This is a genomic window from Mycobacterium sp. shizuoka-1, assembly GCF_002723835.1.
GTDB lineage: Bacteria > Actinomycetota > Actinomycetes > Mycobacteriales > Mycobacteriaceae > Mycobacterium.
Map to the genome: position 1 here is coordinate 1 of NZ_BEWG01000110.1, position 57,190 is coordinate 57,190.

Consider the following 57,190-nt stretch of genomic DNA (forward strand, 5'->3'; position numbering starts at 1 on the left):
GCGCGGCGGGGGCGGCGGAAGCTTCGGCGGCGGGGCGCCGTCCAGTGCAGCCTTGACGACGTCGATCGGGTCGCGCAGCGGCACCGTGTCGTCGCGCACCGGCTCGATGATCGAGGTCAGCCGGTCGTCCGGTGGCACCTGGCGGCGAGGCGCGGTGCGGGCCGGGCCCGGCGACTCGGCGCCGGCTACCGGGATCTTGGCCGTCGGCGACTCGGAATGGCGGGACGCATCAGCGGGCCCCGATCCCGAGCGGATGTCCGTGGCAGGCCGGTCGTGACGCCCTTCGCTATTCACTGGCCGTACGCGCGTCGGAACGCGCCGTCTGGGTGCGCCGGCGGCTGCGCGTCCCGTTGGCGGGACGCGGCGCTCCGAGCACGTAGGACTTGACCAAGTGATTCCATTCGCAGGTGCGGCATACCTCCACCACGTGTACCGAGAACTCGTCGAACTTCGTTGCGAGCAGCACCAGCTCCTCGGCGGTGCGCGCCGAGCCTGACACCGCACCCAGATGATCGCCGAACACCCACGACACCAAGGTCAGCGGCTCCTTGCGGCAGATCGGGCACATCACCGAACTGGGCTTGCCGTGAAACTTGGCGGCGCGCAACAGATAGGGGTTGGCGTCGCACACCTCGGTGACACCGGTGCGCCCGGAGTACACCTCGGCCAGCAGGGACCGCCGCCGCAGGGCGTAGTCCACCACCTGTCGCTGCAATCGCACGATGACCAGAGTACGTCGGGGATCTGGACACCGACACGCAACCAAGGTCCGGGTGAGCCGGATTATGTGCCTGGTCTGCGGTCATGGCATGCGAACTCTTACGATCATCGCCGTGGCGACTTCGCAGACGGCCAGCACGCGCGCCAAAGACACCGACCGCAACGACACCTGCCAGATCCTGGACACCGCGCTGTCGGAGGGTCAGCTCTCGATGAGCGAGCACCAGCAGCGGGTGAAAGCGGCGACCACCGCCACCACGCTCGGTGACCTGCGCTCCCTGGTGGGCGATCTGCAAACCGCTAACGCCCCGGTACAGCTGCCCACCCTGAAGAAGCCACGGCTGTCGGCGCCGGGAGCCGGCGGCAGCCTGGGCATCCGGATCGCCATCATGGCGGTGCTGGTCCTGCTCGGCATCGGCATCGGCTGGGGGCTCTACGGCAACACCCCGTCACCGCTGAACTTCACCTCCGACCCGGGCGCCAAGCCCGACGGGGTCGCGCCCGTGGTGCTGACCCCGCCACGCCAGCTGCAGTCACTCGGCGGGCTGACCGGGCTGCTGGAACAGATGAAGAAGAAGTTCGGCGACACCGAGGGCTATCGCCTGGTGATCTACCCCGACTACGCCTCGCTGGACCGGCCCGATCCCGGCGACGAGCGCCGGGCGCTCAACTACAGCTACCGCGGCGGTTGGGGCGATCCGAGCACCTCGCCGGCCAGCAGCGACGCCCAGCTGGTGGACCTGAGCAAGTTCGACGCCAAGGCCGTCGTCGGCGTCCTGCGCGGGGCGCCCGAGACGCTGAACATGAAGCCCGGCGACGTCAAGAGCACCTATCTGATCATCGATCCCAGCCGCGACATCACCGCCCCGGGCACCCTGTCGATCTCGGTCTACGTCTCCAGCGACTTCGGCAGCGGCTACATCCAGCTCTATCCCGACGGCTCGGTCAAGCAGATCAACTACCCGTAGGCCCGGGTCTGCGGCTCCAGCCCGACACTCGGCGGCAATCATCTGGTCGAATGGCGGCCAAGTAGCGGTAAATATATCGCTCCGATACTATTGCCGGAGGTGTCGAAGCGCTGTGACGACTGAGCAAAGGAGGTGACCCGGTGCTGGAACTCGCCATCTTGGGTCTTCTCCTCGAATCCCCCATGCACGGCTACGAGCTGCGCAAGAGACTGACGGGGTTGCTCGGCGCCTTCCGGGCGTTTTCCTACGGCTCGCTGTACCCGGCGTTGCGCCGGATGCAGGCCGACGGCTTGATCGTCGAGGACACCGCACCCGCCGGGACGACGGTGTTGCGTCGCGCGCGCCGGGTGTATCAGCTGACCGATGCCGGTCGTCAGCGGTTCGCCGAACTGGTGGCCGACACCGGTCCGCAGAACTACACCGACGACGGTTTCGGTGTGCACCTGGCGTTCTTCAACCGCACCCCGGCCGAGGCCCGGATGCGCATCCTGGAAGGCCGCCGGCGCCAGGTCGAGGAACGTCGCGAAGGTCTGCGGGAGGCCGTCGCGCGGGCGAGCAATTCGTTCGACCGCTACACGAAACAACTGCATCAGCTGGGCCTGGAGTCCAGCGAGCGGGAAGTCAAGTGGCTCAACGAGCTGATCGCCGCTGAGCGGGTGGCCCAGAGCCATCCAGACCAGGCCTGACGCGGCCGCCGCAGTACCTGAACAGCAGCCAGTAGAAGTACAAGTTAGGAGAACGTCCCATGACGGAGCACAACGGAGCCTCGACAGATGTGCGGGTCGCCATTGTCGGCGTCGGCAACTGCGCGTCCTCATTGGTCCAGGGCGTGCAGTACTACAAGGACGCCGACCCGAACGCCACCGTCCCGGGCCTGATGCACGTCAAGCTCGGCCCCTATCACGTGCGCGACGTCAAGTTCGTCGCCGCGTTCGACGTGGACGCCAAGAAGGTCGGCTTCGACCTGTCCGAGGCGATCTTCGCCTCCGAGAACAACACCATCAAGATCGCCGATGTGCCGCCGACCGACGTCGTCGTGCAGCGCGGCCCGACGCTGGACGGCATCGGCAAGTACTACGCCGACACCATCGAGCTCTCCGACGAGCAGCCCGTCGACGTGGTCAAGATCCTCAAGGACAACAAGGTCGACGTGCTGGTGTCCTACCTGCCGGTGGGCTCCGACGAGGCCGACAAGTTCTACGCGCAGTGCGCGATCGACGCCAAGGTCGCGTTCGTCAACGCACTGCCGGTGTTCATCGCCTCCGACCCCGTGTGGGCCAAGAAATTCGAAGACGCCGGTGTGCCGATCGTCGGCGACGACATCAAGAGCCAGGTCGGCGCGACCATCACCCACCGCGTGATGGCCAAGCTGTTCGAGGACCGCGGTGTCACGCTGGACCGCACCTACCAGCTGAACGTCGGCGGCAACATGGACTTCAAGAACATGCTCGAGCGCGAGCGCCTGGAGTCCAAGAAGGTGTCCAAGACTCAGGCCGTGACGTCCAACCTGACCGGCTCGCTGGCCGGCAAGGTCGAGGACAAGAACGTGCACATCGGCCCGTCCGATCACGTCGCGTGGCTCGACGACCGCAAGTGGGCCTACGTCCGGCTCGAGGGCCGCGCCTTCGGCGACGTGCCGCTCAACCTCGAGTACAAGCTCGAGGTGTGGGACTCGCCGAACTCGGCGGGCATCATCATCGACGCCGTCCGGGCGGCGAAGATCGCCAAGGACCGCGGTATCGGCGGCCCGATCATCCCGGCCTCGGCCTACCTGATGAAGAGCCCACCCAAGCAGCTGGCCGACGACATCGCCCGCGCCGAGCTCGAGCAGTTCATCGCCGGAGAGTAGGAGCGCTAGCGACCCGGGAATCACCCGGGGAGTAATCCTCCGCACCGACAGTGCGGTCAGATCCGGATGGGACCTCCCATCGCGATCTGACCGCACTGTCGCGTTAGATGACTCCTGTGATCTCCGATGACGAGCTGATCCGCCTCGACGACGAATTCGCACTCCTGCCCGAGAACGCCGAACAGGCCGGGGTCAGCGGCGCGCTGCCGCCGGTGACACGAATCGAGTCCGGCCCGATCAGCGCCCTGAAGTGGGGAGCCGAGCCGCCGCAGGTGGTGTTCCTGCACGGGGGTGGGCAGAACGCACACACCTGGGACACCGTCATCCTCGGCCTGGGAGTTCCGGCGCTGGCCATCGACCTGCCCGGTCACGGGCGCTCGGCATGGCGGGAGGACGGCGACTACGGCCCCCGGCTGAACGCCGAAACACTTCTGCCCGTCCTGCGCGAGTGGGCGCCCAACCCGCGACTGGTGGTGGGGATGTCGCTGGGCGGGCTGACCGCGCTGCGCATCGCGACCGTCGAGCCGGCGCTGGTTCCCGAACTGGTGCTGGTCGACGTGACCCCCTCTGCGCCCGAACGCCACGAGCAGATGAGCCAGGCCCAGCTGGGGGCGGTCGCCCTGGTCCAGGGTGAGCGCACCTTCCCCAGTTTTGCCGCGATGCTGGACGTCACCATCGCCGCATCGCCCACTCGGAGCCGAGAGTCGCTGCGTCGCGGCGTCTTTCACAACTCGAAGCAGCGCGACGACGGCACCTGGACCTGGCGCTACGACTCGTTCCGCAAGGGCGCGGAGTCCGGCACGGGATTGCCCGCGTCGTTCGCCGGTCTGTGGGATGACGTCCCGTCGATCACCATGCCCACCACGCTGGTTCGCGGGGCCAACTCGTTCTTCGTCAACGACCAGGACGCCGACGAATTCGCCCGCAACGCACCGGGTTTCCAGCGCGTCATCGTGGTGCCCGACTCCGGTCACTCGGTGCAGGGCGACCAGCCACGCGCCCTGATCGCGATCCTGCAAGAGGTACTCGGCGGCTGAGCAGTTCTCCCGTTGTTCACCAGCTGATTCCCAGCAGCTTCACAGCTGATTGCCGGGCTGCCATATTTTCGGCCCATGCCTCTGGTGCCACTGAATCTATTGATCAACCACGACGGGCGCTCGGCACGCCAGCGGGTCACCTGCCGCTACCGATGCGGTGACGCCTGCGCGCACCCCGCGCCCAACGAGAGCGACAACGCATACTTCGGTGACCTTGTGCGCGAAGCGGTATCGCGGCGCTCAGCGCTCAAGGCGGCCGGTGTGGCGGTGCTCGCCGTCGGCGCCGGTTCGGCCCTGGCCGCCTGTGGCAGCGACACCAAGCCCGCAGCGTCGTCCACGGCGGCTACACCGGCCGCTGCGCCCGCCGGGATGAACTTCACCGCAGTGGCGCCCAATATCGAAGATGCCGTCGTGATCCCGCCGGGTTACCAGCAGGCGGTGGTGATCAGCTGGGGCGATCCGGTGGTGCCCGGCGCGCCCGCCTTCGACGTCACCAAACAGAACGCCGCGGCCCAACGTCAGCAGTTCGGCTTCAACAACGATTTCGCCGGCCTGCTGCCCATCGACGGCGCACCGAACCGCTACCTACTGGTGGTCAACCACGAGTACACCACCGAGCGATTCATGTTCCCCGGCTACGACGAAAAGCATCCCACCCGTGAGCAATTCGACACCGCGGTGGCCGCGCACGGGTTGACGGTCGTCGAAGTCGAACGTAGTGCCACCGGGCTCACCCCGGTGCTCGGCCCCTACAACCGACGGTTGACCGCCGACTCCCCGTTCACCCTCGTCGGACCGGCCGCCGGCAGTGAGTTCGTCAAGACCGCCGCCGACCCCGCCGGTCGGACCGTCAGCGGCACCCTCAACAACTGCTCGGGCGGCGTCACACCATGGGGCACGGTGCTGTCCGGGGAGGAGAACTTCAACTCCTACTTCGGCGCCGCGGACGGGGCGCAGGCCCCCACCCCCATCGACGCCGACCGCTGGAAGCGCTACGGCATCAAAATCAAGCCAAGCGAACGGCTTTGGGAGACCTTCGACCCTCGGTTCGACCCCACCAAAACGCCCAACGAGGTCAACCGATTCGGCTACGTCGTGGAACTCAACCCGTGGGATCCGCAGTCGGCGCCGGTCAAGCACACCGCGATGGGGCGGTTCAAGCACGAGGCCGCCAACGTCTACGTCACCCCCGACGGAACGGTGGTGGCCTACAGCGGCGACGACGAGCGCTTCGACTACATGTACAAGTTCGTGTCCGCGAAGAAGATTCAGCCTGGTCGCGATTCGGCGGCGATGGCGCACAACATGACCATTCTCGACGAGGGCACCCTCTACGTCGCCAAGCTGTCGACCGACATCCCAGCCGGCCAGATCGACGGCTCCGGCAAGCTGCCGGCCGAAGGAGCCTTCCGTGGCTCGGGGACCTGGCTGCCGCTGCTGCGCACGGGACCCGACGGAGCGGCAGAGTCGATGGTCGACGGGATGACGCCGCAAGAGGTCGCGGTGTTCACCCGATTCGCCGCCGACAAGGCCGGTGCCACCAAGATGGACCGGCCCGAAGATTTCGAGGCCAACCCGCGCACCGGCAAGCTCTACGTCGCGCTGACCAACAACAATGAGCGCGGCGCCCAGGGTAAGCCCGCCGCCGACGCGGCGAACCCGCGCAACGACAACAAGAACGGACAGGTCCTCGAGATCACCGACGATCACGCCGGCACCACGTTCACCTGGGATCTGCTCCTGGTCTGCGGGGACCCCGCCGCCGCCGACACCTACTACGGCGGCTTCGACAAGTCCAAGGTCAGCCCGATCTCGTGCCCGGACAACCTGGCCTTCGACAAGCACGGCAACCTATGGATCGCCACTGACGGCAACGCCTTGGACTCCAACGACGGCCTGTTCGCCGTCGCGCTCGACGGGCCGCAGCGCGGTGAAACCCGCCAGTTCCTGACCGTGCCGATCGGCGCGGAGACCTGCGGGCCGATCGTGCTCGACGACCTCGTCACGGTCTCGGTGCAGCACCCCGGCGAGCACGACGACAACAGCATCGACGACCCGCTGTCGCACTGGCCGGCCGGTGGCAACGGCACCGCCCGCCCGTCGATCGTGGCGGTGTGGAAACCCGACGGGAATATCGGGGTGTAGCGATACGTACGGTTGGACTGTGACCTATCCCATCCGCATCGGCGTACAACTGCAGCCGCAGCATTCCACCGATTACCACCAGATCCGCGACGCGGTGCGCCGCTGCGAGGACATCGGCGTGGACGTGGCCTTCAACTGGGACCACTTCTTCCCGCTCTACGGCGACCCCGACGGCGCACACTTCGAATGCTGGACCATGCTCGGCGCGTGGGCCGAGCAGACCTCCCGCATCCAGATCGGCGCTCTGGTCTCGTGTAACTCCTACCGCAATCCGGAGTTGTTGGCCGACATGGCCCGCACCGTGGACCACATCTCGGACGGCCGGCTGATCCTGGGCATCGGGTCGGGCTGGAAGCAGAAGGACTACGACGAGTACGGCTACGACTTCGGCACCGTGGGCAGCCGCCTCGATGACCTCGCCGAGGCTCTGCCGCGCATCAAATCCCGTCTGGCCAAACTGAATCCGGCTCCGACGCGGGACATCCCGATCCTGATCGGCGGCCAGGGCGAGCGCAAGACCCTGCGCCTGGTCGCCGAGCACGGCGACATCTGGCACGGCTTCACCAACGCCGAAACCTACCCCGGCAAGGCGCAGGTGCTCGACCGCCACTGCTCGGACGTCGGGCGCGACCCGGGTGCGATCGAGCGGTCCTCGGGCGTTGAGGGTCGCGACCGCGACACCATCGTCGCCAACGCCGAGGCGCTGGCCGGGCTCGGCGTGACCCTGCTGACGGTCGGCTGCGACGGGCCCGACTACGACCTCGGCCCGGCCGAGGCGCTGATCGCCTGGCGCGACAACCGCTGACCTAGCAGGGATCGAACTCCAGCGGCAGGGACTCCAGGCCGAAGGTTCCGGCGGGCCACAGCACGGTGGCTTCGCCGGCCTGCCGGTAGTCCGGGATGCGGGCATGGAACTCCTCGACCGTCAGCCGAAGTTCGCGGCGCGCCAGGTGCGAACCCAGGCACCGGTGGATGCCGCCGCCGAAGCCGAGGTGGGTGGGCTTGGCACTCAAGTCCATCGTGTGGGCGTTCTCGCCTTCCCGGTTGGCGGTGAACAGCATCAGCATCACCTGCGAGTTGGCCGGGATGTGCACGCCCTCGACCTCGACGTCGGCTGTGGTGACGCGCGGGACTCCGGGCACCGGGCCTTCCAGCCGCAACATTTCTTCGACGAACGGTGCGATCAGCGCGGGGTTGTCGATCAGCCGGTGGCGCAGCGCCGGATCGTTGGCCAGGGTGTGCAACGAGAAACCGATGGCGCCGGTGACGGTGTCCAGGCCGGCCAGGATGATCAGGAAGCACAGGCCCAGAATCTCGGCGTCGGTCCAGGCGTTGTCGCCGTCGAGGGCCAGGATGTTGCTGAGCATGTCGTCACCGCGCCGACTGCGCTTGATCTCCAGCTGCTCGGCCAGGAACCCGAAAAGCCCGATACTGCAGTCGATCACCGACTGAGGCTGGTCGGTGCCCAGGGACGCGATGTCGGCGCCCTTGATGATGCCGGTCACCCACTCCAGGAACGTGGGCAGATGTTCGGGGGGTAGGCCGAACAACGTCAGGATCGCCTGGGTGGGGAACTTGTAGGACAGGTCCGCCACGACGTCGCAGCGCCCGAGCGGGGCGAACGCGTCGATGTGCCCGCGCAACTGGGCGCGCAGGTCGGCGTCCATCGCCTCCATGCGCTTGGGTCCGAACATCGGGTCGAGGATCCGCCGATAGTCCGCATGCTTGGGCGGATCGATCGCGATCGGGATCATCTGAATCGCATTGGCGATCCCGTCGAACGCTTTGGCCGACGAGAACAGCTCGGGATGTTTCTGGGCGTAACGCACGCCTTCGTAACTGGTGATCAGCCAGATCGAGCCGACCCGGTACACCGGGCCCGGCCGCTGCAGATGCTCCACGGCGGCAGTGCGCCCGAGCTGCACTGGCGTGTCCGCGTAATAGCTGTCGGGCAGTTCGATCGTCGTCATGCCCGGAGCGTAACGAGACTGTCAGTCTTGTTTGTGGCGATTCGCCGAGATCAGCCCGGCCGGACTTGGACTCCGTCTGATCGCAAGGCGTGCCCGGGGTGGCCTCGGCAGTACCTTGCTAATGGTGACCTCTGATTCGCGGCGGCAACCTCGCGCGGGCATCCGGCTGGCGGCGCTGCTGGCGGTCCTGCTGATGATCGCCGGTCTGATCGCCGCCGCACCCGCCGGCGCCGACCAGTGCGCACCGCCCGGCGTCGGGTCGGCCAGTGCGCTGCCCACCAATCTGGCGGCCGCCGCCAAGGGCTCCGACGAGGACAAATACACCACCGCGAGCACCGAACCGCTGAGTGCGGTCAATCGCGACGCGCTGGGCCTGATCACCCCGGGCACGCTGACCGTCGGCACGCTCTCGGATGCGCCGCCGAGCATCTGCATCAACGCGGCGGGCCAGTTCACCGGATTCGACAACGAACTGCTGCGCGCGATCGCCGACAAACTCGGGCTGAAGATCACCTTCGTGGGCACCGAGTTCTCCGGCCTGCTCGCCCAGGTCGCAGCCCGGCGCTTCGACGTCGGATCGTCGTCGATCACCACCACCGACGCGCGGCGCCGGACCGTCGACTTCACCAACGGCTACGACTTCGGCTACTTCTCACTGGTCGTGCCGTCCGGTTCGGCGCTCACCGGGTTCGACAAACTCGGACCCGGCCAGCGCATCGGGGTGGTCCAGGGCACCGTGCAGGAGGCGTACGTCGTCGACACGCTGCACCTGCAGCCGGTGAAATTCCCCGACTACAACACCGTCTACGCCAGCCTCAAGACTCGCCAGATCGACGCATGGGTCGCGCCGTCCCAGCAGGCGGTCGGCACCGTCAAGCCCGGTGATCCGGCGCAGATCGTCGAAAACACCTTCAGCTTGGACAATTTCGTCGCCTACGCGGTAGCCGCCGAGAACAAACCCCTGATCGACGCTTTGAATGCCGGCCTGGACGCCGTGATCGCCGACGGCACCTGGTCACGGCTGTACTCCGACTGGGTGCCGCGAGCGCTGCCGCCCGGCTGGAAGCCGGGCTCCAAGGCCGCGCCCGTCCCGCAGCTGCCGGACTTCGCCGCGATCGCCGCCGCGCACGAAAAGCCCGCCGCCGCAGCGGCGGCACCGAAGTCGGTGCTGACCCAGCTGCGGGACTCGTTCCTGGACTGGGATCTGTACAAGCAGGCCATTCCCGACCTGCTGACCACCGGGCTACCCAACACGCTGGTGCTGACGGTCAGCGCCGCGGTCATCGGGCTGGTGCTCGGGATGGGCCTGGCCGTGGCCGGGATCTCCCGCTCGCGCTGGCTGCGCTGGCCGGCCCGGGTGTACACCGACATCTTCCGCGGGCTGCCGGAAGTGGTGATCATCCTGCTGATCGGGCTGGGCGTCGGGCCGGTGGTCGGTCAGCTCACCGGCAACGACCCCTACCCCCTGGGCATCGCGGCGCTCGGGCTGATGGCCGCGGCCTACATCGGCGAGATCTTCCGCTCCGGCATCCAGAGTGTGGACCCCGGGCAGATGGAGGCCTCCCGAGCGCTGGGGTTCAGTTACACCTCGTCGATGCGGTTGGTGATCGTCCCGCAGGGTGTGCGACGGGTGCTGCCGGCGCTGGTGAACCAGTTCATCTCACTGCTGAAAGCCTCGTCGCTGGTGTACTTCCTGGGTCTGGTGGCCAGCCAGCGGGAGCTGTTCCAGGTGGGCCGCGATCTCAACGCGCAGACCGGCAACCTGTCGCCGTTGGTGGCCGCCGGACTGTTCTACCTGTTGCTGACGATTCCGCTGACGCACCTGGTGAACTACATCGACGCCCGGCTGCGCCGCGGGCGAAAGCCGGCCGACGACGACCCGCTGGAGCCTGCCCTGAGTCAGGAGATGGTGTGATGGCCGCCCATTTCGAGCCGGTTTCCCTGGCGGCCAACGACATCCATCTCACTCTCGGCGGCAGTGCCGTCCTGCGCGGCGTCAGCCTGGAGGTTCCGGCCGGCAGCACGTCCGCGGTCATCGGCCCCTCTGGCTCGGGCAAGTCGACGCTGCTGCGCACGTTGAACCGACTCTACGAACCCGATCGCGGCGACATCCTGCTCGACGGCCGCTCGGTGCTGCGCGACGACCCCGACCAGTTGCGCCAGCGCATCGGCATGGTCTTCCAGCAGTTCAACCTCTTTCCGCATCGCAGCGTGGTCGACAACGTCGCGCTCGCGCCCCGCAAGCTCAAGCGGTTGTCGGCGGAGGAGTCCACCGAACTGGCTCTGACCCAACTCGAGCGGGTCGGGCTGCGGCACAAGGCCGACGCACGACCGGCCACCCTGTCCGGCGGCCAGCAGCAGCGGGTGGCCATCGCCCGGGCGTTGGCGATGGCGCCGCAGGTGATGTTCTTCGACGAGGCCACTTCCGCGCTGGATCCCGAACTGGTCAAGGGGATCCTGGCGCTGATCGCCGAGCTGGGCTCCGACGGGATGACGATGGTGGTGGTCACCCATGAGATGGGCTTCGCCCGTTCGACCGCGGATTCGGTGGTGTTCATGGACCACGGCCAGGTGATCGAATCCGGTCCACCGGAGAAGATCTTCACCGCCGCCGGCACCGATCGGCTGCAGCGGTTCCTGTCCCAGGTTTTGTGACCGCGCGCCCGAAAACCGCATATCTCGCGGTTGACAGGCACCGACAGGTTAGACTAGCGAACTATGATTGAGGCCGAGCCGCAGGTCACCGACCTGTCTGCTGACCTGCAACGGGTCCTGTCGAAGCTGTTCTCGGTCTTACGCCGCGGCGACACCAAAGCCACCAACGCCGGCGCCGACCTCACCCTGGCGCAGCTGTCGATCCTGCTCACCCTGCTCGACCAAGGTCCGATCCGGATGACCGAGCTGGCCGCACGCGAGCGGGTGCGCACCCCGACCACCACCGTGGCGATCCGCAGGCTGGAGAAACTCGGTCTGGTCAAGCGCTCGCGCGACCCGTCGGACCTGCGGGCCGTTCTGGTCGAGGTCACCCCGCAGGGGCTGGTCCAGCACCGCGAAGCGCTCGCGGTGCGCCGGGCCAACCTGGCGGCGCTGCTGTCGAAGCTGACCGACGAAGAGCGCGCAACGCTCGCCACCGCACTGCGGCCACTGGAACGGCTGGCCGAGCAGGCCGAAAGCTAGCCCAGCCAGTCGAGCACCGCGGCCGCGGTCCAGGACTGCTGCATACTGCCCAGCGGCTCACCGGTGAACGGTTCGTAGTACTCCGCGAACGTGCCGTCGCTGGCCTGCCGCAAGCCCTCCTGGCGAATCAGCAGTGAGCGTTCCGACCATCCGCGGCGCGCGAACGCCCAAGAGAACAACCACGTCAGCACCGGCCACACCGGGCCGCGCCAGTACTCGCGGGGCCGAAAGTCCTTGGAAACCGGTGACGTCGACGGGATCACCGCGTACTTCAGATCCGGATGCCCGCAGAACCGCGGCCCTTCCAGGATCCGCAGCAACGCACGTTCCCGGTCGTGCGGGAGCCCGCCACACAGCAGCGGGGCGAACTGCGCGGCGGTCTCCGTCGCAATCCACTTGTCCGCTTTGACATCGAAATCCTTTGCCGCGCCGGTTCTTCCGTCCGTCGTCTCGACCACTCCGGCGCGGAACCGGTCCGCCCAGGAATACAAGTCGCGCACGTCGGCATGTGGTCGCTTGTAGTCTTCGCCGATGTTGGCCAGCACATCGCAAGCCACCGAGAAGATCGCCGAGACAAAGACGTCCTCGACGGCGAAGCTCATCACCTTCGGCAGCAGATCGTCGTCGTAGCGAACCGATTTCATCTCCTCGAGCAGCCACAGATAGCGGTCGTACTCGGAGTCGGACGGACGCTGGCTGGCGTCGGTGACGATGTGATTGTCCTCGCGCTGATACTCCGGGATGACACCGGGAATCACGTTGGCGTAGGCCGAATCCCAGCGCGGAGAGTTGTCCATCCCGGACTCCCAGCCGTGATACAGCGTGACACGGCCGTGCTCGTCTTGGTCGCGGGCTTCGGCCAGCCAGCGATGCCAGCGCACCAGATCGGCCCACCGTCGATCCAGGAACGCCTCGGCCACCGCCCGGGTCGAGCGGCCCCTGGTGCGGGCGCGATCCAGGATGCGCTGCACGGCGATCGCGTGCACCGGCGGCTGGGTAATCCCCGAGGTGTGCCGGGTGCGCGGGGCGTTGGCCGCCAGTGCCGAGGTCGCCCAGCGCGCCGGACCCGGGAAGTACCCGTCGACGCCGTTGGCGAACACGATGTGCGGGATCATCCCGTTGGCCCACTGCGCCGAGAGCAAGGTGTCGAGCTCGACGACGGCCCGCTCCACGCTCAGCGGCGCCAGGCCGACGGCGACGAACGCGGCATCCCAGCTCCACATGTGCGGATACAGCAGCGGGGCCGCCGAGGTCATCACACCCAGGTCGTTGCCGCGCAGGAGGTAGGCCGCGCGGGCCGCCAGCTGCGTCGGGCCGAAACTCGGGTCGAATGCCACGCGTTCATTGTGCGATGCGCGGGTGGGAATCGCAGGTCGGTAGGGTTGGGGCATGCCGAGCGAGCGCGATCCGGGTACCAGGACCGCACTGATCACCGGGGCGGGCGGCGGGATCGGATCGGCGATCGCGCAGGCACTGGCGCCCACCCACACCCTGCTGCTGGCGGGCCGGCCGTCCCCTCGGCTGGACGCCGTCGCCGCCCGGCTCGGGGCGACCACCTGGCCGCTGGACCTCACCGACCAGGACGGCATCGAGGCGGCCGCCGAGCCCCTGGCCGAGCTCGACGTGCTGGTCCACAACGCCGGGGTGGCCTACCCGGGACACTTCGCCGAGTCGACGCCGGAACAGTGGCGGGCCTGCTTCGAGGTGAACGTGACCGGCGCCGTCGCCCTGACCCTGGCGCTGCTCCCGGCACTGCGGGCCGCCGGCGGGCACGTCGTCTTCATCAACTCCGGCGCCGGGCTGAACGCATCGCCCGGGCTGGCGGCCTATTCAGCGAGCAAGTTCGCGCAACGGGCGTTCGCCGACTCGTTGCGCGCCGACGAACCCAGCCTGCGGGTCACCAGCGTGCACCCCGGCCGGGTCGACACCGAGATGCAGCAGGACCTGGTCGCCTACGAAGGCGGCGAGTACGACCCGGCCAAGTACCTCAAGGCCGAGACGGTCGCGCGGATCGTCGCCGAGGTGGTCGCCACCCCGCCCGACGCCCACACCCACCAAATCGTGGTCCGGCCCCGGTGATTTGGGCGCGGAAACGTTCGCTCCGCGAACGAAAACGCGCCGAAATCGCTAGACGACCAGGTTGACCAGCCGGCCCGGCACCACGATGACCTTCTTCGGGGTGGCGCCGGCCAGGAACGCCTGCACCTTCTCGTCGGCCAGCGCGCTGGCTTCCAGGCTGGCCTTGTCCGCATCGGCGGCCACCGTGATGTGCCCGCGCACCTTGCCGTTGACCTGCACCGGGTACTCGACGGTGTCGGTCACCAGATACTGCGGATCGGCAGTGGGGAACGGGCCGTGCGCCAACGACTTCTCGTGGCCCAGGCGCTTCCAGAGCTCCTCGGCCAGGTGCGGGGACAGCGGCGCCACCATCAACACCAGCGGTTCCAGCGCCGCGCGGGCGGTGACGCCCTCCTTGGTGAGATGGTTGGTGTACTCGATGAGCTTGGCCGCGGCGGTGTTGTTGCGCAGTCCCGCGTAGTCGTCCGACACCCCGGCGATGGTGCGGTGCAGCAGCCGCACGGTGTCCTCGTCGAGTGCCTCGTGCTCGGAAACCCTTGTCTCACCCGAGGACTCGTCGACCACAAGCCGCCACACCCGTTGCAGGAAGCGGTGGGCGCCGACCACGTCCTTGGTCGCCCACGGCCGCGACGCCTCCAGTGGGCCCATCGACATCTCGTACACCCGCAGCGTGTCGGCGCCGTAGCTGTCGCAGATCTCGTCCGGCGAGATCGAGTTCTTCAGGCTCTTGCCGATCTTGCCGAACTCCTGGAAAACCTCGATCTCACCGTCGGGACCGGGCAGGAAGAACCCGCCGTCGCGCTCGACCACGTCGGCGGCCGGCACGTAGGCGCCGCGCGAATCGGTGTAGGCGAACGCCTGGATGTAGCCCTGGTTCACCAGGCGGCGGTACGGCTCCCGCGAGGAGACGTAGCCCAGGTCGAAGAGCACCTTGTGCCAGAACCGCGAGTACAGCAGATGCAGTACCGCATGCTCGACGCCGCCGACATAGAGATCGACCCCGCCGGGATCGGCCGGGCCGTGCTCGGCCGGGCGCGGACCCATCCAGTACGCCTCGTTCTCCTTAGCGCAGAACTGTTCTGAGTTGTGCGGATCGGCATAGCGCAGCTCGTACCACGAGCTGCCCGCCCACTGCGGCATCACGTTGGTGTCGCGGGTGTAGGGCCGCAGGCCGTCACCCAGGTCCAACTCGACGTGCACCCAATCGGTGGCCTTGTTCAGCGGCGGAGACGGTTCGCTGTCCGCGTCGTCGGGATCGAACATCACCGGCGAGTAGTCGGCGATGTCGGGCAACTCCACCGGCAGCGCCGCCTCCGGCAGCGGATGGGCCCGGCCGTCGGCGTCGTAGACGATCGGGAAGGGCTCACCCCAGTACCGCTGCCGCGCGAAAAGCCAGTCCCGGAGCTTGTATTCGACTCGGGCACGGCCTCGCCCGTCGGCCTCCAACCGCTCGGTGATCGCCTTTTTCGCGTCGGCGACGGTCAGGCCGTCGAGGTACTGCGAGTTCACCAGGGCGCCGTCGCCGACGTAGGCCGCCTCCGCGACGTCGCCGCCGGCGATCACCTCCACGATCGGCAGTCCGAACGCGGTGGCGAACTCCCAGTCCCGCTGATCGTGCCCGGGGACGGCCATGATCGCGCCGGTGCCGTACCCGGCCAGCACGTAGTCGGCGATGAAGATCGGAACCTGCTGTCCGTTGGCTGGATTGGTCGCGTAGCTGCCGAGGAACACGCCCGTCTTGGTCTTGTTCTCCTGCCGTTCCAGGTCAGACTTCGCGGCGATCGAACGCCGGTAGTCGGCGACCGCCTCGGCCGGAGTCGCGGCACCGGAAGTCCACCGTGCGTCCACATCGTCGGGCCAGTGGGCGGCGGTCACGGTGTCGACCAGGTCATGTTCGGGAGCCAACACCAGGTAGGTCGCACCGAACAGGGTGTCGGGGCGGGTGGTGAAGACCTCGATGTCGGTGCCGCCGACGGCGAACAGGGCCGAGGCGCCGGTAGAGCGGCCGATCCAGTTGCGCTGCATGGCCTTGACCTTGTCCGGCCAGTCCAGCACGTCGAGGTCCTCGAGCAACCGGTCGGAGTAGGCGGTGATGCGCATCATCCACTGCCGCAACCGCTTCCGGAAAACCGGGAAGTTACCCCGCTCGCTGCGACCCTCGGAGGTGACCTCCTCGTTGGCCAGCACCGTGCCCAGCCCTGGGCACCAGTTCACCAGCGAATCGGACAGATAGACCAGCCGGTGGCTGTCGATCACATCGGCCCGCTCCCCCGCCGACAACGCAGACCAGCTCCGGCCGTCGTCGAGAGTGCGCGCACCACTGGCGAATTCGGCCGCCAATTCGGCGATGGGCCGGGCCTTGTTCTGCTCGGTGTCGAACCAGGCGTTGTAGATCTGCAGGAAGATCCACTGCGTCCACTTGTAGAAGTCGACGTCGGTGGTGGAGAAGCTGCGCCGCTGATCGTGCCCGAGCCCCAGCCGGCCGAGCTGACGCCGGAAGTTGACGATATTGGCTTCGGTGCGGATGCGCGGATGGGTGCCGGTCTGGATCGCGTACTGCTCGGCGGGCAGCCCGAAGGCGTCGAAACCCAACGCGTGCAACACATTGCGTCCGGTCATCCGGAAATAGCGGGCGTAGACGTCGGTGGCGATGTAGCCCAGGGGGTGTCCGACGTGCAGACCCTCGCCTGAGGGGTAGGGGAACATGTCCTGGACGAACATCTTGTCGGCGGGCACGGCCGTCCCGTCGGCAGGTGCCAGCGAGCCGACCGGGTTGGGCACGTTGAAGGTGCCCCACGTCTGCCAGTGGTCCTGCCAGTCCCGCTCGATGCGCCCGGCCAGCTCGGCGGTGTAGCGGTGCCTCGGCACGTCGGTATCGGGGCCGTCGGGTCCCGCAGGGACGGCGGTCGGCGATTCGGTCACGCCACACAGGGTATAAGGGCCGCTCGAGGCGCTGCCCACCGCTTTCCGGCGGGCTGTGACGGCAGAGTCCAACAGCTCGGTGTGTGAGCCGGATCCCAGCCGGGACTACGACCCGGTATCGGTTGCATTGCAGTGCGGTCGACGGTTGGTTCCAGCTGTGTTCCAGCCCTATCCGCCGCCTTCGTCCTGCCGATACAGTCGGCCCCTGACCACGGGTCTCACCAGGCCCGACCGTGCCGAGAAGGACAGCTGCGATGATCACGATTACCCGTAATTGGCGGGTGGTAATTGGTGGTGTGGCCGCGGGTACGGCCGCCGTCCTCGGGCTCAACGGCGCCAGCGCGTCGGCCGAGCCCGTCCTTCCCCTGCCCCCGACTCCGGTCACCGTCACCCAGACCGTCACCGTCGCCCCCGACGCCGCGGTCGCCAATGCCGCCCCGGCCGCCGCCCCCGCTGCCGGACAGGTCGTCACGCCGGCCGCCGGACAGGTCGCCGCGCTGCCGACCGCGGCCCCGGTGGCCGCGCCCGAAACCCTGGTGCCTGCGGCATCGGGCACGCTGGCCGAGTACTTCAAGGACAAAGGCGTGGCGATGGAGCCGCAGAAGGCGGCCGGCTTCACCGCGCTGAACCTGGTGCTTCCCATGCCGCGCGGCTGGAGTGTGGTGCCCGACCCCAACGTCCCCGACGCGTTCACCGTGCTGGCCGACCGGCTCGGCGGCGACGGGTTGTACACCTCCAACGCCCAGCTGAAGGTCTACAAACTGGTCGGCGAGTTCGACCCGAAGGAAGCCATCACCCACGGCTATCTGGACAGCCAGCAGCTGTTCAACTGGCAGGCCACCGATGCGTCGATGGCGGACTTCGGTGGCTTCCCGTCGTCGATCATCGAGGGCACCTACCGCGAGAACGACATGACGCTCAACACGTCACGCCGCCACGTCATCGTCCCGTCCGGAACCGACCACTACCTGGTCTCGCTGTTCGTCACCACCGCCGCCAACCAGGTGGTGGCCACCGCCGACGCAACCGACGCGATCGTCAACGGCTTCCGGGTCACCTCACCGACCGCCACCCCGGCTCCGGCCGCCGCACCCGCGCCGGCACCGGCCGCCGCCGCACCCCTGACCGACGCGTCGGCGCCCGCCGCCGTGCCGCTGCCCGCGGTGCCCGTTCCGCAGCACTGAACCCGGCCTCGTATTCTGGCCCCATGTTCGTCGCCGGTGTGGTGTGCCTGGGAATGGCCGTCCTGATCGGTGGTTCGGGCGGGTGGGCGCTGACCCGGCCGCCCGCCACCGACGTCACCGGTCAGGTGCTGCGTGCGGTAGCCCCGACCCAGCTGGCCGCCGCCGTGATGCTGGCGGCGGGCGGAGCAGCCGCCCTGGCGGCACCGCCTCGCATCGCGCTTGTGGTTCTGATCGTCTGCGTGCTCGGTGCGGTGGGGACCGTGGCGGCCGGCTCCTGGCAGGGCGCCCGCTACGCCGCGCGCCGCGAAGCCGAGGCCAACTGCGCGGGCAGCTGTGCCAGTTGCACGCTGTCCTGCAAGTGAGCTTCGCCGATCATGGTGCCGCAGAAGCAGATCAGTTCCGACTGACGTCGATGGGGTGGGTCGCCAGCAGCGACAGCGGCAACGGCTGGCGCCGCAACACCCGCGCCCACAGATCCACTCGCTGTTCCACCAGCACATCAGAAGGCAACGCGGACAACACAATCCAGTCGTCGCGCTCGATCTCGCCCTCCAGCTGACCGATGGTCCAACCCGAATAGCCGGCGAAGATCCGCACGCCCTCGACCGCCGGGGCGATCAGATCGGGGTCGGCGTCCAGGTCGACCATCACCATCCGGCCCGCGACGTGGCGCAGCCCCGGTAAGCCCTGCGGATCGGTACCCACCCGCAGCGTGCCCAGGCACAGTGCGGCGTCCCGCTTCACCGGGCCGCCGATGAACATCGTCTTGGGCTTGGCGGCCAGTTTGGCCCACTGCGGCAACACGTTGTACACGGCGGTCTCGCTGGGCCGGTTGAGCACCACACCCAGCGTGCCGCCGTCGTTGTGCTCGACGACGTAGATCACGCTGCGCCGAAACGTCGGCTCCAGCAGGTCGGTGTTGGCCAGCAGTAGCGTGCCGGGGCGCACCCGGTTCGCCGCGGGTGCGACGAAATCTTCGGGGTCTTCCGACTGAGCCACGTCCACCATCATGGCATCACAGCGGTGTTGCTGCGGTAACGGGCGCGTGTGGATATTTGTACTGTTGGTCGGATGGCCGACAGCCGCGCATCCGGTTCGCTATGGCGTTCGGTGCGCAGCCTGCCCGAGTTTTGGCGTCTGCTGGAGCTGCGAACGGCCAGCCAGTTCGGTGACGGCCTGTTCCAGGCCGGGCTGGCCGGTGGCCTGCTGTTCAATCCGGAGCGGGCGGCCAGCCCGTGGGCGGTGGCCGGCGCCTTCGCCGTGCTGTTCCTGCCGTATTCGATCGTCGGTCCGTTCGCGGGCGCACTGCTCGACCGCTGGGATCGCCGCGCGGTGCTGGTCGCGGCCAACCTGGCCCGGCTGGTGCTGGTGACCGGGGTGGCGGTGCTGCTGGCTCTGGGTGCCAGCGACCTCACCGTGCTGTGCGGGGCGCTGATCGTCAACGGGTTCAGCCGATTTGTCACATCCGGGATGTCGGCCGCGTTGCCACACGTCGTTCCACGCGAGCGCGTCGTCACGATGAACTCGGTGGCCACCGCGACCGGTGCCACCGCCACCTTCCTCGGCGCGAACTTCATGCTGCTGCCGCGCTGGCTCTTCGGCTCCGGCGACACCGGCGCGGCCACCATCATGGTGCTGGTGGCGGTCCCGGTCGCGGTCGCGTTCGTGCTGTCGATGCGCTTTCCCCGGCATGTGCTCGGCCCCGATGACACCGCGCGCGCCGTGCACGGCTCGGTGCTCTACGCGGTGACCACCGGCTGGCTCTACGGCGCCCGCACGGTGTTGACCACCCCGACCGTCGCGGCCACCCTGTCCGGGCTGGCCAGCCACCGCATGGTCTTCGGCATCAACACCTTGCTGGTGCTGGTGATCGTGCGGCACAGCGGCACGGCGGCCGTCGGTGGGCTGGGCATCGCCGTGGTGTTCGTGGCCGCGACCGGCGGCGGTGCCTTCCTGGCCAACGTCGCGACCCCGATGGCGATCAAACGCTGGGGCCGGTATGCGACCGCCAACGGCGCACTGCTGTGCGCGGCGATCATCCAGCTGGCCGGCGCCACCCTGCAGCTGGTGGTGATGATCCTGTGCGGGTTCTTCCTGGGGCTGGCCGGCCAGATGGTGAAACTCTGCGCCGACACCGCCATGCAGATCGACGTCGACGATGCGCTGCGCGGGCACGTCTTCGCCGTGCAGGACTCGGTGTTCTGGGTGTCCTTCATCGGCGCGACCATGCTGGCGGCTCTGGTGATCCCCGCCGACGGCCACTCCCCCGCGCTGGCGCTGGCCGGCTCGGTGATTTATCTGGGCGGCCTGGCGCTGCACGCGTCTTTTCAGCGATTTCGGCGCGAAAACCGCCGCTAGACGAACGAAAACGCGCCGAAATCGCTCTAGATTCGGGGCATGACTGCCGCAGACCCGATCGTCGACGACCTGCGCGACGAAAGTGCCGCCCTCGACGCGCTGGTCGCGCCGCTCGATCCCGCGGCCTGGGCACAGCCCACGCCGGCACCCGGCTGGAGCATCGCCCACCAGATCGCCCACCTGCTGTGGACCGACCGGGTGGCCTGGCTGTCGATCGCCGACGAGGCGGCCTTCGCCGACCAGCTGACCGCGGCGGCGGCCGACCCACTGGGCTTCGTCGACAAGGCGGCCGCGGAGTTGGCGCTCACCCCGCCCGATCAGCTACTGGCCCAGTGGCGCCAGACCCGCGACCAGTTGCACACCGCCCTACGCGGCGTGCCCGAGGGCCGCAAGCTGGCATGGTTCGGACCGCCGATGAGCGCGGCCTCGATGGCGACCGCGCGGTTGATGGAGACCTGGGCGCACGGCCTTGACGTGGCCGACGCCCTCGGCGTCCCGGTCGCACCGTCGGACCGGCTGCGCTCGATCGCCCATCTCGGTGTGCGCACCCGCGACTTCGCGTTCAGCGTGCACGAGCTCACCCCGCCCGCCGACCCGTTCCGCGTCGAGCTGACCGCCCCCGACGGCAGCCTGTGGACATGGGGGCCCGAGGACGCTGCGCAGCGGGTCACCGGTTCGGCACTGGATTTTTGCAGCCTGGTCACCCAGCGCCGCCCGCGCGCCGCGCTGGACGTGGTCGCCGAAGGTGTCGACGCCGCGCGGTGGCTTGATATCGCTCAAGCTTTCGCCGGACCACCAGGTACAGGTAGATGACGCACCCCATGATAGTCGCATAGCTATACTTGCTTATTTGCTGCTTGTAACGGCACGCGCTCGTTGAGCCGGACAAATGCAATGTCGTGAACGCGGAAATCCGTTGCCCGGAGCAGTATCATCCCGGTCATGCGTACCCGTTTGCTGGCCGTGTTCACGGCAACGACGGTGAGCATTCTGGTGCCGGTGTCCTGCGCCACCAGCGCCGGCCACGAGGACACCCACCAGCCCGCACCGACCACCAACGCCTACGGCGCCGGCCCCATCGACCCGCCGGCGCCGGGCCAACCCGTCCTCACCGTCAGTGGCGGTAGCACCCCGCTGTCGCTGACGCTCGATCAGCTCGACGCCCTTGGCCACACGACCATCACGATCGACGAGCCGTTCGTGAAACGACGCGAAACCTACAGCGGCGTCCCCCTGGCCACCGTGCTCGCCAAGGCCGGCATCCCCGCCACCGCGACCATCGACACCCTGGCCATCAACGACTACCACTACATCAGCACCGCCAAGCCGATGATCGAGTCGAACGGCCTGATCGCCACCGCCCGCGACGGCGCGCCGATCCCCTACGACCAAGGCGGCCCGATCCGGATCGTGTTCCCCGACGACGCCGCGCTCTCCTCGGTTCTCGACGCCTGGAACTGGAGTCTGACCTCCATCACCGTCACACCGGCCGGCGGCCCGGGCTCGTGATGACCGACCCTTGGCTGAGCTCACCCGGACCGCGGCTCACCCTCAACCGCGGTCAGCAGATCGTGGCGGCCGTGCTGGTGCTCCTGCTCATCACCCTGGTGGTGGTCGGTTTCCAGTCGTCGGCGCAGCAGCGCGCACACAGCCACCACACCGCGCGCAGCGAGACGATGACCACCAACACGTTCTTCACCGTGCGCGACTCGCTCACCTACGTCGAGCGAGCCCAGGAGTACCTGCTCGGGGTGCTGCCGCGGCGTGACGTCCAGCTCGCCCGCGCGATGGTGGCCCAGCGCCTGCGCGTCGTCGCCGCCGACGGTTCGACCGCGGCCGACGCCACCACCCCCGAATACCGCAGCGCCCTCGCCGGGCTGGACAGCGCGGTCGCCGCGGCGCCGCCCGGTGTCCTGCCGCCCGATCAGCGCGACCGCTGGGCCGCGCTGATCCTGCCCCGCGCCGACGCCCTGTCCGACTCCACGCATGCGCTGGCCGCGGGCAATCCGACCGGCCGCAACCGCATCGATCACCTCGCCGAAGAAAGCCTGATGCGTGATCGAGTGGTGCAGCTGGCCATGCTGATCACCGCGCTGGTCCTGGCCGCAGCCCTGGTGTGGTGGGTCGCCACCAACGTGGTTCGCCAATACCGCAGCGCCCGAAGAGCATTCGACGACGAGCGAGAGACGCTGCGGGAAACCGAATTTCGCCTCGACCGGGTCTCGGCGCTGGAACGCGGACAGGCGCGCATCCTGGAACGGATCGCCACCGCAGACCCGGTGTCGTCGGTCCTGCGCCAGATCGTCCAGCTGGCCGCCGACGTGTCCGGTGCCGAGGCGGTGCACATCGCCATGGGACCGCGGTCGGTGATCTACCCGGTCGGGGCCGACGTGTCGGCGACACCGGCGTGGACCGGCACCATCACCGCCACCACCGAGCCCGCGGGCAGGCTGGAGGTGTTCGGCGATCCGGAAGCCCTCGACGACCTGGCCCACACCGCGCTGGTGCGCTGCCGCGATCTGGCGGCGCTGGCCGTCGAACGCGACGCCTCGGCCCGGCGGCTGTCCTACCAGGCGACCCATGACGCGCTCACCGGGCTGGCCAACCGCGGCCTGCTGCTCACCCGGTTGTCGCAGAACCTGGTCTCGGCGCGCCGACGCGGCACCCCGCTGGCTCTGCTGTTCTGCGACCTGGACCGGTTCAAGATGGTCAACGACTCGATCGGCCACGCCGGCGGCGACCAACTGCTCATCGAAGCCGCGCGGCGGCTCTCGGTCACCGTCCGCGCCACCGACACGGTGGCCCGCCTCGGTGGCGACGAATTCGTCGTGCTCTGTCCGGAACTGCCCGACCGGGCCCACGCCGTCAGGCTGGCCGAGCGGATCCGCGCGACGCTCGGCGCCCCGTACACCATCGACGGCAAAGAGGCCTTCGTCGACGCCAGCATCGGGATCACCTTCGCCGACGAATCCACGGTGTCGGGTGCCGAACTGATGCGCGAGGCCGACGTTGCCATGTACCGGGCCAAGCTCACCGACGGCAGCCACATCAACGTCTTCGACTCGCACCTGGAAGCCGAGGTCGCCCAACGGCTCGACCTGGACACCGCGCTGCGGCACGCGGTGGAACGCGACCAGCTGCGCCTGCGCGCCCAGCCGATCGTCGAGCTCGACACCGGCGTGGTCACCGGGTTCGAGGTGCTGCTGCAATGGCACCGGCCCGGTCTTCCGGTGCTGCATCCCGGCGCGTTCATCCCGCTGGCCGAGGACAACGGCATGATCGTCGAGATCGGGCGCTGGGTGCTGCGCGAAACCATCGAAATGCTGGCCCGCTGGCGCGCCGACGGCCTGGCCCGCGACCTGACCATGTCGGTGAACGTCTCACCGCGGCAGGTCCGGGAGCCCGGCTTCGCCGAGGAGGTGCTGCGTCTGCTCGACACCTCCGGACTGCCGCCCGAATCGCTGATCATCGAACTCACCGAGCACGCCCTCGTGGATTTACGGGTCGCCCATCCGACCCTGGCCAGGCTGCGCGACGCCGGGGTGAGCGTGTCCCTCGACGACTTCGGGACGGGCTATTCGTCGCTGACCCAGTTGCGCACCCTGCCGGTCGACCAGATCAAGCTCGACCGGTCCTTCGCCGCCGCGCTCGACGACGGCGACGCCAAGCAGCGGGCCGTGGTGCAGTCGGTGGTGTCACTGGCCAGCGCGCTGTCCCTCGACCTGGTCGTGGAAGGCATCGAGACGGTCGCCGAACGCGACACCCTGCTGGATCTCGGGGCCCGCACCGGGCAGGGGTTCCTCTACCACCAGCCGCTGCCGTGGGACGCCGCACGCGAGCTGCTCGTCTCCGGCGGGGTGTGCGTGGCCACTCCCTGCGCCGATCACACCGCTGCCGCGTCGTCGGCAGCACCGTCGCCGTCGGCATCCACCAGCGCCAGATCCCAGCTGCCGTCACCGTCGGTGTCGACGTAGCCGCCGCCGATCCCGCCGCCGGGGCCGGCCAGCAGCGCCCGGTCGGCCAACCCGTCCCGGTCGACGTCGAGTAACCGGTCCGGCCTCCCGTCGCCGTCGACATCGGCCGGCCCGTCCGCGGTGTGCTCGGCACCGTCGAGACCCAGCCAGCGCAACGGGCCGGGCGGACCCGCCGGAGTCAGCGCCCAGGTGCCGGTGCCGTCGTCGGTGTAGAGCCGCCCGGGACCGCCGTCGACGTCGAGCGCGGCGTGGTCGGCCAGCCCGTCGTCGTCGAAGTCGCTCAGCGCGTCATCGAAGAGGCCGTCCCCGTCGAGGTCGAGGCGCACCCCGTCGAGATCGCCGTCACCGTCGACATCCACCCCGGGGTGGCCGCTGAACATCGCCGCCATCCCATCTCCGGAGCCCAGGCAATAGTCCATACCTTGGTCAGACGCCGGGCTGATCCTTCGCGTTCCACCACGCCAGCAATTCGGCCACCGCGTCGTCGTGACTCAGCGGGCCGCGGTCCAGGCGCAGTTCCTTGAGGAAGTTCCAGGCCTGCCCCACCTGCGGACCTGCTGGGATGTCGAGCAGCCGCATGATCTCGTTGCCGTCCAGATCGGGGCGCACCCGCGCCAGATCTTCCTTGGCCGCCAACTCGGCGATCCGCTCCTCGAGCTGGTCGTAATTGGCCTGCAGCCGCGCCGCCCGCCGCTTGTTGCGGGTGGTGCAGTCGGCCCGCACCAGCTTGTGCAGCCTGGGCAGCAGCGGCCCGGCGTCAGCGACGTAGCGCCGCACCGCCGAGTCGGTCCACTTGCCGTCGCCGTAGCCGTGGAACCGCAGATGCAAATACACCAGCTGCGAGACGTCGTCGACCATCTGCTTGGAGTACTTCAGCGCCCGCATCCGCTTGCGCACCATCTTCGCGCCGACGACCTCGTGGTGATGGAAGCTCACCCCGCCGTCGGACTCGTGGCGGCGGGTCGCCGGCTTGCCGATGTCGTGCAGCAGCGCCGCCCAGCGCAGGACCAGATCGGGCTGGTCGGGCTCTTCCAGCGCGATCGCCTGCCGCAGCACGGTCAGCGAATGCTGGTAGACGTCCTTGTGCTGATGATGCTCGTCGATTGCCATCTGCATGCCGCCGATCTCGGGCAGCACCACCTCGCCCATCCCGGTGTGCACCATCAGGTCGATACCGGCGACCGGGTCGGCGCCCAGCAGCATCTTGTCCAGCTCGACGGCCACCCGCTCGACCGTGATCCGGCCGAGCTGCGGGGCCATCTGCTCAATCGCGTGCCGCACCCGGTCGGAGACACCGAACTGCAACTGGGAGACGAACCGCGCCGCCCGCAGCATCCGCAGCGGATCGTCGCCGAACGACACCTCGGGCGCCGCCGGGGTGTCGAGGATCCGCTGCCGCAGCGCGGTCAGGCCGCCGAGTGGGTCGATGAAGTCCCCGGGACCGTCGGCGGTGATGCGCACCGCCATCGCGTTGACGGTGAAGTCGCGGCGGACCAGATCGTCCTCGAGGCGATCTCCGTAGCGCACCTGCGGGTTGCGCGACACCTGGTCATAGCTGTCGTCGCGGAACGTGGTGATCTCCAGTCGTTCGCCGCGCTTGCCCACTCCGACCGTGCCGAACTCGATGCCGGTGTCCCACAGCGCATCCGCCCACGGCCGCACGATGCGCTGCACCACTTCTGGCCGGGCGTCGGTGGTGAAGTCGAGGTCGGGGTTCAGCCGACCGAGGACCGCGTCGCGCACACTGCCGCCGACGAGGTAGAGCTGGTGGCCCGCCGCGTCGAACAGTGCTCCGACTTCGCGCAACAGCGCACCTTGCCGATTGAGCGCGACGAGGGCCCGGGCGAGCAGCTCGACGTCGTGGGTGGCTTCGGACACGTGGGATGAGCCTACTGGTCTACCGGCGAGTGCGGACGGGACGCCATCGCGTGCCAGCTACTATCGCTTGGGTGTCGGACGGCGAACAGGCCAAACCACGACGGCGCCGGGGTCGGCGCCGCGGCCGTCGCGCGGCAGGTCCGGCCAATCCTCCCGCCGCCGACACCGCGAGCCCCGAAACGGCCGACGCCAACGCCTCCTCCCCCGCCACCGGCACCAACGGCGCGCCCCGGCCGGGCAAACCCAGTCGTCCGCGCTCGGTGCGCCGCGCCCCGGCGCGGCTGCGCACCGTCCACGAGACGTCGGCGGGCGGGCTGGTCATCGACGGCATCCACGGCCCGCCGGAAAGTCAGGTGGCCGCCCTCATCGGGCGCGTCGACCGCCGGGGCCGGATGTTGTGGTCGCTGCCCAAGGGCCACATCGAGCAGGGTGAGACCGCCGAAGAGACCGCGATCCGCGAGGTCGCCGAGGAAACCGGGATCCGCGGAGACGTCCTGGCCGCGCTCGGCAGCATCGACTACTGGTTCGTCACCGAGGGCCGCCGCGTCCACAAGACGGTGCACCACTATCTACTGCAGTTCTCCGGCGGCGAATTGTGCGACGAAGATGTCGAGGTCACCGAGGTGGCCTGGGTGCCGGTCGGCGAACTGCCCAAGCGGCTGGCCTACGCCGACGAACGCCGCCTCGCCGAGATCGCCGGCGAGCTGATCCAGCTGCTGCAGTCCGACGGGATGGCCGCGCTGCCGCCGTTGCCGCGCACGACACCACGCCGCCGCCCGCAAACGCACTCCCACACCCGCAACCGTCGCCCCGACGACGGCGGGCCGCGCCAGTCCGGCCCGCGGACGAACGGCTGCGGACCGGGCACGTGACCACGCCGAGGCGGGTCGGCAGGATGCCCCGGATCGCGGTGATCCTCGGTGTACTTGCCCTGCTCGCGATGCCCACCACCGCGCCGGCCGCCGCCGGCGAACCCGGGTCGGCGCCGTTCCTGCAGGTTCGGGTCGACAGCGTCTCGCCGGACCTGATCACCACCACCAGTGAGCCGACCGTCACCGTCACCGGCACCGTGACCAACGTCGGCGACCGGCCGGTACGCGATGTCGTCGCCCGCTTGGAACACGCCGGCGCGGTGACGTCGTCGGCGGGCCTGCGCACCAACCTCGACGGCCCCAACGACCAGTTCCGGCCCGTCGGCGAGTTCACCACCGTGGCCGCCGAGATGCAGCGCGGGCAGGCGGTCGGCTTCACCTTCAGCTATCCGATCCGCTCGCAGACCGCTCCGTCACTGGGCATCGACCAGCCCGGCGTCTACCCGCTGCTGGTGAACATCAACGGCACGCCGGACTACGGTGACGCGGCCCGACTCGACGACGCGCGGTTCCTGCTGCCGGTGCTCGGCGTGCCGCCGCAGACAGCTGACGGTTCGACGGACAGTGTCACCGACGTGGTGCCGCCCGACACCACCAAGCCCGTCGCGGTGACCATGTTGTGGCCGCTTGCCGACAAGCCCCGGCTGGCGCCCGGCGTCCCGGGCGGCACCACACCGGTGCGCCTGATGGACGACGACCTCGCCGTGTCGCTGGCCCCCGGCGGGCGGCTGGACACCTTGCTGTCGGCGGTCGAGTTCGCCACCAGCGCGGCCGTGGACCCCGGCGGGGACACCGCGCGCGCACTGTGCCTGGCGGTCGACCCCGACCTGCTGGTGACGGTCAACGCGATGACCGCGGGCTACGTCGTCGCCGACGCCCCAGACGGGCTGGGCCCCGCTGCTCACCCCGGCACCGGGCAGGCCGCCGCGGTGGCCTGGCTGGACAAGCTGCGGGAACTGGCCAAACGCACCTGCGTCACCCCGACCCCCTACGCGCAGGCCGACCTCGCCGCCCTACAGCGGGTGGGTGACGCCGGCCTGAGTTCGGCGGCCACCGGCACCGCGGGCGACATCATCGACCAGGTGCTGGGCATCACCTCAGTGCGCGGCGCCACGATCCTGGGCGACGGACCGCTGACCCCGCCCGCGGTCGATCTGCTCAGCGGGCAGGGCTCGACGGTGGCGATCGCGGCGGCGGACTGCACGGCGCAGGACGCCACGACCGGCGAGCCGATGGTCGCCGACGTGACCCCACGCCGGTTGTCGCCTCAGGTGGTGATGGCGCCGTTCGACCCGGCGGTGGGCGCGGCGCTGGCCGCCGTCGGGACCGACCCCGACCTGCCGACCTACCTGGACTCGTCGTTGACCGTTCCGCTGCAACACGACTCCGTGGTCGCCCGCCGCCAGGACGGCATCGCGTCGATGCTGTGGCGGGCGCTGCAGCCGGCGGCCGAACCCCGCGACCAGATCCTGCTGCCGCCGCTGAAGTGGAGCCCGCAACCCGGCGACGCGCAGGCGATCCTGACCGCGCTGGCCACCACGATCCGCTCCGGGCTGGCGGTGCCGCGCCCGCTCGACGCGGTGATCACCCAGTCTGCCGAGGTGGCCGCCGGAGACGGCCTCGGCGCCGAACTGCCCACCGAGGCCCGGGGCCGGTTCGACGACGACGTCGTCTCGACCATCGCCGGGCAGGTGGGCCGGCTGTGGGGGCTGACCGCGGCGCTGACCACCGACCCGCGCACCGGCCTGACCGGCCCGCAGTACACCGCGCCGCTGCGCGAGGACATTCTGCGCGCCCTGAGCCAAACCGAGCCGCCCGACGAGCGCAACGACCTGGCCCGCCGGCGGCTGGCGGCGGTCGGCGCCACCATCGCCGACCTGTTCGGCGCGGTCACGATCGTCAACCCGGGCGGCTCCTACACGCTGGCCACCGAACACAGCCCGCTGCCGCTGGCGGTCCGCAACGACCTTGCGGTGCCGATCCGGGTGCGCCTGCAGGTCGACGCCCCGCCGGGGATGACGGTGACCGACCTGGGTGAGCAGGAGGTGCCGCCGGGCTACCTGCCGCTGCGGGTGCCGGTCGAGGTGCACTTCACCCAACGGGTCGCCGTGGACGTCACGTTACGCACCCCCGACGGGCTGCAGCTCGGCGAGCCGGTGCGGCTGTCGGTGCACTCCAACGCCTACGGCAAGGTGCTGTTCGCGATCACGCTGCTCGGCGGGACGGTGCTCGCGCTGCTGGTCGGCCGCCGGCTCTATCACCGCTTCCGCGGCGAGCCCGATCCCGCCGACCTGGACCGGCCGCGGCGCGCCACCGCAGAGGGCCGGCAGTGACCTCGCCGCCCGACCGGTCGCCCGCCCCGGCGCGGCCCGCCACCCCCGCGGTGCGCACCGAGCTCTCCGACGCCGCGGTCGTGTCGCGGTCCTGGGGAATGGCGCTGGCCACCCTGGTCAGCCGCATCACCGGCTTCATCCGCATCGTGCTGCTGGCCGCCATCCTCGGCGCCGCGCTCTCCAGTGCGTTCACCGTGGCCAATCAGCTGCCGAATCTGATCGCCGCGCTGGTGCTGGAAGCCACCTTCACGGCGATCTTCGTTCCGGTGCTGGCCCGCGCCGAACGCGACGATCCCGATGGCGGCGAGGCTTTCGTCCGGCGCCTGGTCACCCTCGCCACCACGCTGCTGCTGGTGGCCACCATCGCCTCGGTGGCCGCGGCGCCACTGCTGGTCCGGCTGATGCTCGGCCACGACCCGCAGGTCAACCAGCCGCTGACCACCGCGTTCGCGTATCTGCTTCTGCCGCAGGTGATCTTCTACGGGCTGACGTCGGTATTCATGGCGATCTTGAACAACCGCAACGTGTTCGGGCCACCGGCCTGGGCACCCGTGGTCAACAATGTGGTCGCGATCGCCACCATGGGCCTGTATCTGCTTGTCCCGGGCCCGCTTTCGGTCAATCCGGTCGAGATGGGCAACGCCAAACTTCTGGTGCTCGGCATCGGCACCACCCTGGGCGTGGTGGCCCAGGCCGCGGTGCTGCTGATCGCGATCCGCGCCGAACGGATCAGCCTGCGGCCGCTGTGGGGCATCGACGACCGGCTCAAGCGGTTTGGCGCGATGGCCGGCGCGATGGTGCTCTACGTCTTGATCAGTCAGATCGGCCTGGTGGTCGGCAACCAGATCGCCAGCACCGCCGCGGCGTCGGGCCCGGCGATCTACAACTACGCCTGGCTGGTGCTACAGCTGCCGTTCGGCATCATCGGCGTCACGGTGCTGACGGTGGTGATGCCGCGGCTGAGCCGCAATGCCGCCGCCGACAACACCCCAGCCGTGCTGGCCGACCTGTCGCTGGCCACCCGGCTGACGATGGTCACGCTGATCCCGGTCGTGGCGCTGATGACGGTGGGCGGACCGGCAATGGGCAGTGCGTTGTTCGCCTATGGCAAGTTCGGCGAGGTCGACGCGAACTACCTGGGCATGGCGATCAGCCTGTCGGCGTTCACGCTGATCCCCTACGCGTTGGTGCTGCTGCAGCTGCGGGTGTTCTACGCCCGCGAGCAACCGTGGACACCGATCCTGATCATCGTCGCGATCACCGTCGTCAAGATCGTGATGTCGCTGCTGGCACCGCATCTGACCAGCGACAAGGAACTGGTCGCGGGCTATCTGGGGCTGGCCAACGGAGTCGGGTTCCTGGCCGGGGCGATCCTGGGCCACGTGCTGTTGAAGCGGGCGCTGACGCCGCCGCGCGGCAGGCTGCTGGACCTCGAGGTGATCCGCACGATCCTGGTCACCACCGCCGCCTCCCTGCTGGCCGGGCTCGTCGCCTACGTGGTGGACCGGCTGCTCGGCCTGCAGTCGCTCACCGAGCACGGCGGTGGCGCCGGTTCCCTGCTGCGACTGGCGGTGCTCGGCGTGATCATGGCGCCGATCCTCGCCGCGGTGATGCTGACGGCCCACGTCCCGGATGCCGTGGCCGCCTGGGGCGCGGTCAAGCGCCGCATCACCCGGGTCCCGCCGGTGACGGTCACGCCCGTCGCTGCGCTCGACCCGCCGCAGGTCCGGGCCTCGGTCACGTACCCTGAGCACAGCAATTCGCCCGGAGCCGCGGGCGCGACGGGGAAAGGAACGGCGGTGAACGACCAACCCTCGGGGATGCCTCCCGCCGATCCCACCGGCGACGCGACCACGAAGATCCCGCGCCAGGCCGCCGGCGACTTCCAGCCCGACGTGCCGAGCGAGGTACACATCGGCACGGTGCCGGCGCCCGAGCCGGACCAGCCCGACGCCGAGGTCGCGGGCGATTTCACCCGCGAGCCGCTGTCGTTCGACCCGCCGCGCGACGCCGTGCCGGAGTCCCGGCCCGGTGACGACGAAACGTACCTGATGCCGGGAGCCAGCATCGCAGGCGGACGCTACCGATTGCTCGTCTTCCACGGCGGCCCACCCGGATTGCAGTTCTGGCAGGCGTTGGACACCGCGCTGGACCGCCAGGTTGCGCTGACGTTCGTCGATCCTGAGCACACCATGCCCGACGAGCAGGTGCAGGAAATCCTTTCCCGCACACTCAAACTCAGCCACCTCGAGCGGCCCGGCGTGGCCCGCGTCCTCGATGTGACGAGTACCGCGGCGGGCGGTCTGGTGGTGTCGGAGTGGATCCGCGGGGGGTCGCTGAAAGAGGTGGCCGACACCTCCCCCTCCCCGATCGGCGGCGCGCGCGCCGTCCAGTCGCTGGCCGCCGCGGCCGACGCGGCGCACCGCACGGGTGTCGCGCTGTCGATCGACCACCCGAGCCGGGTACGGGTCAGCATCGAAGGCGATGTCGCGCTGGCGTTTCCGGCCACGCTGCCCGATGCCACGCCCGAGGAGGACATCCGCGGGATCGGCGCCGCACTGTACGCCCTGCTGGTGGATCGCTGGCCGCTGCCGGAGAAGGGCGTGCCCAGTGGGCTGCGACCAGCCGAGGCCGATCCGGCCGGCGAGCCGCTCGAACCCCGAGCGGTCGACGGTGCCATCCCGTTCCAGATCTCGGCGGCCGCCGCTCGATCGGTGCAGAGCGGTGGCGGTATCCGTTCGGCGCCAACGCTGTTGAATCTGCTCCAGCAGGCCACCGCGGTGGCCGACCGAACCGACCTGATCGAACCGGTGGAACCGGCCGGCCCGCCCTCGGCGAGCCCGTTGGCCGGTGCAGACGCCGAGGCTGCGGCCCGGCGCAGGCGCAATCTGCTGATCGGCGTCGGGGTCGGTGCGGCGATCCTGGTGGTGGCCCTGATCGTGCTGGCCTCGGTACTGAGCAGTGTCTTCAGCGATGTCGGTGGCGGCCTCAAGGGCGACCAGCTCGGGCTGAACCCCTCGACGTCGCAGACCGCGAGCTCGGCGCCGGGCAGCACCGTGAAACCCGTCAAGGCGACCGTCTTTTCACCGGCCGGCGGCGCCGACAACCCGGACAAGGCCGACCTGGCGCTGACCGGCGGACCGGGCAGCGGCTGGACCACCGACACCTACACCGACCCGAATCCGTTCCCCAACTTCAAAAACGGTGTGGGGCTGATGCTGCAACTGCCCGAGCCGACGACCGTCGGCAGTGTGTCACTGACCGTGCCCAGCACCGGCACCCAGGTGCAGATCCGGTCGGCCTCCTCGGCCAGCCCGGGCAGCCTCGACGACACCACGGTGCTGACCCAGCCGACCACACTGCAGCCCGGCGCCAACACGATTGATGTCGACGCGAAGGCGCCGACGAGCTATCTGCTGGTGTGGATCTCCACCATGGGCACCACCGACGGCAAGAACAAGACCGAGATCTCCGGGTTGACCGTCAAGGCAGCGTCCTAGCATTCACAGGCGCGGGCTCGAGTGAAGTGCCCGCGGCCGTCCCGGACACATACTGTCCGGCCGTGCGCAGCTTCCTCGCCCCGGCCATCGTTCGCAGTGACGCCGAACTGCTGGCCGCGCACGTCGCCGGCGACCGCCACGCCTTCGCCGAACTGTTCGGGCGCCACCAGCGCCGGCTGCACCGGCTGGCGCGCAGCACCACGCGCAGCCCGGAAGACGCCGAGGACGCGCTGCAGGACGCCATGCTCGCCGCCCACCGTGGTGCGCCGTCCTTCCGCCACGACGCCGCGGTGGTCAGCTGGTTGCACCGCATCGTGGTCAACGCCTGCCTGGACCGGCTGCGTCGCGCCACCGCACAACCGACCGAACCGCTGACCGACGTGTGGGCCGTCGCCGATCGCACCGGAGAGGTGGACACCGGGCTGATCGTCCGGCGCGCGCTGATGCGGCTGCCCGCCGAGCAGCGGGCCGCCGTGCTGGCGGTCGACATGCATGGCTATTCGGTGGCCGACGCCGCGTCGCTGCTCGGTGTGGCCGAGGGCACGGTGAAAAGCCGTCGCGCCCGCGCGCGGGCCCGCCTCACCGGGCTGCTGTGCCCCGACGATATGGCGCGCTGCTGACGCGGGCCATCCACCCTATTTCTGGACCGATCGATGCAGAAGTGTGTTAGCCTCCCATAAGTACCGATCGGTACGGAAATGCACGGGAAGGGATCGCCCCACAATGACTGCCCGCAGCAAGTCGGCACAGGTTGTGCTGATCACCGGAGGAACCTCGGGGATCGGCCTAAGCATGGCCGAAGCCTTTTTGGCCCAGGGTGATTCGGTCGCAGTGTGCGGTCGCTCGACAGCGGCCCTGGACAGCTTCTCGCGCGCGCACCCAGACGCGCTCGCAATCCAAGCCGACGTCACAGACGCCGATGCGAGGGCCGCCATGCTCGATGCGATCAGCGATCGGTTCGGCCGGCTCGACGTCCTGATCAACAATGCCGGAACCTTCGTCGAACGGAATTTCGCAGCAGACCCCGACGCGACCCGCGGACTCGAGCAGGAGATTGCCGTCAACCTGACGGCGCCTATCGAGCTGACCAACGAGGTGCTGAATCGATCGCCCGAATTGGCGTCGATCGTGTTCGTCACCTCAGGTTTTGCCCTGGTCTCTCCGACCCGCGCGCCAACCTACGGTGCGGTAAAGGCCGCGTTGCACGGCTTCGCCGACGGACTGCGCCGTCAACTTGCTCCCAAAGTCCATGTGCTCGAGCTACTTCCGGCCGCCACTGACACTCCGATGAATGCCGCCTTCACCGGCAAGAAGATGCCGCCCGCCGAGGTGGCAGCCATCACGGTCAAGGCGCTGGCACACCGCCAGCCCACGGCGATGCCGGGCCCGACCAAACTGCTGCCGACCATGCTCCGGATCTCACCGAAGACCATCACCCGTAGGGTCGCGAAGATGTGACACCAGATGCCCGGTTTGCCCTGCCTGGCAGGCAGTCTCAGTCTGGCCGGGCATGCGGAACAAACGCCGGCGCAAGCCCTTACCTGCCGTGGTTCAGCCAGAGGTCAGGCGGGCGGCCAATTGCGCAACGCGGCGTCGGCCACCCGGCGGAGGTCAGCGGCGTCAGCACCGCTGGCGGCCTGAACGGCGATGCCGTTCGACACAGTGAGGATGTAGCGCGCGAGCACACCGGTATCAGTGTCCGGCGGTAGGTCGCCTTCATCGACCGCGCGCTCAAATCGGTCCCGCAGGTGAACGGTTGCCGCGTTGCGCCACCGCGCCAGCATGTCGCGGACGTCACGGGCCGGTGGCCCGGCCGCAAGCGAGGCTTGCACACCGAGGCAGCCGGCCGGCCAGCCGGGGTCGGTGGTGGTCGTGATCGCGCCGTCGAGCACCGCGGCCGCCACCCGCCGGGCGGTCGGTTCCTGCAGGGCCCGCGGGCCGTACGACGCCGGTCCCTCCGAATACCGCTGCAGGACTCGCGCGAACAGCTCTTCCTTGTTGCCGAAGGCCGCATACATGCTGGTGCGACTGATCCCCATCGCGGCGGTCAGATCGGTGAGACTGGCCCCCTCGTAGCCCTGTTCCCAGAACACCGCCATGGCCCGGTCAAGCGCCTCGTCGGGGTCGAACTCACGCGGGCGTCCCATCGTCCGCTTGCTTTCGACCGCCATGACCGCAGACGATACCCGCGTTCTGCACCGAAAGGTACTGAAGTATGGTCGCGGGCAGCGGGCTGACGCTGCAGACTGATCTGGTGGAGCCCCGGCATACCGTCATCCCGGCGTCCACCATTGGGGCGGCACATGCCCGGCATCCCGTCGCCCGCGGCAGGCTGGTCGCGGCCGCTGTCGGGGCCGGGGCCGCGCTGGTGGCCGCCGGCATCGGCACCGCGGCGCTGATGAAGACCACTGGCAGCACCGCCAGCACGCTGACCAGCGCCAGCCTGATCACCGTCACTCCCACCATGCCGATCACCGGCCGCGAGCTCAACGCGCTGGTGGCCCGCAGCCCCGACTTCGGTCCACTGGCCGACCCCAAGCGGCGGGCGGCGTGTCTGAGCGCGCTGGGCTACGCCGGTTCGGTACAGGTGCTGGGCGCGCAGACCCTGCAGGTCGACGGCCGGCCCGCCGTCGTGCTGGTGTTGCCCGGCGACCAACCGGACGTGCTCGTCGGGGTGGCCGTCGCGGCCAACTGCAGCTCGGTCGATACCGGATTGATCGCCGACACGACCGTGCGGCGCCCATAGTTCACGGCCGGGAACAGCGCGGCCTACCCTGTTGTTTGACCTGGTGCCCTCAAGGCACCCGACGCGCAGGCACTCGCCTGCAGCCCGGGAGTGGGCAGAAAGGCTGGTATGAGCGCCAACCAAGTTCATGACGTCATCGTCATCGGATCAGGCCCCGCCGGCTACACCGCGGCCATCTACACCGCCCGGGCGCAGTTGGCGCCCCTGGTCTTCGAAGGCACCTCCTTCGGTGGCGCGCTGATGACCACCACCGAGGTGGAGAACTTCCCCGGCTTCCGGTCCGGCATCACGGGTCCGGAGTTGATGGACGAGATGCGCGAACAGGCCCTGCGCTTCGGCGCGGACCTGCGGATGGAAGACGTCGAGTCGGTCGAGCTGGACGGACCCGTCAAGAAGGTGGTGACCGGCGACGGCGAGACCCATCTCGCCCGGTCGGTGATCCTGGCGATGGGTGCCGCCGCCCGCTACCTGGGTGTTCCGGGCGAGCAGGAACTGCTCGGCCGCGGAGTCAGCGCCTGCGCGACGTGTGACGGCTTCTTCTTCAAGGATCAGGACATCGCCGTCATCGGCGGGGGTGACTCGGCGATGGAGGAGGCGACGTTCCTCACCCGCTTCGCGCGCAGCGTCACCCTGGTGCACCGGCGCGACGAGTTCCGGGCATCGAAGATCATGCTCGAGCGGGCCCGCGAGAACGAGAAGATCACCTTCCTCACCAACACCGCGGTCGATGCGGTCGAGGGCGACACCACCGTGACTGGTCTGCGGGTCCGCAACGTGCTCACCGGCGAGCAATCCACGCTGCCGGTGACCGGCGTGTTCGTCGCGATCGGCCATGATCCGCGCTCTGAGCTGGTGCGCGGCGCCGTGGACCTGGACCCGGAGGGTTACGTGCTGGTCCGCGGCCGCACCACGGCCACCTCGCTGGACGGTGTATTCGCCGCCGGCGACCTGGTCGACCACACCTACCGGCAGGCCATCACCGCCGCGGGAATGGGCTGTTCGGCGGCGATCGACGCCGAACGATGGCTGGCCGATGCCGATGACACAGCAACCACCGAGATGATTGGAGCACACCAATGAGCGACGGCGGCGCGACCGTAACGGTCTCCGACGACACTTTCGCCGAGGACGTCCTGTCCAGCAATACCCCTGTGCTCGTTGACTTTTGGGCCACCTGGTGCGGCCCGTGCCGGATGGTCGCCCCGGTGCTGGAGGAGATCGCCACCGAGAAGGCCGGTGCACTGACGGTGGCCAAGCTCGATGTCGACGCCAATCCGGCGACCGCCCGCGACTTCCAGGTGGTGTCGATTCCGACGATGATCCTGTTCAAGGATGGTCAGCCGGTGAAGCGCATCGTGGGGGCCAAGGGCAAGGCTGCCCTGCTCCGCGAGATCGCCGACGTCGTCTAGACCGAGACGATTCCGTTACAGGCGGCTTCGCCTGCCGTTTTCCGGAATGCGGCAGGGTTCTGAGAGAATGCCTCCTAGCCTGTGTGCAATCGTCAGCGCCTAGCTAGTCCGCTGACAACGGTGACCGAGGGGCCCTGGTATGTCGAGTCTTCGCCACGGTGCCGGGGGCGACGCCTCCTGGGACCGCAGCGGCCGAGATGATCTCTTGCGCCGCGGTGACCGCAGCGGCGCCGTCGTCGAGATCCGCGCGGCGCTGGCGGCGCTGGGGCTGGTCGACAACCACGACGAGAATCTCACCACCGGACAACATGTGGCGGCCGATCTCTTCGACGACGACCTCGACCACGCTGTTCGCGCATTCCAGCAGCGCCGTGGGCTGATCGTCGACGGGATCGTCGGGGAGGCCACCTACCGCGCACTGCGCGAGGCCTCCTACCGGCTCGGCGCGCGCACCCTGATCCACCAGTTCGGCGCCCCGATGTACGGCGACGACGTGGCCACCCTGCAATCGAAGCTGCAGGAACTCGGTTTCTACACCGCCCTGGTCGACGGCTACTTCGGGTTGCAGACGCACAACGCGCTGATGTCCTACCAGCGTGAGTACGGTATGGCTGCCGACGGCATCTGCGGCCCGGAAACGTTGCGGTCCTTGTACTTTCTGGGTTCCCGGGTCACCGGGGGCTCGCTGCACGCCATCCGGGAAGAGGAATTGGTCCGCCGGTCCGGGCCGCGGCTGTCGGGGAAACGGATCATCATCGATCCGGGCCGCGGCGGGACCGACCACGGCCTGATCACCCACGGCCCAGACGGACCGATCAGCGAAGCAGACATCTTGTGGGACTTGGCATGTCGGCTGGAAGGCCGGATGACCGCGATCGGCATGGAGACCTTCCTGTCGCGCCCGGCCAACCGGAGCCCGCTGGATGCCGAGCGGGCCGCCACCGCCAACACCGTCGGCGCGGACCTGATGATCAGCCTGCGCTGTGAGACCCAGCCGAGCCCGTCGGCCAACGGCGTGGCGTCGTTCTACTTCGGTAGCTCGCACGGTTCGGTGTCGACGATCGGCCGCAATCTGGCCGACTTCATTCAGCGAGAAGTTGTGGCCCGCACCGGTTTACGCGACTGCCGCACCCATGGCCGGACCTGGGATCTGCTGCGGCTGACCCGGATGCCCACCGTTCAGGTTGACGTCGGCTACATCACCAACCCGCGCGACCGGTCGATGCTGGTGACCAGCCAGGCCCGCGACTCCATCGCCGAGGGCATCCTGGCGGCGGTCAAGCGGCTCTATCTGTTGGGCAAAAACGACCGACCCACAGGCACTTTCACGTTCGCCGAGCTGCTCGCCCACGAGCTGTCGGTCGAACAGGCCCGGCCCGCGCTCTAACGCGCCCGACCACGCACCTCGGCGCCGGCGCCCACCGGCTGCTGTAGTTGGGCACTGGTCAGCAGGCGTTCCAGCGCAGCCTCGACCTCCGCCTTCCAGCCCAGGCCCTTGTCCAGTTCCAGCCGCAGCCGCGGGAAGTAGCGGTGCGGGGCGACAACGGTGAATCCTGCGTCGAGCAGGAAGTCCGCGCCGATCATGCACTGGTCGAAGGAGCAGTCCCCCAGCACTTCGATCGCCGGCCGCACATCCGGGTCCACCGTGTCGGCGTCGAGCAGCTCGGTGGCATCGGCGGTACGGCCGAACGCCTCCAACGCGCGAACCCCGCGGCGGACCAACTCGCTGACCACTTGGCTGATCAAGGAGTGCGTCAGACCGTCACTTTGTCCGGGCTCGATGCCCATCGAGGTCAGCAGCACCGCATCCGCACTGACCGGCCCGGTCGGGAAGCGCTGGGCGCGTGGCACCGCCCGCGGCGGCGCGTAGAGCACGTAGCCCAGGCACGGGTCGTCGTCGGCGGACTCCGCCCCGGCACCTGATGCGGCGACGGCCACCTGCCCGCACGACCCCCACTCCAGCATGACCATCGACAGCCAGGCTTCCTTCTCGAACTCGGGGTCCGGAAGATAGTCGCCGGCGCTCAGCGTCGCGGGGTCGAGTTCCCAGAACACACAGCGGCGGGCGTGCTTGGGCAACTGCTCGAACGCCTCGAGCCGCAGCGGCATGATGCGAACGGACACTAGCCTCCCCGGCTTTCACGCGGTGCACATGTGCACGACAGCCCCTTAAGGATAGGAGAGCCGACGCCGAACGTGCCAGTGGTGGCCAGGCAACGAATGCTGCGACCCGCTGGGGCTGAAAGGCTATGCCGCACTGGGTGATTCCTCGCTCGATGGGCTGGGCAGCGAACGTTCACGGGATCTGGCGTCACAGTGACGGAACTCGCCGGTGTCCTGGTGTGCGGGTTTTCAGCCGCCCGACCGGTTCATCATGTCCACAATCCGCTGCAGATCATCGACCGAACCGAATTCGACGACGATCTTGCCCTTGCGCTTGCCCAGACTCACCGTCACCCGAGTGTCGAAGGTGCTGGAGAGCCGTTCGGCCACATCCTGCAATCCGGGCATCTGGATCGGCTTGCGGCGCGGGGCGGTCGGCGTCTTCGCATCCGATCGATTGGCCAGGGTGACGGCCTCCTCAGTGGCGCGAACCGAGAGTCCCTCGGCGACGATCCGCGCGGCCAACTCTTCCTGGGCCTCGGGCCCGGCCTCCAGCGACAGCAACGCCCGGGCGTGGCCCGCCGACAGCACACCGGCGGCCACCCGGCGCTGGACAGCGATCGGCAACCGCAGCAACCGGATCATGTTGGTGATCACCGGGCGCGACCGACCGATGCGGGCGGCGAGTTCGTCGTGGGTGACCTCGAACTCCTCCAGCAGCTGCTGGTAGGCGGCCGCCTCTTCCAGTGGGTTCAGCTGGACCCGGTGGATGTTCTCCAGGAGTGCATCGCGGAGCAGGTTGTCTTCGGCCGTCTCCCGCACGATCGCTGGGATCGTCGCAAGACCGGCCTGCTGCGCGGCCCGCCAGCGCCGCTCCCCCATCACCAACTGGTAGCGGCTCGGCGCGCCGGGTCCGGCGCCCGGAACCGCGCGCACCACGATCGGTTGCATCAACCCGAACTCACGAATGGAGTGCACCAGCTCGGCGAGGGCCTCCTCGTCGAAGACCTGGCGGGGCTGGCGCGGGTTGGGCTCGATGGCCGATGGGTCGATCTCACGGTAGACGGCGCCGACCGCGTCGACGTTCAGCGGGGCCCCACCGATCACCACATCGGCCGCGGCGTCGCCCAATCGCGGGCCGCCATCGGCCGGGCCGGTCGGGATCAGTGACGCCAAGCCGCGACCGAGGCCGCCCTTCTTCTTCGACGAGGGCTGGGTCATGACTGTGCCTCCACTGATGCCGGGGTCCCGCGTTGGGCGAGTTCTTTACTGGCGTCGAGGTAGCTCATCGCACCACGCGATCCGGGGTCGTAATCGATGATCGTCATGCTGTATCCCGGCGCCTCGGATACTTTGACACTCCGCGGGATCACTGTCTGCAAAACCTTGGTACCGAAGAAGCGGCGCACCTCCGAAGCCACCTGGTCGGCCAGCTTGGTGCGGCCGTCGTACATGGTGAGTACGACGGTCGACACCGACAGCTGCGGATTGAGGTGGGCCCGCACCATCTCGATGTTGTTCATCAACTGCGAGACGCCCTCGAGGGCGTAGTACTCGCACTGGATGGGAATCAGCACCTCCGGTGCGGCCACCAGAGCGTTCAGGGTGAGCAGTCCCAGTGACGGCGGGCAGTCGATGAAGACGTAGTCGAAGTCGGAGTCGTCGAGCGCGGCCAACGCGGTGCGCAGCCGGTTCTCCCGGGCGACCATGCTGACGAGTTCGATCTCGGCGCCGGCCAGATCGATGGTCGCCGGCACGCAGAACAACCGCTCGCTGTGCGGACTCTGGCGGATAGCGGCCTGGAGCGGGATCTCACCGAGGAGCACCTCGTAGGACGACGGTGTGCCGGAGTGGCGATCGGCGATCCCGAGCGCGGTGCTGGCATTGCCCTGCGGATCGAGGTCGATCACCAGAGTCTTCAATCCCTGGACCGCCAGCGCTGCCGCGAGGTTGACCGCCGTGGTCGTCTTCCCCACTCCGCCCTTCTGGTTGGCGACGGTGAAGACGCGGCGGTGGCGAGGCCGGGGCAGTTGGCCCGCGACGGTGTGCAACACCTGCATGGCGCGCTGCGCGGCTGCGCCGATCGGGGTCTCGTCGTCGTTGGGGGGGCTCCATGTTTCACGTGAAACATCGGCGCCCGCCGTCCCCGATTCAGGGTTGGGTGGGACAGTCATGATCCTCTTCTCTCCGAGGTTCGTGTGGTCCGTTTCCCGCCGGGTGCTCGCTCCCCGCGCACCGCGATCACCACGGTAACCGGAGGATCCGAATAGCTCTCTCCACATCTCACCACCCGCACATCGGTCGCGCCCAGCGACGCCATTCCACGCCGGCCTTCATCGACTTCCTCGTCGGCGCGCTCGCCCTTCATCGCCAACATCCGGCCACCCGGCCGCAGCAGCGGCAGGCTCCACCGGGTCAGTTTGTCCAGCGAGGCTACCGCGCGTGACACCACGACGTCGGCTCCCCCGACCCGGCTACGCACACCAGGCTCCTCGGCGCGGCCACGGACGATCTCGATCGGCAGCCCCAGCGCGGCGACCACCTCATCGAGGAACTCGACCCGGCGCAGCATCGGCTCGATCAGCGCAACCCGGACGTCCGGGCGCGCGATCGCGATCGGCAGTCCCGGCAATCCGGCGCCGCTGCCGATGTCGAGGACACGGGCAGCGGGCTCCACCAACTCGGCGACCGCCGCGCTGTTGAGGATGTGTCGCTCCCACAACCTGTCGACCTCACGCGGCCCGAGCAGCCCCCGCTCGACGCCGGGGCCGGCCAGAAGATCTGCGTAACGCTGGGCCAGGCCGACGCGGTCACCGAAGACGACCGCGGCAGCCGTCGGAGGTGGCGGCGCACTGCCATGTTTCACGTGAAACATCCTCCGGTCATCTCAGCACCCGGGTAACGAACTACACCGATGTAACTTCAGCCCTTCAGCACGACAACGCGGCGTGACGGCTCGACGCCCTCGCTCTCGCTGTGCACACCGTCCACCCCGGCGACGGCGTCGTGCACGATCTTGCGCTCGAACGGCGTCATCGGCGCGAGCTCTTCGCGTTCGCCGGTCTCCAGGACACGGCGGGCCACCTTGTCGCCCAGCGCGCTGAGCTCTTCGCGGCGGCGGCGGCGCCAGTTCGCGATGTCCAGCATCAGCCGGCTGCGCTCACCGGTCTTCTGGTGCACCGCCAGTCGGGTCAGCTCCTGCAGTGCGTCCAGGACCTCGCCTTTGCGCCCGACGAGCTTCGACAGATCGTCACCGCCGTCGATGCTCACGATCGCGCGGTTACCCTCCACATCGAGGTCGATGTCCCCGTCGAAGTCGAGCAGGTCGAGCAGTTCCTCCAAATAGTCGCCGGCGATCTCACCCTCGGCAACGAGGCGCTCTTCGAGGTCCTCCCCCTTGTCGGACGCTGTGTCGGACTCTTCTGTGTTCAAGCCCTCGTCCACGACCGCCTCGGTTTCGGTCACATCCGTGATCTCGGCATCCGCCATGTGTCTCTCCCTCTTTCGCCGGAGCGATCTCCGGTCAACGCTTACGTTTCTTGGGCCGCGCCCCTGGACGCGGTGTGCGGCTCGGCGGGCCGCCGTCGGCCGGTTTCTCCGGGCCGGTGTCGGGTTCGGCATCGCCGTCGCTGAGCGCCGCGTCGTCGTCGGGTCCCGCCGCACCATTCGTCGCGGCCGGCGCGCTCTTCTTGGGCTTGGTCGGCTTGACGCCCGGCGCCGGTGCGTTGGCCGCGCGGCGCGCCAGCGCCTCCTCCTTCTTGGCCTCTTCTTCCTTCTCGATCCGGCCGAACACGTAGTGCTGCTGGCCGAAGGTCCAGATGTTGTTGGACACCCAGTAGATGATGATCGCGATCGGCAGGAACGGACCACCCACCACGACACCGAGCGGGAAGACGTACAGCGCGAGCTTGTTCATCATCGCGGTCTGCGGGTTGGCCGCGGCTTCCGGGCTCTGGCGCGCGACCGATGCCCGGCTGTTGAAGTAGGTGGCGATACCGGCGGCGATCATCAGCGGGATGCCGACCGCGATCACCGCGGCGCGGTTGAATTCGGTGAAGGCCTCCAGGCCGTGCTGCTGGATCATCGTCGCGCCGAGTGGGGCACCGAACAGGTTGGCGTCAAGGAAGTGGCTGACGTCGGTCGCACTGAAGACATAGTTGGGCAGGCTGCGGTTCTCCTCGACCGACAGCCCGAGCCGGCCGATTCCGGTCTGGGTGCGGTTGAAGGACATCAGCACGTGATAGAGACCGAGGAACACCGGGATCTGCGCGAGCATCGGCAGACAGCCGAGGATCGGGTTGAATCCGTGTTCGCGCTGCAGCTTCTGCATCTCCAGCGCCATCCGCTGGCGGTCCTTGCCGTACTTCTTCTGCAGCGCCTTGATCTGAGGTTGCAGTTCCTGCATCTGCCGGGTGGTGCGGATCTGGCGGACGAACGGCTTGTAGAGCAGCGCGCGCAGGGTGAACACCAAGAACATCACCGACAGCGCCCACGCGAAGAAGTTGGTGGGCCCCAGGATGAATGCGAACAGCTTGTACCAGAGCCACATAATGCCCGAGACCGGGTAATAGATGACGTCCAGGCTGAACCAGTTAAACATGCATGCTCCTGCTGTCGTTTTCGACATCGGTCCCGGGGGCCTGCGGGCACCGCTCGGGTATTGGGTCCCATCCTCCCCGATGCCACGGACCGCACTTCCCCAGCCGGATCAGGGTCAGCCAACTCCCCCGAATCAAGCCGTACTCGGTCAGTGCATCCACCGCGTACTGACTGCATGTCGGGGTGAACCGACACGTGGGCAACCGAAGCGGCGAGATGGTGTGGCGGTAGAGCTCGATGAGGAAGATCAGGCCGCGAACCGGAAGGTGGGTCACCGCGTCCTCGCCATCAGATCGTGACTGCGGCGAAGACCGGCACGGAGCTGGTGTTCAAGACGGGCGGACACCGCGTCCTTGCTGCTGGGCAGCGCCCGGATCACCACCCGTTCGTCGGGGGTCAGCTCCGGCAACACCGACCGCGCGACGTGGCGCAACCGGCGGGAGACCTGGTGGCGCTGGACCGCGTTGCCGACGGATTTCGCGACGACCAAACCGATGCGTGGTCCGCCGTCGGCGTTGTCACGCCGTGCATGCACGACGATGTCCGGCTGCGCCGCTCGCACCCCGTGCTTGATGGTGGCGCCGAACTCCGCAGACCGTGTCATCCGGAACTGAGCCGGGAGCACGCCGCGTGATCTCGTGGATCAGGCAGTCAGAGAACGACGCCCCTTGCGGCGCCGGCCCGTCACGATGGCGCGCCCGGCACGGGTGCGCATGCGCAGACGGAAGCCATGAACCCGCGCCCGGCGCCGGTTGTTCGGCTGAAAGGTCCGCTTGCCCTTGGCCACGGCTGTATCTCCTCGTCGTATGGCAGTCGCTGCCCGGTATATCCGCTTGCGCGTGTACCCGGACGAACGCCACTGCTCGTTGTAAGCTCTGGTCTCGCTCGTAACCGGCGCGGTCCCGAAACCCGGTCGCAGCCGTATCGCCAACGTTCGGGCGACTGTTCGAGGGTACTGACGTCACTTCGCCTGGTCAAACCGCCTTGTCGTGCCGTCCGTCACCGCGAGATCCCGGCGGCGCCCAGCACGATCAGGGCACGGGGGTCACAGCTGTCACCGACGGCCTGGATGCCGTTATGCCAACGTGATCGGAATGTTGCAGAACGGTTGGCACCCGCCGCGAAAACTGTTAGCTTCTGCCAAGCCGCTTCAGCACGAGGCGGCACGCAATCGGGAATCGGGGGCACAGGCCGGCGGACAGTCCAACCAGTTGCTCGGATTAACTGCCGACCCGCGACCCTGCGCCGATATGCTGCGAGACGAGGACGACTGTCCTGTCCACACCTGTGGATAACTATGTGGACAGATTCGTCGTCGTCTCATTTGCTTTTATGTGCCGGATGACAATTACCGATCGGACCAGGGGGATCTGTCGTTGACCGAAGATCCCGGTTCAGCATTCGCCACCGTGTGGAGCTCGGTGGTCGCCGAGCTCAACGGCGACGGAACCGCGGACTCCCGCCCGAACGGAACTGCCGGTGACGCGCCGCTCACTCCGCAACAGCGCGCCTGGCTCAAACTGGTCCAGCCGCTGACGATCGCCGAAGGCTTCGCGCTGTTGTCCGTGCCGAGCAGCTTCGTCCAGAACGAGATCGAACGGCATCTGCGGACGCAGATCGTCGACGCCCTCAGCCGGCGACTCGGCCAACGAGTCGAACTCGGTGTCCGCATCGCCCCACCGGATCTGCAGGAGGACGAGGACACTGCGGTACCCGATCCGCCGGCAGTCGATTTGGAGCTCGACGAAGTCGACGAAGATCGGGAGGCGCTGGCCAGTGCCCACGAGACCTGGCCGAGTTACTTTATCGAGCGGCCGCGGAGTAACCCGTCCGCCGAAGCACCCGGCATCAGCCTCAACCGGCGCTACACCTTCGACACCTTCGTCATCGGTGCCTCCAACCGGTTCGCCCACGCCGCCGCGCTGGCGATCGCCGAAGCCCCGGCCCGCGCCTACAACCCGTTGTTCATCTGGGGTGAGTCCGGGCTGGGCAAGACCCATCTGTTGCACGCCGCAGGCAACTATGCGCAACGACTCTTTCCCGGGATGCGAGTGAAGTACGTCTCGACCGAAGAGTTCACCAACGACTTCATCAACTCGCTGCGCGACGACCGCAAGGTGGCCTTCAAGCGCAGTTACCGCGATATCGACGTGCTGCTGGTCGACGACATTCAGTTCATCGAGGGCAAGGAAGGTATCCAGGAGGAGTTCTTCCACACCTTCAACACCCTGCACAATGCGAACAAGCAGATCGTCATCTCCTCAGATCGCCCGCCCAAGCAGCTGGCCACCCTCGAGGACCGCTTGCGGACCCGGTTCGAATGGGGCCTGATCACCGACGTTCAGCCACCCGAGTTGGAGACCCGGATTGCGATTCTGCGCAAGAAGGCGCAGATGGAGCGGCTCGACGTTCCAGACGACGTGCTGGAGCTGATCGCCAGCAGTATCGAGCGCAACATCCGCGAGCTCGAAGGTGCCCTCATCCGGGTCACTGCGTTCGCCTCGCTGAACAAGACGCCGATCGACAAGGCGTTGGCCGAGATCGTGTTGCGGGATCTGATCGCCGACGCCGGCACCATGCAGATCAGCACGGCGGCGATCATGGCGGCCACCGCCGAGTACTTCGACACCACCGTCGAGGAACTGCGGGGCCCCGGTAAGACCAGGGCGCTGGCCCAGTCCCGGCAGATCGCGATGTATCTGTGCCGAGAACTCACCGATCTGTCCCTGCCCAAGATCGGGCAGGCCTTCGGCCGCGACCACACCACGGTCATGTACGCCGAGAAAAAGATTCGCGGTGAAATGGCCCACCGGCGTGAGGTCTTCGATCACGTCAAGGAACTCACCACGCGGATCCGCCAGCGCTCCAAGCGCTGAAATCACCCTTCTTCTGTTCTCTTGCGTGTCTTCGGCGCAAAAAACTTTGGTCACTGTCGTACCAGTCGTCACACCGCGGGCTTGTGCACACCGCTGGGGACAACACTGGTGTTGTGCGCCGAAGTACGGCAACAACGATGAACAACCGCGGGCTGTACACACCGCTTCGGTGATCGGCGGCCAACCATGCACAACTCATCCACATGCCCGCACCGCATCGGAGCAGGCGATCGACCGTCCCGTCCACAGCTTGCACAGGCCCTATTACTGTTGCCCTTATCTCTCTTCCGTTTTCTTCTTTGAAGACAGCGTTGGGGAGTACCCGGTTCACAGAGCGTCGCGGGCCGTTCGGCAGGGCTCTTGTCACCCGGATCGATTAGCTTTCAAGATGGCGCCCGACGCTCTACGGTTGTTGTTCTGACTGCCGTTCGGCGGCTGTCGCTCACAGACCACGCTCGCCCGTGCCGATGGCATGTGGCGGACGCCGGTCGGGGTTGTTCGGGTGATGAAGGGACAGGGTGCACGTGGCCACTACGACGGTTGGCTCCGACTTGAAGTTCCGCCTGGTGCGGGAAGACTTCGCCGATGCGGTGGCCTGGGTTGCCCGTAACCTGCCGAGTCGCCCGACCGTGCCAGTGCTGGCAGGCGTGTTGCTCACCGGCACCGATGAGGGTCTGACCATTTCCGGATTCGACTACGAAGTGTCGGCCGAAGTCCGGGTTCCCGCCGAAATCGCTTCTCCGGGAAGCGCTTTGGTTTCCGGCCGGTTGCTGTCCGACATCACCCGGGCGCTGCCGGCCAAGCCCGTCGACGTCACCGTCGAAGGCACCAGGGTGTCGTTGACGTGCGGAAGCGCCCGATTCTCGCTGCCGACGATGGCGGTGGAGGATTATCCCGCGCTTCCCGAGCTGCCGGACGAAACCGGTGTGATCTCGGCTGATCTGTTCGCCGAGGCGATCGGTCAGGTGGCCGTCGCGGCCGGGCGCGACGACACGCTGCCCATGCTGACCGGTATCCGGGTGGAAATTTCCGGTGAGACAGTGGTTTTGGCCGCCACCGACCGATTCCGGCTGGCGGTGCGCGAACTGACCTGGTCGACCTCGTCGCCGAGCCTGGAAGCCGCCGTGCTGGTGCCGGCCAAGACCTTGGCCGAGGCCGCCAAAGCCGGCACCTCGGGTGCCGAGGTCCACCTGGCCCTGGGTGCGGGGTCCTCGGTGGGCAAGGAAGGACTGCTCGGTATCCGCAGCGGCGGCAAGCGCAGCACCACTCGGTTGCTCGACGCGGAGTTCCCCAAGTTCCGCCAGCTGCTGCCTGCCGAGCACACCGCGGTGGCGACCATCGGGGTGGCCGAGCTCAGCGACGCGATCAAGCGCGTCGCCCTGGTGGCCGACCGCGGCGCGCAGGTGCGGATGGAATTCGGCGACGGCGTGCTGCACTTGTCGGCCGGCGCCGACGACGTGGGCCGCGCCGAGGAAGACCTGCCGGTCGAATTCGCCGGGGAGCCGCTGACGATCGCGTTCAATCCCACCTATCTGACCGACGGTCTGGGTTCGCTGCATTCCGACCGGGTGACCTTCGGTTTCACCACCCCCAGCCGGCCTGCGGTGTTGCGCCCGGCGAACGGTGATGAACAGGTGGACGGCACCGGGCCGTTCCCCGCCGTTCAGACCGACTACGTATACCTGTTGATGCCGGTCCGGCTTCCCGGTTGAACCGGACCCTGACCTAGAGAGGCACACATGCAATTGGGTTTGGTCGGTCTCGGCAAAATGGGCTTCAACATGCGCCAGCGACTGCGCGAAGGTGGCCACGAGGTCATCGGGTACGACCCCCGACCCGAGGTGACGGATGTGCCGAGCCTGGCCGGGTTGGCCGAGGCGCTGACCGCTCCGCGGGTGGTGTGGGTCATGGTGCCGTCCGGTCCGATCACCGATGACACGATCAGCTCGCTGGCCGAGGTACTCAGCCCAGGCGACCTGGTGATCGACGGCGGCAACTCCAAGTACACCGAGGACGGACCGCACGCGGAACTGCTTGGGAAAAAAGGCATTTCGTTCGTCGATGCGGGTGTTTCCGGCGGTATCTGGGGCTTGGCCGAGGGCTACGGCCTGATGGTCGGCGGCAGCGACGAGGATGTCGCGCGGGTGATGCCGATTTTCGACACCCTGCGCCCGCCCGGCGACCTCGCCGACGGTTTCGTGCACGCGGGTCCGGTGGGTGCGGGTCATTACGCCAAGATGGTGCACAACGGTATCGAGTACGGGCTGATGATGGCGTATGCCGAAGGGTACGAACTGCTGGCAGCCGAGCCGTTGATCAAGGACACCCAGGCCGTCATCCAGGCCTGGACCAACGGCACAGTGGTGCGGTCGTGGTTGCAGCAGCTGCTGGCCAAGGCCCTGGCGGAAGATCCGGCGTTCGACGCGATCTCGGGCTACACCGAGGATTCCGGCGAAGGCCGCTGGACCGTGGAAGAGGCCATTCGCCACCGGGTACCCATGCCGGTGATCGCGGCGTCGCTGTTCGCGAGATTTGCGTCGCGGCAAGAAGATTCGCCGACGATGAAGGCGGTGTCGGCGCTGCGCAACCAGTTCGGCGGCCACGCGGTCAAGCGGGTCTCGGTGTCGGGATAGCGAGGCCCGATGTACGTCCGGCACCTGGCGCTACGCGACTTTCGGTCGTGGCAACACGTCGAACTCGAGTTGGCACCGGGCCGGACGGTCTTTGTCGGTCCCAACGGCTTCGGCAAAACGAATCTTGTTGAGGCACTGTGGTATTGCGCCACTCTCGGGTCACACCGGGTGGCCACCGACGCACCGTTGATCCGGGCCGGGGCCGAGCGGGCGGTGGTGTCCACGATCGTGGTGAACGAGGGCCGAGAACTCGCGGTGGACATCGAGATCGCGGCGGGTCGGGCGAACAAGGCTCGACTGAACCGTTCACCGGTGCGCAGCACCCGCGAGGTGCTCGGGGCGGTGCGCGCGGTGTTGTTCGCCCCGGAGGATCTGGCGCTGGTCCGCGGCGATCCCGGCGAGCGCCGGCGCTATCTCGACGAGCTGGCCTCGGTACGCAGGCCCCGGGTCGCGGCGATCCGTGCCGACTACGAGAAGGTTCTCAAGCAACGCACCGCGCTGCTGAAATCCGCTGCGGGAGCCCGCTTTCGGGGTGATTCCGGGGTCTTGGAGACGCTGGACGTATGGGACGGGCACCTGGCTGCGCACGGCGCTGAACTGATGGCGGCCCGCATCGAGCTGGTGAACCTGTTGGCTCCGGAGGTCGAGAAGGCCTACCAGCTGCTGGCGCCGGCCTCGCGACCCGCAGCCATCAGCTACCGCAGCAGTGTGGAATCCGCGGAGACTCAAGACGTGCAGTCTTTGGAGGCCGCGTTGTTGGCCGGGCTGGCGGCCCGGCGTGGAGCTGAGCTGGAACGCGGGGTGTGTCTGGTCGGTCCGCACCGCGACGACCTGGAGCTGCGGCTCGGGGACCAGCCGGCCAAGGGGTTCGCCAGCCATGGTGAATCCTGGTCCATGGCACTGGCATTGCGGCTCGCGTCCTATGAGTTGCTGCGCACCGAGGGCAGCGAACCGGTGTTGATCCTCGACGATGTGTTCGCCGAACTCGACAACGCCCGGCGTCGGGCGCTGGCCGGGGTGGCCGCCGACGCCGAGCAGGTACTGATCACCGCCGCCGTGGGTGAGGACATCCCGACCGACTGGGATGCCACCCGGATCGGGGTGGTGCTGCGCGACGATGACGGTGGCCGGATGTCGGAGGTGAGTGGATGACGGAGCCCGACGACGACGACGCCGGCGAGCGCACCGGCCCACCGGATCATCTCGCCGGGCTGGCCGGGATGGATCTGGTGCGCCGAGCGCTGGAAGAAGCCCGTGGCGCCGCGCGCAGTCAGGGTAAGGAGGTCGGCCGCGGCCGGCGCTCCCCCGGGACCCGCCGGGCGGTGAACCGAGGTGGGCGGCGCAGCTGGTCGGGACCCGGACCGGATCGCCGCGATCCGCAGCCGCTGGGATCGGTGGCCAACGAACTCGCCAAGTCGCGCGGCTGGACGCCGAAGGTCGCCGAGGGCGCGGTGTTTGCGCAGTGGGCCACGGTGGTCGGCGAGCAGATCGCAGAGCATGCCGAGCCGACCGCCCTGCGCGACGGAGTGCTCAGCGTCACCGCCGAATCGACCGCCTGGGCCACCCAGCTGCGAATGGTCCAGTCGCAGCTGCTGGCCAAGATCGCCGCCGCCGTGGGTGACGGCGTGGTCACGTCGCTGAAGATCACCGGGCCGGTCGCGCCGTCCTGGCGCAAGGGCCCGCTGCACATCTCCGGACGTGGCCCGCGCGACACCTATGGCTGAGGTGCGCGATCACAGTCGGCTGACAGCCACGACACGGTCGTCGACTGCCGTGTCAAGCGTCAAGACGTATGCCGATCCGAGAAATTCCGTGCACGGCGCAACTAGGTGTGTAGAAACGCCGCCGCAGACTCAGTCCGAAGTGCGCTAACCGGTAGACTTACTCAAGACCTGCGCACGGTCGGTGAATCGTGCGCCTGCGAACCCCAAGGAGAGCGTTCCGCTAGTGGCTGCCAACGAACAGTACGGTGCCGACTCGATCAAAGTCCTCGAAGGCCTTGAGGCGGTCCGCAAACGTCCGGGCATGTATATCGGCTCGACCGGAGAACGAGGACTGCACCACCTCGTCTGGGAGGTCGTCGACAACTCGGTGGACGAGGCGATGGCCGGCTTCGCCACCAAGGTGTCGGTGCGAATCCTCGAGGACGGCGGTGTCGAGGTCACCGATGACGGCCGCGGTATCCCGGTGGCAATGCACGCCACCGGGATCCCCACGATCGATGTCGTCATGACGGTTCTGCACGCCGGCGGCAAGTTCGAAGAGGGCGCCTACCAGGTCTCCGGCGGTCTGCACGGCGTGGGCGTCTCGGTGGTGAACGCGCTGTCGGTCCGGTTGGAGGCCGACGTCCGCACCGCAGGCTACGAGTGGTTCCAGACCTATGACCGGTCGGTGCCCGGCACCCTGCGTCAGGGCGAGAAGACCCGCGAGACCGGTACCACGATCCGGTTCTGGGCCGATCCGGACATCTTCGAGACCACCACGTATGACTTCGAGACGATCGCCCGGCGCCTGCAGGAGATGGCGTTCCTCAACAAGGGTCTGACCATCGAGCTCACCGACGAGCGGGTGACCCCCGAGCAGGTGGTCGACGAGGTTGTCAGCGACACCGCGGAGGCCCCGAAATCGGCGGAGGAGAAGGCCGCCGAAGCAGCTGGGCAGCACCACAAGGTCAAGCACCGGGTGTTCCACTATCCCGGCGGTCTGGTCGATTTCGTCAAGCACATCAACCGCACCAAGAACGCGATCCAGCCCAGCGTGATCGACTTCGACGGCAAGGGCGAGGGCCACGAGGTCGAGATCGCGATGCAGTGGAACGCCGGCTATTCGGAGTCGGTGCACACCTTCGCCAACACCATCAACACCCACGAGGGCGGCACCCACGAGGAAGGGTTCCGCGCCGCGCTGACCACGGTGGTGAACAAGTACGCCAAGGACAAGAAGCTGCTCAAGGAAAAGGATGCGAACCTCACCGGTGACGACATCCGCGAGGGCCTCGCGGCGGTGATCTCGGTGAAGGTCTCGCAGCCGCAGTTCGAGGGCCAGACCAAGACCAAGCTCGGCAACACCGAGGTGAAGTCCTTCGTGCAGAAGATCTGCAACGAGCAGCTGACGCACTGGTTCGAGGCCAACCCGACCGAGGCCAAGACCGTGGTGAACAAGGCGGTGTCCTCGGCGCAGGCGCGCATCGCCGCGCGCAAAGCCCGGGAACTGGTGCGCCGCAAGAGCGCAACCGATATCGGCGGCCTGCCCGGCAAGCTCGCCGACTGCCGCTCTACCGATCCGAGCAAGTCCGAACTGTATGTGGTGGAGGGTGATTCGGCCGGCGGCTCGGCCAAGAGCGGCCGGGATTCGATGTTCCAGGCGATCCTGCCGCTGCGCGGCAAGATCATCAACGTGGAGAAGGCGCGCATCGATCGCGTGCTGAAGAACACCGAAGTCCAGGCCATCATCACCGCGCTGGGCACCGGCATCCACGACGAGTTCGACATCTCCAAGCTGCGCTATCACAAGATCGTGTTGATGGCCGACGCCGACGTTGACGGACAACATATTTCGACGCTGCTGCTGACGCTGCTGTTCCGGTTCATGAAGCCGCTGGTGGAGAACGGCCACATCTTCCTGGCCCAGCCCCCGCTGTACAAGCTGAAGTGGCAGCGCAGCGAGCCCGAATTCGCCTATTCCGACCGGGAACGCGACGGTCTGCTGGAGGCCGGCAAGGCGGCCGGCAAGAAGATCAACGTCGACGACGGCATCCAGCGCTACAAGGGTCTGGGCGAGATGGACGCCAAGGAGCTGTGGGAAACCACCATGGATCCCTCCGTGCGGGTACTGCGGCAGGTCACCCTCGACGACGCCGCCGCGGCCGACGAGCTGTTCTCCATCCTGATGGGCGAAGACGTCGAGGCGCGTCGCAGCTTCATCACCCGTAACGCCAAAGACGTTCGCTTCCTGGATGTTTAGCCCCGCCTGGGGATTCGAAGAGGAATCACATGACTGACACCACCCTGCCCCCCGGCGACGAGGCGGGCGACCGCATCGAGCCGGTCGACATCCAGCAGGAGATGCAGCGCAGCTACATCGACTACGCGATGAGCGTCATCGTGGGCCGCGCGCTGCCCGAGGTCCGAGATGGCCTCAAGCCGGTGCACCGCCGCGTGCTCTACGCAATGTTCGACTCCGGGTTCCGGCCGGACCGCGGCCACGCGAAGTCGGCGCGCTCCGTCGCCGAGACGATGGGTAACTATCACCCGCACGGTGATTCGTCGATCTACGACACCTTGGTGCGGATGGCGCAGCCGTGGTCGTTGCGGTACCCGCTCGTCGACGGTCAGGGCAACTTCGGATCGCCGGGTAACGACCCCGCGGCCGCGATGCGCTACACCGAGGCCAGGCTGACGCCGTTGGCCATGGAGATGTTGCGTGAAATCGACGAGGAGACAGTCGATTTCATTCCGAACTATGACGGCCGTGTGCAGGAGCCGACCGTTCTGCCCAGCCGGTTCCCGAACCTGCTGGCCAACGGTTCGGGCGGTATCGCCGTCGGTATGGCCACCAACATTCCGCCGCACAACCTGCGCGAGTTGGCCGAGGCCGTCTACTGGTGCCTGGAGAACCACGAGGCCGACGAAGAGGCGACGCTGGCCGCCGTCTGCGAACGGGTCAAGGGACCGGACTTCCCGACCTCCGGTCTGATCGTCGGATCCCAAGGCATCCATGACGCGTACACCACGGGCCGCGGCTCGATCCGGATGCGTGGTGTCGTGGAGATCGAGGAGGACTCGCGCGGTCGCACGTCGATCGTGATCACCGAGTTGCCGTATCAGGTCAACCACGACAACTTCATCACCTCGATCGCCGAGCAGGTCCGCGACGGCAAGCTCGCCGGTATCTCGAATATCGAAGACCAGTCCAGTGATCGGGTCGGCCTGCGCATCGTCGTGGAGATCAAGCGCGACGCCGTGGCCAAGGTGGTGCTGAACAACCTCTACAAGCACACCCAGCTGCAGACCAGCTTCGGCGCGAACATGCTGTCGATCGTCGACGGCGTACCCAGGACGCTGCGCCTGGACCAGATGATCCGCTACTACGTCGCCCACCAGCTCGACGTGATCGTCCGGCGCACCCGGTATCGGCTGCGCAAGGCCAACGAGCGGGCCCATATCCTGCGCGGTCTGGTCAAGGCGCTCGACGCTCTCGATGAGGTCATCGCGTTGATCCGGGCGTCGGAAAGTGCCGACGTGGCCCGGGTGGGCCTGATGGAGCTGCTCGACGTCGACGAGATCCAGGCCCAGGCCATCCTCGACATGCAGTTGCGCCGCCTGGCCGCCCTCGAGCGCCAGCGCATCGTCGACGACCTCGCCAAGATCGAGGCCGAGATCGCGGACCTGGAAGACATCCTGGCCAAGCCAGAACGGCAGCGCGCGATCGTCCGCGACGAGCTCAAGGAGATCGCCGACAAGCACGGCGACGACCGGCGCACCCGGATCGTCGCCTCCGATGGCGACGTGTCGGACGAGGACCTGATCGCCCGCGAGGACGTGGTGGTCACCATCACAGAGACCGGATACGCCAAGCGGACAAAAACCGACCTGTACCGCAGCCAGAAGCGTGGCGGCAAGGGCGTGCAGGGCGCAGGCCTCAAACAGGACGACATCGTGCGGCACTTCTTCGTGTCCTCGACGCATGACTGGATCCTGTTCTTCACCACCCAGGGCCGGGTGTACCGGGCCAAGGCCTACGAACTGCCGGAGGCGTCGCGCACCGCGCGCGGTCAGCACGTGGCCAACCTGCTGGCGTTCCAGCCCGAGGAACGCATCGCCCAGGTCATCCAGATCAAGAGCTACGACGACGCGCCCTACCTGGTGCTGGCCACCCGCAACGGGCTGGTGAAGAAGACGAAGCTGACCGACTTCGACTCCAACCGGTCGGGCGGGATCGTGGCGATCAACCTGCGCGACGGCGACGAGTTGGTCGGTGCGGTGCTGTGCTCGGCGGAGGAGGACCTGCTGCTGGTCAGCGCCAACGGCCAGTCGATCCGGTTCTCGGCCACCGATGAGGCACTGCGGCCGATGGGCCGCGCCACCTCGGGTGTGCAGGGCATGCGGTTCAACGCCGACGACCAGCTGCTGTCGCTCAACGTCGTGCGGGAGGGAACGTATCTGCTGGTGGCAACGGCGGGTGGTTATGCCAAGCGCACCGCGATCGAGGAGTACACCCCGCAGGGCCGCGGCGGTAAAGGCATCCTGACCATTCAATACGACCGTCGCCGTGGCAGTCTGGTGGGCGCGTTGGTGGTCGACGAAGACAGCGAGTTGTATGCCATCACCTCGGGCGGCGGCGTCATCCGCACCGCGGCACGTCAGGTCCGCAAGGCCGGGCGCCAGACCAAGGGCGTTCGCTTGATGAACCTGGGAGAGGGCGACACACTGTTAGCCATTGCCCGCAATGCCGAGGAACAGGACAGCACGGACGCGACGGACGTTGTGGACGAGGTGGCCGACGTGGAGCAGGAAGCCGACGAGTCGTAGCGGCTGGGCCGGACAGGTAAGCGGACAGGTAAGGAGTGGCGGTGAGCGCACCGAACGAGCCGGGCCAACCCGGACCGGGTGCCAACGGTGGATCCGGCGAGGTGCCGCCGTGGCAGCGCGGTGCGACGCGGGCCCGGCAAGGCGGGGCCCCGCAGCGGCCGGCCGCCGAGGGTCAGCCCCGGCCGGCGGGCCAGCAGGGGGGCCCGAGCATCGAGGCCCGGGTGAACCGGTTCATCACGGGCTCGGCGGCGCCCGACATGTCGAGCGTGGGCGGGCCGCCGTCGCCGCGGCCCGAGAGCGAGGCTCCGGCGAACCGCCCCGAGCCGCGGCCCGAAGCCCGGCCGGAGCCGCGTCCCGAGCCCCGGCCCGAGGCGCGCGCCGAGCGCACTGAGGTCGCCCGCCCGGAGGCCTACAGCAGCGAGCTGCCGGACCTGTCCGGGTCGACTCCGCCCAAGCCCGTCGCCCAGCAGCGCAAGCCCGCCCCCGAGTCGTCGTCGCGCCCAGCCGGGGCGGCCGCGCGGGTTCAGGTGGCCGCCGGCCGGTCCCGCGGTCCGGTGCGGGCCAGCATGCAGATCCGGCACGTCGATCCGTGGAGCGTTCTGAAGGTGTCGCTGCTGCTGTCGGTGGCGCTGTTCTTCGTCTGGATGATCGCCGTGGCGTTCTTGTACCTGGTGCTCGGCGGCATGGGTGTGTGGAGCAAGCTCAACAGCAATGTGGGCGACCTGCTGACCGCCACCAGCGGCGGCGGGGGTGAACTGGTCTCCAGCGGAACGATCTTCGGCGGTGCCGCCCTGATCGGTCTGGTGAACATCGTGCTGCTGACGGCGATGGCCACCGTCGGCGCGTTCATCTACAACCTGTCCACCGACATCGTCGGTGGTGTGGAGGTCACGCTGGCCGACCGGGATTAGCCCCGGTTCACCGGTTTGGGTGCAGTGCCGGTGGTGGGGTAATCTCGTCGCTCGGTCGTATGTGAAATACGGGCCTATAGCTCAGGCGGTTAGAGCGCTTCGCTGATAACGAAGAGGTCGGAGGTTCGAGTCCTCCTAGGCCCACGATGTCCTGGTCGACGGGAAGGGCGCGCGTGCGGATTGCATTGCTGCTGGCGGTGGCTACCGCGGCCGCGGCGATGATCCGAGTCCGCCGCGGTGAAATCTGGCACACTCTCGACGACTGAGACCTCGCTGAGGGGCCTTAGCTCAGTTGGTAGAGCGCTGCCTTTGCAAGGCAGATGTCAGGAGTTCGAATCTTATCTGTAGGAGAGTGAGTTGGAAGTGCGGATGACCAGCGATGATACCGTCGCGGTCATGTCCGTGACGGGGCCATAG

The 57,190-nt window shown here is 68.2% G+C and carries 50 protein-coding genes, 2 tRNA genes and 1 pseudogene; 35 read left to right on the forward strand and 18 right to left on the reverse strand.

The genetic code is table 11. The features are described from left to right. Both MSZK_RS32170 and MSZK_RS27395 read right to left on the reverse strand, forming a co-directional pair. Positions 1–294 (reverse strand): annotated as a pseudogene (locus tag MSZK_RS32170) (penicillin-binding protein); the annotation flags it as partial. Beyond that, positions 287–721, reverse strand: a complete 435-nt coding sequence (locus MSZK_RS27395; RefSeq protein WP_099251683.1) for a DUF5318 domain-containing protein — start codon at positions 719–721, stop codon at positions 287–289. The pseudogene MSZK_RS32170 and the gene MSZK_RS27395, both read right to left, overlap by 8 nt. A gap of 112 nt (positions 722–833) precedes the next feature. Between MSZK_RS27395 and MSZK_RS27400 the strand changes: the two genes are divergently transcribed. The 6 genes from MSZK_RS27400 (at position 834) to MSZK_RS27425 (ending at position 7,524) form a co-directional block, all read left to right on the forward strand. Beyond that, positions 834–1,688, forward strand: coding sequence for a DUF1707 domain-containing protein (locus tag MSZK_RS27400; protein WP_233211544.1), 855 nt, complete (start codon positions 834–836; stop codon positions 1,686–1,688). Between the two features lie 140 nt (positions 1,689–1,828). Beyond that, entirely contained in the window at positions 1,829–2,374 is a 546-nt protein-coding gene (locus MSZK_RS27405) for a PadR family transcriptional regulator (RefSeq protein ID WP_099251685.1), read from the forward strand. Between the two features lie 59 nt (positions 2,375–2,433). After that, a complete protein-coding gene (locus MSZK_RS27410; protein WP_099251686.1) occupies positions 2,434–3,537 on the forward strand; it encodes an inositol-3-phosphate synthase in 1,104 nt (367 codons plus the stop codon). Between the two features lie 107 nt (positions 3,538–3,644). After that, on the forward strand, positions 3,645–4,574 hold the full coding sequence (locus tag MSZK_RS27415) for an alpha/beta fold hydrolase (RefSeq protein ID WP_099251687.1): 930 nt from the start codon (positions 3,645–3,647) through the stop codon (positions 4,572–4,574). 75 nt (positions 4,575–4,649) lie between these two features. Beyond that, a complete protein-coding gene (locus MSZK_RS27420; protein ID WP_099251688.1) occupies positions 4,650–6,719 on the forward strand; it encodes a PhoX family phosphatase in 2,070 nt (689 codons plus the stop codon). 19 nt (positions 6,720–6,738) lie between these two features. Next, positions 6,739–7,524, forward strand: a complete 786-nt coding sequence (locus MSZK_RS27425; protein WP_099251689.1) for an LLM class F420-dependent oxidoreductase — start codon at positions 6,739–6,741, stop codon at positions 7,522–7,524. Position 7,525: 1 nt separating this feature from the next. Here MSZK_RS27425 and MSZK_RS27430 read toward each other — a convergent pair whose 3' ends face one another. Then, a complete protein-coding gene (locus MSZK_RS27430) occupies positions 7,526–8,689 on the reverse strand; it encodes a cytochrome P450 (protein ID WP_099251690.1) in 1,164 nt (387 codons plus the stop codon). Between the two features lie 193 nt (positions 8,690–8,882). Between MSZK_RS27430 and MSZK_RS27435 the strand changes: the two genes are divergently transcribed. The 3 genes from MSZK_RS27435 to MSZK_RS27445 all read left to right on the forward strand — a co-directional run bounded on the left by MSZK_RS27435 (position 8,883) and on the right by MSZK_RS27445 (position 11,866). After that, positions 8,883–10,604 (forward strand): ABC transporter substrate-binding protein/permease, encoded by a 1,722-nt coding sequence (locus tag MSZK_RS27435; protein ID WP_233211547.1) that lies wholly within the window; start codon positions 8,883–8,885, stop codon positions 10,602–10,604. Continuing rightward, positions 10,604–11,344, forward strand: coding sequence for an amino acid ABC transporter ATP-binding protein (locus MSZK_RS27440; protein ID WP_099251724.1), 741 nt, complete (start codon positions 10,604–10,606; stop codon positions 11,342–11,344). The genes MSZK_RS27435 and MSZK_RS27440 overlap by 1 nt, the downstream gene beginning before the upstream one ends. A gap of 63 nt (positions 11,345–11,407) precedes the next feature. Continuing rightward, complete coding sequence (locus tag MSZK_RS27445) at positions 11,408–11,866, forward strand: MarR family winged helix-turn-helix transcriptional regulator (protein ID WP_099251692.1); 459 nt, start codon at positions 11,408–11,410, stop codon at positions 11,864–11,866. On the opposite strand, the gene MSZK_RS27450 is transcribed toward MSZK_RS27445, so the two are convergent. Then, the gene (locus MSZK_RS27450; RefSeq protein ID WP_099251693.1) at positions 11,863–13,203 is read right to left on the reverse strand and encodes an amylo-alpha-1,6-glucosidase; all 1,341 of its coding nucleotides are present in this window, start codon (positions 13,201–13,203) and stop codon (positions 11,863–11,865) included. The two genes, MSZK_RS27445 and MSZK_RS27450, sit on opposite strands and share 4 nt — an antisense overlap. A 52-nt stretch (positions 13,204–13,255) precedes the next feature. Here MSZK_RS27450 and MSZK_RS27455 point away from each other — a divergent pair, with 52 nt between their 5' ends. Beyond that, positions 13,256–13,945, forward strand: a complete 690-nt coding sequence (locus MSZK_RS27455; protein ID WP_099251694.1) for an SDR family oxidoreductase — start codon at positions 13,256–13,258, stop codon at positions 13,943–13,945. Positions 13,946–13,993: 48 nt separating this feature from the next. On the opposite strand, the gene leuS is transcribed toward MSZK_RS27455, so the two are convergent. After that, a complete protein-coding gene (leuS, locus tag MSZK_RS27460) occupies positions 13,994–16,867 on the reverse strand; it encodes a leucine--tRNA ligase (RefSeq protein ID WP_099251695.1) in 2,874 nt (957 codons plus the stop codon). A gap of 254 nt (positions 16,868–17,121) precedes the next feature. Here leuS and MSZK_RS27465 point away from each other — a divergent pair, with 254 nt between their 5' ends. Beyond that, positions 17,122–18,051 (forward strand): LpqN/LpqT family lipoprotein, encoded by a 930-nt coding sequence (locus MSZK_RS27465; protein WP_099251696.1) that lies wholly within the window; start codon positions 17,122–17,124, stop codon positions 18,049–18,051. Between the two features lie 23 nt (positions 18,052–18,074). Continuing rightward, positions 18,075–18,413 (forward strand): hypothetical protein, encoded by a 339-nt coding sequence (locus tag MSZK_RS27470; protein ID WP_099251697.1) that lies wholly within the window; start codon positions 18,075–18,077, stop codon positions 18,411–18,413. Between the two features lie 31 nt (positions 18,414–18,444). Here the strand turns inward: MSZK_RS27470 and MSZK_RS27475 are convergent, their stop codons facing one another. Then, on the reverse strand, positions 18,445–19,059 hold the full coding sequence (locus tag MSZK_RS27475) for a YqgE/AlgH family protein (RefSeq protein WP_099251725.1): 615 nt from the start codon (positions 19,057–19,059) through the stop codon (positions 18,445–18,447). A gap of 63 nt (positions 19,060–19,122) precedes the next feature. On the opposite strand from MSZK_RS27475, the gene MSZK_RS27480 reads away from it, so the two are divergent. The 4 genes from MSZK_RS27480 to MSZK_RS27495 all read left to right on the forward strand — a co-directional run bounded on the left by MSZK_RS27480 (position 19,123) and on the right by MSZK_RS27495 (position 24,383). Further along, positions 19,123–20,409, forward strand: a complete 1,287-nt coding sequence (locus MSZK_RS27480) for an MFS transporter (protein WP_099251698.1) — start codon at positions 19,123–19,125, stop codon at positions 20,407–20,409. 39 nt (positions 20,410–20,448) lie between these two features. After that, positions 20,449–21,222, forward strand: coding sequence for a TIGR03084 family metal-binding protein (locus MSZK_RS27485; RefSeq protein WP_099251699.1), 774 nt, complete (start codon positions 20,449–20,451; stop codon positions 21,220–21,222). Positions 21,223–21,351: 129 nt separating this feature from the next. Continuing rightward, on the forward strand, positions 21,352–21,918 hold the full coding sequence (locus tag MSZK_RS27490; protein ID WP_099251700.1) for a molybdopterin-dependent oxidoreductase: 567 nt from the start codon (positions 21,352–21,354) through the stop codon (positions 21,916–21,918). Then, on the forward strand, positions 21,918–24,383 hold the full coding sequence (locus tag MSZK_RS27495; protein WP_099251701.1) for a bifunctional diguanylate cyclase/phosphodiesterase: 2,466 nt from the start codon (positions 21,918–21,920) through the stop codon (positions 24,381–24,383). The genes MSZK_RS27490 and MSZK_RS27495 overlap by 1 nt, the downstream gene beginning before the upstream one ends. Here MSZK_RS27495 and MSZK_RS27500 read toward each other — a convergent pair. Beyond that, a complete protein-coding gene (locus tag MSZK_RS27500; protein ID WP_099251702.1) occupies positions 24,293–24,802 on the reverse strand; it encodes a pullulanase in 510 nt (169 codons plus the stop codon). The two genes, MSZK_RS27495 and MSZK_RS27500, sit on opposite strands and share 91 nt — an antisense overlap. A gap of 7 nt (positions 24,803–24,809) precedes the next feature. Then, on the reverse strand, positions 24,810–26,261 hold the full coding sequence (locus MSZK_RS27505; RefSeq protein ID WP_099251703.1) for a CCA tRNA nucleotidyltransferase: 1,452 nt from the start codon (positions 26,259–26,261) through the stop codon (positions 24,810–24,812). Positions 26,262–26,332: 71 nt separating this feature from the next. On the opposite strand from MSZK_RS27505, the gene MSZK_RS27510 reads away from it, so the two are divergent. From MSZK_RS27510 to MSZK_RS27530, 5 genes are all read left to right on the forward strand, one after another. Further along, positions 26,333–27,133 (forward strand): NUDIX hydrolase, encoded by an 801-nt coding sequence (locus tag MSZK_RS27510; RefSeq protein ID WP_199203515.1) that lies wholly within the window; start codon positions 26,333–26,335, stop codon positions 27,131–27,133. Continuing rightward, entirely contained in the window at positions 27,130–29,466 is a 2,337-nt protein-coding gene (locus MSZK_RS27515; RefSeq protein ID WP_099251705.1) for a DUF6049 family protein, read from the forward strand. Before MSZK_RS27510 ends, MSZK_RS27515 begins: the two co-directional genes overlap by 4 nt. Beyond that, a complete protein-coding gene (gene murJ, locus MSZK_RS27520) occupies positions 29,463–32,966 on the forward strand; it encodes a murein biosynthesis integral membrane protein MurJ (RefSeq protein WP_371411398.1) in 3,504 nt (1,167 codons plus the stop codon). Before MSZK_RS27515 ends, murJ begins: the two co-directional genes overlap by 4 nt. Before the next feature lie 62 nt (positions 32,967–33,028). Then, on the forward strand, positions 33,029–33,586 hold the full coding sequence (sigM, locus tag MSZK_RS27525) for an RNA polymerase sigma factor SigM (RefSeq protein ID WP_099251706.1): 558 nt from the start codon (positions 33,029–33,031) through the stop codon (positions 33,584–33,586). Between the two features lie 103 nt (positions 33,587–33,689). Further along, positions 33,690–34,424 carry an SDR family NAD(P)-dependent oxidoreductase gene (locus MSZK_RS27530; protein WP_099251707.1) on the forward strand — a complete coding sequence of 245 codons (735 nt, stop codon included), beginning with the start codon at positions 33,690–33,692 and terminating at the stop codon, positions 34,422–34,424. A 104-nt stretch (positions 34,425–34,528) separates the two neighbouring features. Here MSZK_RS27530 and MSZK_RS27535 read toward each other — a convergent pair whose 3' ends face one another. After that, positions 34,529–35,137, reverse strand: coding sequence for a TetR/AcrR family transcriptional regulator (locus MSZK_RS27535; RefSeq protein ID WP_099251708.1), 609 nt, complete (start codon positions 35,135–35,137; stop codon positions 34,529–34,531). Positions 35,138–35,181: 44 nt separating this feature from the next. Between MSZK_RS27535 and MSZK_RS27540 the strand changes: the two genes are divergently transcribed. From MSZK_RS27540 to MSZK_RS27555, 4 genes are all read left to right on the forward strand, one after another. Then, positions 35,182–35,712 (forward strand): hypothetical protein, encoded by a 531-nt coding sequence (locus MSZK_RS27540; RefSeq protein ID WP_233211545.1) that lies wholly within the window; start codon positions 35,182–35,184, stop codon positions 35,710–35,712. A gap of 108 nt (positions 35,713–35,820) precedes the next feature. After that, positions 35,821–36,792: a thioredoxin-disulfide reductase gene (trxB, locus tag MSZK_RS27545; RefSeq protein WP_099251709.1), complete on the forward strand. Its 972-nt coding sequence runs from the start codon at positions 35,821–35,823 to the stop codon at positions 36,790–36,792. Next, complete coding sequence (trxA, locus tag MSZK_RS27550; protein ID WP_099251710.1) at positions 36,789–37,121, forward strand: thioredoxin; 333 nt, start codon at positions 36,789–36,791, stop codon at positions 37,119–37,121. The genes trxB and trxA overlap by 4 nt, the downstream gene beginning before the upstream one ends. Positions 37,122–37,260: 139 nt before the next feature. Beyond that, the gene (locus MSZK_RS27555; protein ID WP_199203516.1) at positions 37,261–38,508 is read left to right on the forward strand and encodes an N-acetylmuramoyl-L-alanine amidase; all 1,248 of its coding nucleotides are present in this window, start codon (positions 37,261–37,263) and stop codon (positions 38,506–38,508) included. On the opposite strand, the gene MSZK_RS27560 is transcribed toward MSZK_RS27555, so the two are convergent. The 9 genes from MSZK_RS27560 to rpmH form a co-directional block, all read right to left on the reverse strand. Beyond that, positions 38,505–39,245 carry an acetyltransferase gene (locus tag MSZK_RS27560; protein WP_099251711.1) on the reverse strand — a complete coding sequence of 247 codons (741 nt, stop codon included), beginning with the start codon at positions 39,243–39,245 and terminating at the stop codon, positions 38,505–38,507. The genes MSZK_RS27555 and MSZK_RS27560 overlap by 4 nt on opposite strands. Before the next feature lie 228 nt (positions 39,246–39,473). After that, positions 39,474–40,445, reverse strand: coding sequence for a ParB/RepB/Spo0J family partition protein (locus MSZK_RS27565; RefSeq protein ID WP_099251712.1), 972 nt, complete (start codon positions 40,443–40,445; stop codon positions 39,474–39,476). Beyond that, a complete protein-coding gene (locus MSZK_RS27570; protein ID WP_233211546.1) occupies positions 40,442–41,398 on the reverse strand; it encodes a ParA family protein in 957 nt (318 codons plus the stop codon). The genes MSZK_RS27565 and MSZK_RS27570 overlap by 4 nt, the downstream gene beginning before the upstream one ends. Then, the gene (gene rsmG / locus MSZK_RS27575; RefSeq protein ID WP_099251714.1) at positions 41,395–42,099 is read right to left on the reverse strand and encodes a 16S rRNA (guanine(527)-N(7))-methyltransferase RsmG; all 705 of its coding nucleotides are present in this window, start codon (positions 42,097–42,099) and stop codon (positions 41,395–41,397) included. Before rsmG ends, MSZK_RS27570 begins: the two co-directional genes overlap by 4 nt. Before the next feature lie 47 nt (positions 42,100–42,146). Then, the gene (locus MSZK_RS27580) at positions 42,147–42,713 is read right to left on the reverse strand and encodes a R3H domain-containing nucleic acid-binding protein (RefSeq protein WP_199203517.1); all 567 of its coding nucleotides are present in this window, start codon (positions 42,711–42,713) and stop codon (positions 42,147–42,149) included. A 34-nt stretch (positions 42,714–42,747) separates the two neighbouring features. Next, positions 42,748–43,824: a membrane protein insertase YidC gene (gene yidC / locus MSZK_RS27585; protein ID WP_099251715.1), complete on the reverse strand. Its 1,077-nt coding sequence runs from the start codon at positions 43,822–43,824 to the stop codon at positions 42,748–42,750. After that, positions 43,817–44,098, reverse strand: coding sequence for a membrane protein insertion efficiency factor YidD (yidD, locus tag MSZK_RS27590; protein WP_099251716.1), 282 nt, complete (start codon positions 44,096–44,098; stop codon positions 43,817–43,819). The genes yidC and yidD overlap by 8 nt, the downstream gene beginning before the upstream one ends. Further along, entirely contained in the window at positions 44,095–44,448 is a 354-nt protein-coding gene (rnpA, locus tag MSZK_RS27595; RefSeq protein WP_099251717.1) for a ribonuclease P protein component, read from the reverse strand. The genes yidD and rnpA overlap by 4 nt, the downstream gene beginning before the upstream one ends. Before the next feature lie 18 nt (positions 44,449–44,466). Then, entirely contained in the window at positions 44,467–44,610 is a 144-nt protein-coding gene (rpmH, locus tag MSZK_RS27600; protein WP_005142265.1) for a 50S ribosomal protein L34, read from the reverse strand. 589 nt (positions 44,611–45,199) lie between these two features. Here rpmH and dnaA point away from each other — a divergent pair. From dnaA to MSZK_RS27650, 10 genes are all read left to right on the forward strand, one after another. Further along, positions 45,200–46,699, forward strand: coding sequence for a chromosomal replication initiator protein DnaA (gene dnaA, locus MSZK_RS27605; protein WP_099251730.1), 1,500 nt, complete (start codon positions 45,200–45,202; stop codon positions 46,697–46,699). A 518-nt stretch (positions 46,700–47,217) separates the two neighbouring features. Continuing rightward, positions 47,218–48,411, forward strand: coding sequence for a DNA polymerase III subunit beta (gene dnaN / locus MSZK_RS27610; protein ID WP_099251718.1), 1,194 nt, complete (start codon positions 47,218–47,220; stop codon positions 48,409–48,411). A gap of 27 nt (positions 48,412–48,438) precedes the next feature. Continuing rightward, positions 48,439–49,332: a phosphogluconate dehydrogenase (NAD(+)-dependent, decarboxylating) gene (gene gnd, locus MSZK_RS27615; RefSeq protein WP_099251719.1), complete on the forward strand. Its 894-nt coding sequence runs from the start codon at positions 48,439–48,441 to the stop codon at positions 49,330–49,332. A 9-nt stretch (positions 49,333–49,341) separates the two neighbouring features. Further along, positions 49,342–50,484 carry a DNA replication/repair protein RecF gene (recF, locus tag MSZK_RS27620; RefSeq protein WP_099251720.1) on the forward strand — a complete coding sequence of 381 codons (1,143 nt, stop codon included), beginning with the start codon at positions 49,342–49,344 and terminating at the stop codon, positions 50,482–50,484. After that, on the forward strand, positions 50,481–51,056 hold the full coding sequence (locus MSZK_RS27625; RefSeq protein WP_099251721.1) for a DUF721 family protein: 576 nt from the start codon (positions 50,481–50,483) through the stop codon (positions 51,054–51,056). The genes recF and MSZK_RS27625 overlap by 4 nt, the downstream gene beginning before the upstream one ends. Before the next feature lie 223 nt (positions 51,057–51,279). Then, the gene (gene gyrB, locus MSZK_RS27630) at positions 51,280–53,295 is read left to right on the forward strand and encodes a DNA topoisomerase (ATP-hydrolyzing) subunit B (protein WP_099251722.1); all 2,016 of its coding nucleotides are present in this window, start codon (positions 51,280–51,282) and stop codon (positions 53,293–53,295) included. Between the two features lie 29 nt (positions 53,296–53,324). Continuing rightward, on the forward strand, positions 53,325–55,862 hold the full coding sequence (gene gyrA, locus MSZK_RS27635) for a DNA gyrase subunit A (protein WP_099251723.1): 2,538 nt from the start codon (positions 53,325–53,327) through the stop codon (positions 55,860–55,862). A 41-nt stretch (positions 55,863–55,903) separates the two neighbouring features. Continuing rightward, entirely contained in the window at positions 55,904–56,773 is an 870-nt protein-coding gene (locus tag MSZK_RS27640) for a DUF3566 domain-containing protein (protein WP_099251731.1), read from the forward strand. 70 nt (positions 56,774–56,843) lie between these two features. After that, a tRNA-Ile gene (locus MSZK_RS27645) sits at positions 56,844–56,917 on the forward strand. A 141-nt stretch (positions 56,918–57,058) separates the two neighbouring features. After that, positions 57,059–57,116: transfer RNA gene (locus MSZK_RS27650), tRNA-Ala, on the forward strand. The last annotated feature ends 74 nt before the right edge of the window (positions 57,117–57,190 follow it).

Bases quoted from the DNA above. Each gene is read 5' to 3' on its own strand.
- MSZK_RS27440 (WP_099251724.1), top strand. From the start codon at position 10,604: ATGGCCGCCCATTTCGAGCCGGTTTCCCTGGCGGCCAACGACATCCAT.
- MSZK_RS27475 (WP_099251725.1), bottom strand. From the start codon at position 19,059: ATGGTGGACGTGGCTCAGTCGGAAGACCCCGAAGATTTCGTCGCACCC.
- trxA (WP_099251710.1), top strand. From the start codon at position 36,789: ATGAGCGACGGCGGCGCGACCGTAACGGTCTCCGACGACACTTTCGCC.
- MSZK_RS27480 (WP_099251698.1), top strand. From the start codon at position 19,123: ATGGCCGACAGCCGCGCATCCGGTTCGCTATGGCGTTCGGTGCGCAGC.
- gyrA (WP_099251723.1), top strand. From the start codon at position 53,325: ATGACTGACACCACCCTGCCCCCCGGCGACGAGGCGGGCGACCGCATC.
- MSZK_RS27420 (WP_099251688.1), top strand. From the start codon at position 4,650: ATGCCTCTGGTGCCACTGAATCTATTGATCAACCACGACGGGCGCTCG.
- MSZK_RS27540 (WP_233211545.1), top strand. From the start codon at position 35,182: ATGGTCGCGGGCAGCGGGCTGACGCTGCAGACTGATCTGGTGGAGCCC.
- gnd (WP_099251719.1), top strand. From the start codon at position 48,439: ATGCAATTGGGTTTGGTCGGTCTCGGCAAAATGGGCTTCAACATGCGC.
- MSZK_RS27435 (WP_233211547.1), top strand. From the start codon at position 8,883: ATGATCGCCGGTCTGATCGCCGCCGCACCCGCCGGCGCCGACCAGTGC.
- MSZK_RS27535 (WP_099251708.1), bottom strand. From the start codon at position 35,137: ATGGCGGTCGAAAGCAAGCGGACGATGGGACGCCCGCGTGAGTTCGAC.
- MSZK_RS27445 (WP_099251692.1), top strand. From the start codon at position 11,408: ATGATTGAGGCCGAGCCGCAGGTCACCGACCTGTCTGCTGACCTGCAA.
- rsmG (WP_099251714.1), bottom strand. From the start codon at position 42,099: ATGTTTCACGTGAAACATGGCAGTGCGCCGCCACCTCCGACGGCTGCC.
- MSZK_RS27570 (WP_233211546.1), bottom strand. From the start codon at position 41,398: ATGACTGTCCCACCCAACCCTGAATCGGGGACGGCGGGCGCCGATGTT.
- MSZK_RS27455 (WP_099251694.1), top strand. From the start codon at position 13,256: ATGCCGAGCGAGCGCGATCCGGGTACCAGGACCGCACTGATCACCGGG.
- MSZK_RS27555 (WP_199203516.1), top strand. From the start codon at position 37,261: ATGTCGAGTCTTCGCCACGGTGCCGGGGGCGACGCCTCCTGGGACCGC.
- MSZK_RS27625 (WP_099251721.1), top strand. From the start codon at position 50,481: ATGACGGAGCCCGACGACGACGACGCCGGCGAGCGCACCGGCCCACCG.
- MSZK_RS27495 (WP_099251701.1), top strand. From the start codon at position 21,918: ATGACCGACCCTTGGCTGAGCTCACCCGGACCGCGGCTCACCCTCAAC.
- MSZK_RS27470 (WP_099251697.1), top strand. From the start codon at position 18,075: ATGTTCGTCGCCGGTGTGGTGTGCCTGGGAATGGCCGTCCTGATCGGT.
- MSZK_RS27490 (WP_099251700.1), top strand. From the start codon at position 21,352: ATGCGTACCCGTTTGCTGGCCGTGTTCACGGCAACGACGGTGAGCATT.
- MSZK_RS27485 (WP_099251699.1), top strand. From the start codon at position 20,449: ATGACTGCCGCAGACCCGATCGTCGACGACCTGCGCGACGAAAGTGCC.
- MSZK_RS27415 (WP_099251687.1), top strand. From the start codon at position 3,645: ATGACTCCTGTGATCTCCGATGACGAGCTGATCCGCCTCGACGACGAA.
- trxB (WP_099251709.1), top strand. From the start codon at position 35,821: ATGAGCGCCAACCAAGTTCATGACGTCATCGTCATCGGATCAGGCCCC.
- MSZK_RS27580 (WP_199203517.1), bottom strand. From the start codon at position 42,713: ATGGCGGATGCCGAGATCACGGATGTGACCGAAACCGAGGCGGTCGTG.
- MSZK_RS27430 (WP_099251690.1), bottom strand. From the start codon at position 8,689: ATGACGACGATCGAACTGCCCGACAGCTATTACGCGGACACGCCAGTG.
- MSZK_RS27530 (WP_099251707.1), top strand. From the start codon at position 33,690: ATGACTGCCCGCAGCAAGTCGGCACAGGTTGTGCTGATCACCGGAGGA.
- MSZK_RS27410 (WP_099251686.1), top strand. From the start codon at position 2,434: ATGACGGAGCACAACGGAGCCTCGACAGATGTGCGGGTCGCCATTGTC.
- MSZK_RS27465 (WP_099251696.1), top strand. From the start codon at position 17,122: ATGATCACGATTACCCGTAATTGGCGGGTGGTAATTGGTGGTGTGGCC.
- MSZK_RS27565 (WP_099251712.1), bottom strand. From the start codon at position 40,445: ATGACCCAGCCCTCGTCGAAGAAGAAGGGCGGCCTCGGTCGCGGCTTG.
- yidC (WP_099251715.1), bottom strand. From the start codon at position 43,824: ATGTTTAACTGGTTCAGCCTGGACGTCATCTATTACCCGGTCTCGGGC.
- recF (WP_099251720.1), top strand. From the start codon at position 49,342: ATGTACGTCCGGCACCTGGCGCTACGCGACTTTCGGTCGTGGCAACAC.
- MSZK_RS27500 (WP_099251702.1), bottom strand. From the start codon at position 24,802: ATGGACTATTGCCTGGGCTCCGGAGATGGGATGGCGGCGATGTTCAGC.